Here is a 56,532-nt window from a genome sequence, read left to right as displayed (position 1 = left end):
AGCCCGCGCCTGAATCAGCACGTTGCCGATTGCGGTCGCCTCGACCGGCCCGGCAAGCACCGGCATCCCACTGCGGTCGGCGATGAGTTGGCAGAGCAACTCATTCTGCGAACCACCACCCACGATATGGATGATCGACACAGACTTGCCCGACAGTTGCGACGCCGTCTGCACGGCATCCACGAAGGCAACGCTGAGGCTCTCGATGATGCTGCGTACAAACTCGATGTGCGACTGCGGTGCGGGTAGGTCGTGCGCGATGCACCAGGCGGCAATGCGTTCGGGCATTCTGTCGGGTGCCATGAAGCCAGGGTCGTTCGCGTCGAAGATCGGCACCTTCACTGTGAGTTCGGATGCCGCAGCCAACAGTTGAAGAAGGTCGACACTGGCGTCGGTCTTCTGCCATTCGCGCACACACTCGCTCAGCAGCCACAAGCCCATCACGTTGTGCAGGTAGCGCACGCGACCGTCGACGCCGCCCTCGTTGGTGAAGTTCGCGGCACGGCTCGCTTCGGTGAGCACGGGGGAGTTGAGCTCGACGCCCACTAGACCCCAGGTGCCACACGAGACGTAGGCAAAGTCGTCGGTGGTGGCAGGCACGGCAACCACGGCGGATGCGGTGTCATGCGATCCAACCGAGACCACGTCGGCACGGATGCCAAGCTCGTCGCGCACCGGCCCAACGGTCGTGCCCGGAACCACAAGCTCGGGGAAGAGACTGCGCGGGAATCCCAGCTTCTCGATGAGCGCGTCATCCCACTGGCCTGTCGCAACGTTCAGAAGACCGGTCGTCGAGGCGTTAGTTTGCTCAGCGACCTGACGGCCCGTCAACCAGTAGTTGATGAGGTCGGGCACCAGCAGGAAGCTGTCGGCGTCGGCAAGGTTCCGCTCGGCAGCGAACTGGTAGAGGGTGTTGAACGTCAGAAACTGGAGGCCATTCGAGGCGTACAGCTCAGCGTGATCGGCGATGGCGTGTACCCGTTCGACTCCGACCGCGGTGCGCTCGTCACGGTAGTGGAACGGTGGGGCGATCATCTGCCCGTCAGACATCAGCGCATAATCAACAGACCAGGAGTCAACACCGATGCTTGATAGCTGTGGTTCCTCGCGCACGGCGGCAGCCAGCCCTGCGAGCACACTCGAATAGAGAGCATCGATATCCCAGTGCAAACCGTCGTCACGGCGCACGGGGCCATTCGGAAAGCGCGCTACCGGGCGAACACTGAGCTCGTTGTGACCCACATGGCCGAGCATGACCCGGCCACTGGTCGCACCGAGATCAATGGCGGCAACAGCGTTATTCATCGCAGGAATGCCGCCGCAACTCCAGCATCGACGGGGATGTGCAGGCCCGTGGTGTGGCTGAGGTCGGGACCCGTGAGCACCGAAACCGCATTGGCGACGTTCTCAGGCAGAACCTCACGCTTGAGGATGGTGCGCTGGGCGTAGAACTTGCCCAGATCTTCCTCTTCAACCCCGTAAGTTTTGGCGCGGTTAGCGCCCCAGCCGGCAGCAAAGATTCCGGAACCGCGCACAACACCATCGGGGTTGATGCCGTTGACCTTCACCCCGTGCTCACCCAATTCGACCGCCAGCAGTCGCACCTGGTGTGCCTGGTCGGCTTTCGTTGCCGAGTACGCAATGTTGTTCGGGCCGGCGAAGACCGCGTTCTTCGACGAAATGTAGATCACGTCTCCACCCATACCCTGCTCAATGAGAACCGGCGCAGTCGCCTTCGAGACGAGGAACGAACCCTTGGCCATGATGTCGTGCTGGAAGTCCCAATCCTCCTCGGTGGTCTCTAGCAGTGGCTTCGAGAGCGAAACGCCTGCGTTGTTCACAACGATGTCGATGCCGCCAAAGGCGAGGACGGCATCCTGCACCATGCGTTCGATGGCTGCGGCGTCGGTCACATTGACCTTGAGGCCGATAGCGACATCTGTGTTCCCGATCTCGGCAGCCGCAGCCTGCGCCTTCTCGAGGTCGAGGTCCGCAATGATGACGCAGGCGCCATCCGCGGCGAGACGAGTAGCGATGGCCTTGCCGATACCGGATGCTGCACCGGTCACGAGAGCGACGCGCGTGGCGTGCGACTTGGGCTTCGGCATCCGCTGCAGCTTGGCTTCTTCGAGTGCCCAGTATTCGATGTTGAACTTCTCAGCATCGCTGATGGGAGCGTAGGTGGAGAGGGCTTCGGCGCCGCGCATCACGTTGATGGCGTTCACGTAGAACTCGCCGGCAACGCGGGCGGTCTGCTTGTTGGCACCGTAGCTGAACATTCCGACACCAGGAACGAGCACGATGAGGGGGTCAGCACCACGAATCGCGGGGGAGTCTGCCGTGGCGTGCTTGGCGTAGTACGCGGTGTAGTCCTTGCGGTACTCCTCGTGGAGTTCCTTCAGACGCTCGATGCTCTTCTCGATCGACGCGTTAGCGGGAAGGTCGAGCAGTAGCGGCTTTACCTTGGTGCGCAAGAAGTGGTCGGGGCAGCTCGTGCCGAGCGCCGCAAGCTTCGGGGCGTTGGCGGATGCCATGAAGTCGAGAACGACTTCGGCGTCGGTGAAATTGCCGACCATCGGGCGGTCATGGCTCGCGATACCGCGAATTGTGGCGGCCAGCGCGGCAGCCCTGGTGCGACGCTCGTCTTCGGGCAGTGCCGCGTTCTTAGCAACGGTGCGACCGAACGGGGCCTTCTTGCCCTTGGCTTCGATGTACTCTTCTGCCGTCTTGATGATCCAGAGGCTGTTGGCTTCGGCCTCTTCGCTCGTGTCGCCCCAGGCGGTGATGCCGTGACCACCGAGGATGCAACCGATCGCCTGGGGGTTTGCTTCCTTGATGGCGGCGATGTCTAGCCCGAGCTGAAAGCCGGGGCGACGCCAGTCAACCCACACAACCTTGTCGCCGAAAGCTTTCTTGGTGAGCTTCTTACCGTCCTTCGCGGCCGCAATGGCGATACCGGAGTCGGGGTGCAGATGATCGACGTGAGCAGCATCCACGAGTCCGTGCATGGCGGTGTCGATGGAGGGCGCAGCGCCACCCTTACCGTGAAGCGTGTAGTCGAACGCGGCGACCATTTCGTCTTCGCGGTCAATGCCGGGGTAAACGTTGGTCAGGGAGCGCAGGCGGTCAAGGCGCAGCACGGCGAGGCCGGCTTCTTTGAGGGTGCCCAGGTCTCCGCCGGAGCCCTTCACCCACATGAGCTCGATGGGCTCGCCGGTAACGGGATCCGTTTCGGTGCCCTTGGCCGACGTGTTGCCGCCAGCATAGTTGGTGACGCGCGGATCGGAACCGAGACGGTTCGAGCGTGCGATGAGTTCAGCTGCAGTGGGGTTTGTCATGAGAGGTCCTTGTCGTCAGAGGCGAGAGTGAACGGGAGCGAGGATGGGGCAGCGTCTAAACCGCGAGGCTTAGGCTCCCCATCCAGCCTGAACGCCACCAACACGGTCAGCAGCGATCTTCTGCTGGTAACCCGATGCCGCGTAGGCCGCCATCGGGTCCGCCGGAAGCCCACGCGATTCGCGCCACGCTGCGAGGTCGCCGCGCACGTCAGTGTAGAAGGCATCCATCATGATCGCGTTGGCGCCGAGAACGTCTCCGGCATCCTGAGCAGCAGTGAGCGCGTCGGTGTCGACGAGCAGCGCACGCGCGGTCATCTCCTGCACGTTGAGTACTGAGCGCATTTGGCCGGGGATCTTGTCTTCCACGTTGTGACACTGGTCGAGCATGAAGGCCACACCGCTGTCCGCTCCATAACCGCCACCGCGAACAACTTCGTAGAGGATGCGGAACAACTGGAACGGATCAGCAGCACCCACGATGAGGTCGTCATCAGCGTAGAAGCGCGAGTTGAAGTCGAACGAGCCGAGCTTGCCGAGGCGCAGCAACTGCATCACGATGAACTCGATGTTGGTGCCGGGGGCGTGGTGGCCGGTGTCGAGGCAGACGAGGGCACGCTCGCCGAGGGCCGCTACCTGGGCGTAGCTGGTGCCCCAGTCGGGAACATCCGTGTGATAGAAAGCGGGCTCGAAGAACTTGTATTCGAGCACCATGCGCTGCTCTTCGCCGATGCGGTCGTAGATCTTCTGCAGTGAGTCAGCGAGACGATCCTGACGACCGCGAAGGTCGGCCTGGCCGGGATAGTTGGAGCCATCAGCGAGCCAGATCTTGAGGTCGCGCGATCCGGTCTGATCCATGACGTCGATGCACTCGAAGTGGTGATCGATCGCCTTCTGGCGAATCGTCGGGTCGACGTGCGTGAGCGAACCGAACTTGTAGTCGTCTTCTTGGAACGTGTTCGAGTTGACGGTTCCGAGCTCGACGCCATGTTCGTTGGCGAAGGTGCGCAGTGCGCTGTAGTCCTCAACCTTGTCCCACGGGATGTGGAGGGCAACCGACGGAGACAGCGCCGTGTACTTGTTGACCTGGGCGGCATCCGCAATCTTCTCCTCTGGGGTGCGAGGGGTACCGGGGGTGCCGAAAACTTTGAATCGCGTGCCGGAATTGCCGAACGCCCATGAGGGCAGTTCGATGGCCTGCTCTTCGAGGCGGGATGCGATATCGCTGAATTGCGCCATGGGAATTCTTACTTTCTGCTGAAGGTGTGGCTGCTTGTTGAGCCAGGGGCTGCGGTGGCGAGGAATCCCTCGCGGTGGTGTGAATGAACCAAATAAATGAATCGATTCAATTCGAGTCTAGACCGAGTTGCTGGGCGGGGCAATTCATTCACTTGACTGCCTCCTGCTCACATCAAGCTGGTCCTCGAGGTTGAACACTTCCGCCAGAGGAATGAAACCTTCATCTGGTGGAACGTCGAGGTCTACAAAGTGGTCACTCATAATCGCTTGCCATCGAGCATTCACTTCGGTCGCGGCCATCGCACGCTGCGCAGCGGCAAGGTCGTCTGACTCGACATAGCCGATCAGCAGCCCGTCGGCCCGAAGGAATAGCGAGTAGTTGTGCCACCCGGTCGCCGCGAGTGCCTCAAGCATCTCCGGCCACACAGCAGCATGTGCCACCCTGTATGCCTCGATGTGATCGGGTTTCACTTGCAATTGAAAGCAGTAACGGTTCACGGATACGCCCCTAACGCCACTTCGGGAGGTCGGCCATGTCGACGTGACGGTGTTCGATGCCGAGCAGGCTTGCTGCGGCGTGGATGTCGCCAGCTACGTGGCCAACGCAGAGCGCCCAGTGGTGACCGATGCCGGTCTGCGACCATTCATCTACCCACTCACCAGGGTCGCCGCCGAAGCTCACTCGCGAAGTAGTATTGCCGATTTCAAGCAGCGGGCCAGGAGTAACGGATCCCTCGCTCGTGATAAACGTGTAGCTGCCGTCGCGATCCTGACCGATTCCGAAAGTGGTTACCGGTCCCTGCTTCACGTCAAACTCAACGGACACGCCGTAGCCACGTTTGCCGTGGTAAACCCCGAGCCCGCGTAGCAATGGATCACGTTCTGAAACGGCTAGATGGGCGGGGCCGTCGTGACCCATCTCCACTACGTCATCAAAGAAGTTGAGCGCCTGAATCTCAGTGAACGACCCTCCAGCGCCGATGGTGTGTGCGGCGAGCATCGCCAAGCTGGTGCGCAGTTCATATTCACCAACGAAAGGGATGCCGCGAGCGGTGAGTAATGATGAACCAAGAATCATGCCGGCGCCGAGACGCTCATGCAGTTCACCGTTGAGGCCGCGGTGGTAGTACGCAGCCGAGTCCAGGTCAAAGTCTTCGACCAACCGATCGAGCCCTACGCTCACCTTGGCGCCCCAGGCGAAATCTTCCTCGCGGACCGACTCGTCGAGAGTGAACAGCTTCCGGGCGAGATTCATGCGCTCGGCGACTTGGGCATCGGTTACTTCGTCAACACGAACCCGCAGGTCGTCGAATTCGAGCACTTCTACGTGCGAGCCGAACTGGCTGGAGACGAGAGTGAGGTCGGTCGAAACATCCAGCATGCCGGGGTAGACGTGGCCCATGAGGCCGTGGCGTGCGTGGCGAAGCGTGGCCCGCACCTTGGCCGCGTTTACCCAGCGGTTGATGCGAGTCCAAGCCCGTTCATCCTTCAGGTGGCCGGAAACGCTGCGGAACTCTATGCCAGCGCGCTTGAAGACGTTGGCAACCTCGGGTACTGGGCATTGGCCGCAGTACGCGAGCCACTTTCCGGTGTCGAAGTTAGCGTGGTCCATCGCCTCGGTGGGCTGGAGATCGATGATGAGCACCGGAGTCTTCGAGCGCTGCGCGATCGGAAGCACCATGGATGCCGTGAGGTAGGTGGTGAGGAAGATGACGATGAGGTCGCAATCAGCACGACGCAGCTTCTCTGCCGCGACGGCGGCCTCCTGGGCATCCGAGATGAACCCGACATCAACGACTTCGGCATCGAGAGCGGTGAATCGGTCGGTGACGTACTTGCTCGACTCCTGAAGCTGCGGGAGGAGCGCGGGAAACTGTGGCCAGTAGGCTGCGAGTCCGCCTGCGACGAGGCCGATGCGGGTGACGCGCCGGGTCTTGGGGGAAAGCAGCTCTGAAGCTGGAGTAAGAGACATCATTGGCTCCGAAAATCTGAGGCTGGTGGTGGTGATGTGAGGGGTAGTTACCCGGGCCAGCTCATGAGCCGGCCCGGGTAACTGAGTGACTAGTTAGAAGTCGTATTCGTCGATGTTGTCAGCGTTGAATCGCGTGGGCGGTCCAACAATGGCGACGCCGTTTTCTCCCACGGTGATCTCTCCCATGTCTCCAGCGTCGAAGGTGTCCCCCTCGGCGCCGGTGATGGTTCCGTCAACGAGAGCCTTGCCGGCGAATGCTGCTACATAGCCGAGCTGTGCCGGGTCCCAGAGAGCGAACTCCTGAACAGTTCCGTCCTTGACGAATTCACGCATTTCGTTGGGGAGCCCCAGACCCGTCAGAGCCACTTGGCCTTTGTAGTTGGAGGTTGAAATGTACTTGGCTGCTGCAGCGATACCAACCGTGGTGGGCGAGATGATGCCCGCGAGGTCGGGGTAGGACGAGAGTAGGCCCTGAGTCTCCTGGAACGACTTGTCAGCGTCGTCGTCGCCGTAAACCTTGGCTACGAGTTTGATTTCTGCGTAGTCGGGGTTCGACTCGAGTTCCTCCTCCATGAACTTGATCCACTCGTTCTGGTTCGTTGCCGTTGCCGTTGCTGACAGGATGGCGATCTCACCGGCTCCGCCGATCTGCTCCGAGATGATCTCGAGCTGAATGAGTGCGACGTCCTTAGCAACAACCTGGCTAATGAAGATGTCTCGGTAGTCGGGATTGGTGTCGGAGTCGAACGCAACAATCTTCGCACCGGCTTCGCGAGCAGTTTGAAGTGCTGGGCCAACAGCGTCGGGGTCATTTGCTGCGATGACGATGACGTTCGTACCTTGCTGTGTGGCCTGCTCGATGAACGGGATCTGTGCGCTGGCGCTAGCCTCGAGAGGTCCAAGAACCTCTGAGTCGTAACCGATAGCGGAAGCACCCTCTTCGCCTCCGCCGAGAACGACGTCGGTGTAGGGGTTGTTTAGCTGCTTCGGCAGGAACGCAATGGTTCCGGCGCTGTCGCCGCCGTCGCCGCTTCCGTCACCGTTAGTTGCAGCGCAGCCGGTTGCGGCGAGTGCTACGGCCGTGGCAATCGCAGCGATTGAGCCGATGCGGCCGCCTCGGCTGCTCGTGGAAAACAACTTCATTGTTCTTCCTTTCGTAAAGACGCCTGGTGCTTAGGCGCGGGTTATTCCTGAGGCGCTCTGCCCCTGGACTTCTCGGTGCACCCGGTTCAGCCGGATGCGTTCTTTGCCCCAGGCGATAACGCTGGGGGACACGACGGAGAGTACGAGCAGTCCGCCGGTGACAATGATGAGGGCCGTCTCCGGCACCTTTGCGAGCCGGAGTGCGTAAGTGAGGGTGCCGATGAGGAGCACACCGCCAACGACGCCGGGGATGTTGCCCTTGCCGCCGAATATCGACACGCCGCCGAGCAGTACGGCGGCGATGACGCTGAGCTCTAGGCCGGTTCCGTTGTCAGGGCCGGCGCTGGCAAGGCGCAGAGTGAGGAAGATGCCAACCATCGAAGAGACGATGCCGGTCGCGACGAACATCCAAAACTTGGCGTGACCAACGCGTACTCCCACAAAAGTGGCAGCTTGCGGGCTGTAACCGAGGGCGTAGAGTCCCCGACCGAACGGTGTGAAGTGCAGCAGTACCGCGAAGAACACGATCACGATCAACGCGAAGATCATCATGACCGGGATGCCGGTGTTGCCAATCTTCGAGAGTACGAAAGCGTTGAGTTCCTTGGGGAAGCTCGCTACCTTCTGGTCGCCGATTACGACAAGCGCGAGGCCGCGGTAGAGGGCGAGAGTTCCGATCGTCACGGCCAGGGACGGCAAGCCGAGCGTGGTGATGAGAAAGCCGTTGAATGCTCCACAGAGCACGCCGACCAGCAGCGATAGTGCCATGACTGTGCCGATGTCGAGGCCGCTATCGCGCCACAGTACGCCCATCGTTGCGCTGGTGAGGCCGGCCGTCGACGCGACAGAAAGGTCGATCTCTCCTGAGACGATGACCAACGCCATCGGCATTGCAATGAGCAGAATCGGGAGCACTTGAATGAGCAAGAAGCCCACCGTGAGGGTCGAGGCAAAGTAGTTCACTGTGACCATCGAAATGATGACGACGGAGATCAAAATGTAGAAGATGACGGCGTCGTGGCCGATGAGACGGCGGCTCCACTGGCCCCGTGAATTAGTGGTTATGGCCTTAGACATTTTTTGCCTCATTCACTCGCAGCTTGCGGGCTCTTCGCAGCGATACGACTCGGTCGATGATGATGGCGGCGAGGATGAGCACACCCACGATCGCCTGCTGCCAAAACTTGTCAACTCGCGTGGCCGTGAGCGCACCAGTAATGGTGGAGAGCAGCACTGCACCAATAGCGGCACCGGCGACGGTTCCTGATCCACCGAAGATGGCAACGCCACCAACAACGACCGCAGCCACGACATCCAGTTCGATTCCGGAACCGGTGAGCGCGCCAACCGAGTTATAGCGAGAGGCGTAGAGAACCCCGGCGAGGCCAGTGAGCGCTCCGCACGCGATAAACGCGCTCAGTACCCGGCCACCAACCGGGATACCGAATAGGCGGGCCGCATCCGGGTCTGATCCGATCGCGTATAGGTCGCGACCGCTGCGCACCGAGCTCATGAACATCGCCACGGCCACGGTGATGACGACCGCAATGATGGTGATGATGGGAATGCCGACAAGAGTGTCGACCGACAGGTTCCCGAATGCTTTTGGATTGTCGCCGGAGAAATATTGCTTCGATCCTGCCCAGCTCGACAGCACGCCACGGAAGATGTAGAGCGTGCCGAGCGTGATGACGAGTGCTGGCACTTTGGCAGAGGTGACCAACATGCCGTTGATCGACCCTAGTAGCCCACCGAAGATCATGCCGATCACGAATATCAGCACAAGGGGGATGCTGGGGAACATGTCAAAGACGGTTCCTGTGCCGAAGGCAGCGAGGCCCAGGATGGCGCCAACCGAAAGGTCGACGTTGCGGGTAATGATGACGAGTGCCTGCGCGACGGCGAGGATCACCATGATGGTCGCGTTGAGCATCAGATCCTTGGTGCTCTGTGGCGACAGGAAGCGCGGGTTGATGATGTAGGTCACTACGATGAGCGCAATTAGAGCGCCTGCGACGGGAATCTCGCGGGCGGTGAAGAACCGCTTGAACGCGCTGCTTCGCGGCACGGCCGGTGCGTGGGTCACGGTGCTCACTCGCCCGCCTCCAATTCTGTGCTCAGTTCTTCGTCGGTTCGCTCCAGATGGAGTTCTTTAGTGCTGCCCGTGGCGGCTTGCATCACCAGTTCTGCGGTCGCATCCGCGCGATTGAGGTCGGCAGCGATGCGACCCTCGTGCATGACGAGAACGCGGTCCGCCATCCCGAGAACTTCGGGCAGTTCGGAGGAGATCATGAGGATCGCAATACCGCGGCCCGCAAGATCAGAGAGGAGACGGTGCACTTCTGCTTTAGTGCCGACGTCGATTCCTCGGGTGGGTTCATCGACGATGAGGAGTTTCGGGTCAGTGGCGAGCCACTTAGCGAGCACTACCTTCTGTTGGTTTCCTCCTGAGAGGGTCGAAACGGGGAGGTCTTGTGAGCCTGTCTTTACCTGAAGGCGCTGCGACCAGTCTTCGGCCGCGGCGCGTTCACGTTGGCCAGAGATGATCCCCCAGCGTACGAGTGAGTGGCGAAGGGTCAACGTGACGTTTCGTGCGACTGAAAGATCGAGCACCAGTCCCTGTTTGCGGCGATCCTCAGGAACGAATCCGATTCCTGCGGCGATCGCAGCCTTCGGGCTGCGCGCCTTCAGCGCTGTGCCGCCGATGCTCACGCTTCCCGTGTCATACGGGTCGATGCCAAACACCGCGCGGGCAACTTCAGTGCGACCGGCGCCAACGAGGCCGGAGAGAGCGACAATCTCACCAGCACGAATCTCGAAGTCGATTCCGGAGAACGTGCCGACGCTGTTGAGGTCGTCAACCTTGAGCACGACATCGCCGAGTTCGGCTTCTTGTTTGGGGAAGAGCTCACCAAGCTCGCGGCCAACCATCTCCTTGACGATTGCCGGAACTGTAACTTCGGCAGTGTTGTGAACTTGGATGTAGCGCCCGTCGCGCATCACTGTGATGCGGTCACTGAGGCCGAAGACTTCTTCGAAACGGTGCGAGATGAACAGGATGCCTGCGCCTTTTTCCCGAAGCGCGCGAGCGACCGTGAAGAGGCGCTCTACCTCGACACCGGAGAGTGCCGCCGTTGGTTCGTCCATGACAAGCACGTTGGCGTCAAGCGAAATGGCTTTCGCAATCTCGATGATCTGCTGATCGGCAATTGAGAGACCATCGGCGATGCGATCGGGGTCGATGGGCACGCCGAGGGTGGCGAAGAGTTCGGCGGCACGTCGACGCATCTCTCCACGGCTGATGAGTCCAGCGCGGCCTTTGGGCTGGCGGCCGATGAAAATGTTCTCGGCGACGGTGAGATCAGGGAAGAGGGTGGGCTCTTGGTAGATAACCGAGATGCCGGCCGCCTTGCTTTCACTGACGTTGCGAAAGTGGGCTGGTTTCCCTTCGATCAGGAACTCGCCGCCATCAGGGGAGTGCACTCCCGCGAGGATCTTGACGAGGGTGGACTTTCCGGCGCCGTTCTCGCCGACAAGAGCGTGGATCTCGCCGGGAAGGATTTCGATGGTGCCGTCCGCAAGCGCAATCACAGGACCGAATGTCTTGGATGCACCCCTGAGGCTGAGCGCGGGAGTGCGAGCGGCCTGTGATGCCGGTGCCGTTTCTACTGCAGTCGCCATTGAACTGTGGTGCCTCCGCGTTGAGTCATTGCTGTGGGGTGCTGCGGGTCGAAACGTTTGGCGCTGAACTACATCCGCCAATTGAATCGATAAAATCAACCGTGCGTGAACGATACGACGATGTATTGGGGTCCGTCAAGTCCCACAGCGCCACTTTCACCGCTAAACTTGCCCTCACTGAATGAATCGTTACACTTTTGTTTTGAGTCGAGAATTCGTCTTGTCCTAATCCGTAGCCCAACGTCGGGCCGACAAACTCTGGTTGTGTCTATGTCAACGCCGAGCGTGCATGATGTCGCGAAAAGCGCTGGCGTATCCGTCGGCACCGTGTCGAACGTGCTCAATCACCCCCACAAAGTTTCTCCATCCACCGTTGAACGCGTGCAAAGCGCGATAGAAACGCTCGGGTTTATCCGCAACGACGCCGCTCGCCAGTTGCGCGTCGGTCACAGTCAGACCATCGGTCTCGTCGTGCTTGACGTGCGCAACCCCTTCTTCACGGATATCGCCCGGGGCGCAGAAGATAAAGCTGCTGAGGGTGGACTCACCGTTACCCTCGGAAACAGTGACGAGAGCATCGAACGCGAAGCAAAATACCTTGACCTGTTCGAACAGCAGCGTGTCTACGGAATGCTTATTTCGCCGTATGGTGACATCACCGATCGGCTCGAATCCATGCGCAAGCGCGGAATCCCGGCCGTGCTCGTTGACCGGGAGAGTCCCAACTCCACGTTTAGTTCGGTCTCCGTCGACGACATCGTCGGTGGCAAGCTCGCTGCAACACACCTGCTCGAAACTGGGCGACGCCGAATCGCGTTCGTGGGAGGGCCCATGGCGATCCGCCAAGTTTCCGACCGACTCACCGGGGCCAGTGGGGCTGTTCGCAACGTTCCAGGAGCGAGTATCGAGGTCATTGAACTCGACGCTCTCAGCGTGATCGCTGGCCGTGCGGCGGGAGCCGATATCGTTGCTCGTGCCCCAGAAGACCGCCCCGATGCCATTTTTGCGGCCAATGACCTCGTCGCTATGGGAGTGCTGCAGGCGCTCCTCATGAACGGCAGTTCAACCGCAGTAATCCGGGTACCCGAAGACATCGCTCTTATGGGCTATGACGACATCGACTTCGCCAGCGCTGCAGTCGTGCCACTCTCATCGATTAGCCAGCCGAGTGCTCAAATGGGGCAGACGGCCGTCGAAATCCTTCTCGAAGAAGCGGCCAACCCCGATGCTGACCGCCGGCAGGTAGTCTTCGCGCCCAAGCTGGTTATTCGCGACTCGACCGCGCCACGCACAGAGCACCTGCAGAAATAGCCCGCGGGAAACCTAGCGCGCCTCAACCACCACGTGTGCAAGCGGTTCGCCAGCGTGCAGTCTCCGAGCCTGCTCGCGCACGACGGCATCCACGCGGGCGTGCATCGCCGAGGTGTAGCCGCCGATGTGCGGCGTGATCGTGATCCCTGGCGTCGACCACAGTGGGTGATCGCTCGGCAGAGGTTCAGGGTCGGTGACATCGAGCGCTGCGCGTACGTGACCGGCGGATGCCGCCGCCACGAGAGCGTCAGTGTCAACAACTTTGCCTCGAGACACATTCACGAGCAGTGCCCCCGGCTTCATTGTTGCAAGGAACTCCGCGTCAACGAGCCGAGTGGTGTCGTCGCTGAGGGGCACGGCGATTGCTACGACATCGGCTTTAGCGAGCAGCGAGGGCAGAGCATCCATCGACTGGATGGCACCACGGGCGTCGCTGCGGTTGGTGCGAGCGACGCGCACGACGTTCGCCTCAAACGGGGCAAGCTTGTCTGCGATCTGATTGCCAACGCCGCCAGCGCCGACGATGATCACGGTGTTGCCGGCAACTCCGGGATGTTCGTGCTGGTTCCAAGAGCCGGTCTGCTGGTTGGCAAAGTGCTCGGGGAACCCGCGCTGTTCGGCAATGATCAGCCCAACAGCGAGTTCAGCGGATGATGCTTCGTGCACACCGACCGCATTGCAGTACGTAATGCCGGCAGGAAGTCGGTCGGCAACCCCGTCGTAGCCGAGAGATTGTGATTGCAGCGCCGCGACATCCAGACCCTCAAAGGAGCCCAGCGCGCTAGACGCACCCAAGTACCCCAACACGGCAAGGTCAACGTGCTGCGGCGGAGCTCCATCGGCAGCACCCCACACGATTAGGTTGACGTCGGGCAGTTGCGGGGCAAGCCGGTCGCACATCTGCTGGTCGGGGAGGGCAATCGTGATCATGATGCAAACCAGACTATCCCTCCACTAGCAACGCCCTCCCACTATGCTGTCGGCCACAACCACATTGATGAAGTCGAAGGGGATCTCATGGCGCGCTGGCCGGTGCTTCCCCGCGAAACTGAACGGGATGCTGTGTTGAGTGCGCTTCGTGGCCCTCGCTCGCGGTCGGTGATGTTGCGCGGCCCCAGCGGTGTTGGCAAGACCACATTGGGCGCCCACATCTCGCACGCGCTTCGTGCTGACGGACGCACCATCGTGCCCGTTGTTGGTCTCGTCGAGCTCGCTGAGATCCCCCTCGGTGCGCTTGCGCCGGTGCTCGCTAGTGCCGGCAGAGTCGACCTCGAGAGCGTGAGTGACCGCGTTCAAGCGCTCGTTGCTGTCGTCGGCGAGAACCCATCCAAATTCGTCCTGGTGATCGACGATGCGCCGCTACTGGATGCCGTCTCTGCTGGAGTGCTCTATCAACTTGTGCGCGTCTTCGGTGTCACTACTCTGCTCACGGCCCGCGACTCCCACGAGGTTTCGGGCCCGCTCGCACGGTTGCTGCACGAGAACCTCATCGAGATTGTCGACCTTGACGGCTTGAGTTTGGAACACAGCCAGTCGATCCTCCAACAGTATTTGGGTGGCACACTGCGCCCCGAAAGTCTGCGCGCCCTGTTTCAGGCGAGCCGCGGCAACCCACTAATGCTGCGCGAACTCATCTTTGCGGCGGCGCGGGCTGGCGGCATCCAGAGCGGAGAATTTGGTGTTGAGGTGGCGGTCGCAGCCCTGCCCAAGCATGTGCGGGCGACGATTGCCGAACGTCTGCTGCAGTTGAGCGGCGAAGAACGGCGATTGGCTCAACTGATTGCCATAGCGCAGCCCATTCCTGAGGCGGCGATTCGAGCGGACGAGACGGATGTGCTCGACCGCCTCACAGCAGAGGGTGTTGTTGAAGAGACTGGTGGCGATTCGATCCCGTCGGTGCGGCTCGCGCATCCGCTATTCGCCGAAGCTCTTGTCGTTGAGCTTTCGAGGGCCGAGCGCGCGGAGATAATTCAGGAAGCCGCGGCCCGGTTGATGCCGATAGGCGATCAGCAGTTGCGTTTCACGGGGACGGCTCTGCTCACCTCGACCGATGCAGTGATTAGTGATGACGAGTTGGATTGGGCTGCCAACTATGCGCACGCGGCTGGCGACCACTCCATGGCGGCAACGCTGGCGGAACGAGCACAGAAGGCAGGGCGGCGTTTCGGTCCCGAGTTGGTCTTGGCCAGTGCGTTGTCGGCGCTCGCGGAATCCGAACGGGCATCACAGGTGTTCGAGTCGGTGATTGGCTTAGCTAGTGGCGACGAACAGCGTGCGATTGCGCTCGCCAGGTGGGGCCAGCACGTGGTCTACCGTTTGGCGCGTCCGGCCGATGCTGTCGAGCGGGTTCTGGCCGAACTTGGGGAGTTGGATGCGCGGGGACAGTCGGTACTTCGCCCCGAGCTGGCCAAATGGCAGCTGATGACCGGCGACGCAACAGCGCTGACCGACGTAGTCGATCCGGCATCGCCCGATGGCGGGGTAGGAGCGGTGAACGCCGGGCTCACTGCCGCTGGCCGACGCGTTCCGGTTTGAGGCACCGTTCGCCGGTGCGCTTCTTGATCTCTCAGAATTTCTTGTTCTCGTCGCCTCGGCGGACATTGCACGGGCCAGCGAGTTTGCAGCCCAGCGCAGACTCGACCGCTTCGCCGACTCCGCCGGGGTGTGGTCGTACGCGCTCGCAATTGTGCGCTTGCATGAGGGCAAACTGAACGAAGCAAGCAACCTGGCGGCGCTCGCTGTTGAGCAATTGAGGTGGCGAGATTTCACCGGTCTGCTCGGCACCGCAATAGCACTTCACGCCACTATTGAGGCACAGCGCGGAGATCCTGAAGCCGCACGTCAGCTGCTCACCCACATCGCCCCCGAGCAAGCGAGCGACGCCAAAGTGATCCTCCAGCGGGCCGAATGTGAAGCGTGGCTCCTTGCTGCAGACGGTGAGCCAGAGGAGGGCGCGGCCGTGATCGTAACCGCCGTCACCGAGGGCATCATTCTTGGCCACTTCTTGCTGAGCGCACTCACTCTCACGGTGGCCCTGCGACTTGGCCAGGCGGCAGGCGCGAGCGATCAGTTGCAACTGCTTACGCAACTCTCTCCGGCTCCGTTAGTTGCCCGCATCCAAGCGTGGGGTGACGCATCAGCGCCAGCGGATGTTGTCCGCCTCTGCGAACTTGCACCCTCACTGGTGTCGGCTGGTGTGGCTGCACTCGCAGTCGATGGTTTGCTCGCGGGTGCTCAGGCCGCGGCGAAAGCTGACCAGCCCGAGTTGCAGCGCAAAGCCACGCTTCTGGCGCGTCGCCTCGCAGCCGACATGGATCACGTGCCCGCCGAGCCTAGCGGCGACGAACTCACCGAACGCGAATGGATGATTGCCCGCGCAGCCGCTGGCCGCAAACGTAGTCGGGAGATTGGCCAGCAGCTGGGGCTGTCAGTGCGAACCGTGGACAACCATCTCGCTCGCATCTATCGCAAGTTGGGTGTCACGGGTCGGGATGAGTTAGAGCGGGTTCTCGCTGAGTTGTAGCGCGCCGTTTTTCTCGGAGCGGTCTACTCGCCAGTGGGGCCGGCGGAGATGTTGACGGTCGCTATTCCCTCGCTGTCTTGGCCCCAGCTGTACTGAACAATCCAGTCATCACTCTGAAGGCCATAAGCGTAGGTATCCTCGCCGAGGGAAACTTCCGACGTCATCTCGTAGCCACTGGCAAGGAACTTCTCGTAGCCTGCTTTGGCATTGTCTTCGCTGCCAACAGTGATCGAGGCGGTGTAGCTTCTCCCCACTGCCAACGAGAAGACGACCGCGCCATCCGGCACGGGCACTTCGGCTGGCCACGAGTCGGGCAGCGACCCTCCCGTGCCATCGCCATCCACGTCGATCCCTGTCGAACCCTCGATGACCTTCTCGACGGTGCCCTCAATAAGGCCGTCAGTAAAGTTTTCGAGTGGATTGCTGAAGCAACCGCTGAGCGACACAGTGAGGCTGGCGGCAATGACTAGGACGATTGCGCTTGTCAACGTGCGTTGCGATGTGATCATGAGCCCAGTAAAGCGCTCGCCGCATCGACGGCGCGTGAGTAGAAACTACCTACTGCGCGAGGGGTACAAGAAACTCCACTCGAGCACTCAGCCCCGCAGGAGTACCCTTAAGCCATGCCACTAACAGGAGAATACGTACCCAGCACGTCAGAGTGGGCTCGCAACCAGGCCGACGTTTTCGAAGCCAGCAATGGCCACGAGGGCAACCTCATGCGCGGGATGCCCGTGATCGTTCTGACCACGGTCGGTGCTAAGTCGGGCAAGCTGCGCAAGACCGCTCTCATGCGAGTGGAACACGACGGCAACTATGCGGTTGTGGCTTCCCTGGGTGGCGCACCGAAGCATCCAGTCTGGTACTTCAACATCGTGGCCCAGCCCCACGTTGAATTGCACGATGTCGGGTTTAAGGGTGACTTTATGGCCCGCGAGGTGACGGGTGACGAGAAGGCCCTGTGGTGGGAGCGCGCTGTCGCTGCCTACCCCGATTATGCGGACTATCAGGCTAAGACTGAGCGCGAAATTCCGGTCTTCGTCTTGGAGCCGATCAGCGCTTAAATCACGCGGCGCTCAGCGGTTAAAACTCGCGCCATGTTGCGCCTAAATTTAGTGCCACACCGGGCCTAAAACAGGCGTAGTGTGTGCCGGTGCACAATATCGTCCGTGGGGCGGGTACTAGGCGAAAGCTGGTTCATCCAGCGCAACTAACCCTTCTCGGGTTTTTGATTGGTATCGCCGCAGGAACAGCCCTGCTTGCGTTGCCCATTTCGCGTACCGGTCCGGGTGCCGCCAGCCCCGTTGAGGCATTTTTCACTGCCGTTTCGGCGATAAGCGTGACCGGTCATGTGATCGTCGACACCCCCACGTACTGGACGGGTTTCGGCCAAGTCGTGATCATGGCGCTCATTCAGGTGGGCGGATTCGGTGTGATGACGTTCGCGTCGATCATCGGCATCGCGGTTGTGCGCAGGCTTTCGCTGCGTTCGCGCATCACTGCTGCCGCCGAAACCAAGAGCGTTGGCTTTGGCGATGTTCGTTCGCTCATTCTGGGCGTGCTCAAGATTTCGCTCATTATCGAGGGCGCCGGCGCGCTCATCCTCTTTCTCTGGTTTCTGCTGCACTACGGCAAGGGTGTGGGGGAGTCGGCCTGGCTGGCGGTCTTCCATGCCGTCTCGTCATTCAACAACGCCGGCTTCGCACTCTTCAGCGACAACATGATGTCGTTCGTTGGCGACCCGGTGGTGTCGCTCACCCTCTCCGCCGAGATCATCCTTGGCGGGCTCGGGTTCCCGGTGATCGTGCAACTGCTGCGCCACGGCGGCAACCGCCTCAAGTGGAGCATGAACACCCGTATCGTGATCGCGGCAACCCCGCTGTTGCTCGTCGCCGGTGCGATCTACATCACTTTGATTGAGTGGAACAACCCCGCAACCCTCGGCCCGCTCGACTGGCAGACCAAGCTCCTCGCTGGCTTCTTCCAGTCGGTTCAAACCCGCACGGCTGGCTTCAACAGCATCGACATCGGTGCCATGAGCGAAGCAACCCAGTTCGGGATGACCGCGCTCATGTTTATCGGTGGTGGCCCGGCCGGCACTGCCGGTGGCATCAAGGTCACGACCTTCGCGGTGCTCTTCTTCATCCTCCTCGCCGAGGTGCGCGGAGATGGCGTGGTCAACGTTTTCGGCAAGCGACTGTCGCGCGCGGTGCACCGCCAAGCAATCGCCGTTGTCTTGCTCTCTGTTGGCGTCGTTGCGGCATCCACGGTAGCGATCATGCTGCTGTCGGGCTTGCCGCTGAGCCCAGTGCTCTTCGAGACAGTCTCAGCGTTCGGCACTGTGGGCCTCTCGGAGGGCATCACCCCGGAACTGCCGATTGCTGCCCAGCTGATTCTGGCGGTGCTCATGTTCGTTGGCCGCCTTGGCCCCATTGGTTTCGCTACCGCGCTTGCCTTGCGCGAACGCGCTGTCATGTATGAACTCCCCAAAGAAAGGCCGATCATTGGCTAAATTGCGCATGTTCTCTGGTTCGGATGCCTCGTCCGTGGCCGCAGCAGATTCGGTCGCGGTGATCGGGTTAGGCCGTTTCGGTCGCGCGCTCGCGCTGGAACTCATGGCCAATGGCACCGAAGTGCTCGGCATCGATATGGATGAGTCGATCGTGCAGGAGCTCAATGGTCAACTCACGCATGTCGTGTCAGCAGACTCCACTCGCGAAGAGGTGCTGCAGCAGTTGGCGGTGCCCGAGTTTGACCGCGTGGTTGTGGCGATCGGCAGTGACATTCAGGCGAGCATCCTCACCACCTCGTTGCTGTTGCGGTTCAATGTTGCCCACGTCTGGGCCAAGGCCGTCAGCGATGCGCACGGCACGATCTTGGAGCAGCTTGGTGTGAGCCACGTGATCTACCCCGAGAAGGAGATGGGTCGCCGCGTTGCTCACCTCGTGCGCGGATCGATGCAGGATTACCTGGAAATCGGCGACGGTTTCTCACTCGTGACCATGGCGCCGCCCGCGGGCATCGTCGGCAAAGCGCTCTGCGAATCGCGCGTGCGCTCGACTGCAGGGGTCACGATAACGGCAGTGCGCCCCCACAACGGCACCTGGACCCACACCGATGAGAACACCGTCATCGCGGCAGACGACACGATTCTCGTGTCAGGCTCCACTGCTAAAGCCGAAGCGTTCAGCCTGCGCCGTTAGCGCAGCGAGCTCAACTAGAGTTCCCACCGTGACTGCGCTGCTTCGAACGGGGTTCATCGACGAGCCCCAGCACTCTGGGGCTCAGCGGCCCACTTTGCCCGAGAGGGATGCGATCGGTCTGAGAAAGAGGGGACGAGCGAGCAGCCAGACCGCAGCCAGAACCACCAACGATGCGACGAAGATCCAGAAACCGACCCAGTTCATCTCGTCGGTTCCCGCATACATGTGATTCAGGTTGTTGAGCGCCCCGGTGGCCAGCACCAGCGTGACGTGCACGATGGTGAATGCCACGAAATACAGCATCACCGGGAAGTGCACTGCTCGAGCCCACTCCATCGGGTACGCCTTATTCAGCTTGGTCGCATCCGGGGGCCATATCGAGCTCATGCGTAATCCGGAAATGATTGCCAGCGGAGTGGCGATGAAGACGATGACGAAATAGGCGAGCAGTTGCAGCGAGTTGTAATTCACCCAACCGGTCTCCACCGGCCAATCTAGCGAAAGGTACTGCAGGCTTGCCGAAAGGGCGTTCGGGATTACACCCCAGTCGGTCGGAACGATGCGCATCCATTGCCCGCTTGCGAACAGCAGCACGATGAAGATGATGCCGTTGAGAATCCAGAGAGCATCCACGCTGAAGTGCAGCCACAGGTCGAGGCTGATTCTCATGGGGCTTCGCTTGGTACGAATCAAACCTGTGTTTTTCCTCGTCCAGTAGGTGCGGGACCGTGTCGCGACGCGCACCTGCCAGCCGCTCTTCACGATCAACAGAAGGAAGAAAATATTCAGAAAGTGCTGCCAACCTAGCCAGGCCGGAAAACCAATCGGGGCTGACTCCGGAAGGGGCTGTTTGCCCGGATAGTCAGCCATGAACTGTTGCACACCGGCGAGCCCGATCATCCACTTGGCAACCAATACCACCGCCAGCAGCACCACGATGATTAGCAGAACGAGCCCGCCCAGCTTGAGCCAGGGGCTACGCACCGTCTTCGTGCGAGGCGAAGTAGCCATCATGCCGAGCGCGACTTGATTGTTTCGATCAGCTGCGGCACGATCGTGAACACGTCACCGACGATCCCGAAATCGGCCACGTCAAAGATCGGTGCGTCTGCGTCTTTGTTGATCGCCACGATTGTCTTCGCGGTTTGCATGCCCGCGCGGTGCTGGATGGCACCGGAGATGCCCAGCGCGATGTACAGGTCGGGAGACACACTGACTCCGGTCTGGCCGACCTGGGTGGTCTGAGGCGAATAGCCGGCATCGACGGCGGCCCGGGAGGCACCGACCGCCGCACCGAGAGCATCCGCCAGCTCCTCGACCATGGCAAAGTTCTCCTTTGATCCGAAGCCGCGGCCGCCCGACACGACTTTCTTGGCGCCGAGCAATTCTGGTCGTACGGAGACCTCAGGTGCATCGTTGTAGGAGTCGATCATGCCGGCTTTCGCTGCGTCGACGGTGACCGTCTCGGAGATGACCTGAGCGGATGCCGCCGGCGCGCTCTCGTCGATGGCACCCGGGCGCACAGTGATTATCGGCATCCCGGTGGTGGTCGAGTCGACCAGATAGTTGCCGCCGTAGACGGAACCGCTCGCAATGATCCGACCATCTTCGGTCCGGACGTCTATTGCATCGACCAGCACACCGCTTCCAGTGCGGACCGCCAACCGTGCCGCAGCCTCGCGCCCGTCGAAGGAGTGGGAGAGAAGAACGGCGGCTGGGTTGAGCGTCGCGACAGCCGCAGCGAGTGCCTCCACCTGCGGCGCGACCAGAGCGGTGTCAGCCTGCTCAGACTGCGCCTGGTAGACCTGCGTCGCGCCGAGAGAACCGAGCCGGGCGATCAGGTCATCCGCCAGAGGCTCCCGGGTGGCGACGACCGCAATAGGGTCGCCAAGCCGGGAGGCTAATGCCAGCAGCCCGCGGGCCGAGTCGGCCACGTGACCGTGACGGGAGATCTCTGCGAGTACCAAAATGTGAGCCACGGATGTCCTCCTAGACCAATCGGTTGGTGGCCAGAAACTCGACCAGGGTTGCGGCGGCATTGCCGTCGTCTTCGATCTTGGTGCCGGCAGCGCGCGCCGGACGCTCGGCAGTCGAGATGACCTCGGTGCGATCTAGGCTGGAGACTTCGGCGGCATCAAGCCCCAATTCGGCGAGGGTCACGGTTTCGACCGGCTTCCTTTTCGCTGTCATGATGCCCTTAAAGTTGGGGAACCGGGCGTAGTCGAAACGCTCAGTGACGGTCATGATCGCCGGCAGTCCAGCGTGCACGTTCACGGTGCCGTCGTCGCCCTGGCGCTCGCCGGAGACTTGGGCCTCGGTGATCTCGACGTTCGCCAGAAAACCAAGCAGCGGTACGCCGAGGCGTTCGGAGAGCATCGCTGGAACGATTCCGCCATTGCCGTCGGTGGACTCGTTGCCAGCGATGACCAAGTCAAACCGGGTCTGCTCGAGGGCACGGGAGATTGCGAGCGACGTGAGGAGGGCATCCGCCCCCGCCAAGGATTCATCGACAACATGCACGCCGGAGTCGGCACCCATCGACAGGGCTTTGCGGATCGACTTGATCGCGTTCTCCGGGCCCATGCTGAGCACGACGACCTCGGCTGCCTTGTGTTCGTCCTTATACCGCAGCGCCACCTCGAGGGCACGCTCGTTGATCTCGTCAACGATCGGCTCACCTGCATCCCGGTCGAGTAGACCGTTGTTCACGTCAAGCCTTCTCACATCAGCGGTGTCTGGTACCTGTTTCACCAGTACGACGATCCTCATGAAATCACTCCTTCGGACATGCGTGGGTTCCTTGTGTTACTGCGCAAATTTGGGTCGATCAGAGCATGGCTGGACCCAGGGCGAACAAATCGTCGGCCCCGGCGATTGCCGAATTGAGCAGCCCGGAACATTGCGGCAGAATCTGTTCGGCAAAGAATCGCGCGAGCACCAGCTGGGTCTCGGCCACCTCGGCGTCACCGGTGGCTTGACCGGCCAGAGCAGCACGGGCAAGCAGCCAGGCACCGGTGCACAGGCCCCACATGCGCAGGTACGGGCTTGAGCCCGCCAGAACGGCGTTCGGGTCAGCGCGGCCGGCGCGCAGCATCCACGCGGTGGCCTGATCTAGGGCGTCTAACTGCTTGGTCAGTTCCGCCCGAATCGAGGCGAACTGGTCACCGGCTTCGGCTAGTTGAGCGTCGATCTCGCGCATGCTGGCGAGAAACTCCATCACCGAAGCGCCATCGCGCACGCCTAGTTTCCGGCCAACGAGGTCAGCGGCCTGGATACCGTTCGTGCCTTCATAGATCGCCGCGATCCGCACATCACGCACATGCTGCGCCATGCCGGTCTCCTCGATGTAGCCCATGCCACCGTGAATCTGCAGGGCGAGAGACGTGAGCTCATTGCCGAGGTCGGTGCCGAACGATTTGCAGATTGGGGTGAGCAGACCCGCGATCTCGTCCGCCCGCTTACGCGCGTTCTCCTCCGGTTCATGCATGCTGTGATCGACGTAGCTCGCGTTCAGTAGCATCAGGGAGCGGAGAGCAGCGATCGACGCCTTTTGCGTCATTAGCATCCGACGTACGTCGGGGAAATCGATGATGGCAGAGTCTTCGGTAGCCCCAACCGCCCGCCCCTGGCGACGCTCCTTGGCGTATTCAAGCGACTGCTGGTACGCGAGTTCCGCCACGGCAAGACCCTGCGTACCGACCGACAGCCGGGCACTGTTCATCATGACGAACATGATGCGCATGCCCAAGTTCGCCTCACCAATCAGGTATCCGGTGGCGTCCTCATAGGAGAGCACGCAGGTTGGCGCACCGTGGATTCCCATCTTGTGCTCGATCGATACCGTGTGCACCGGGTTGCGCTCACCGAGCGATCCGTCGTCGTTCACGAGGAACTTCGGCACGATAAAGCAGGAGATGCCGCGGGTACCCTCCGGCGCGCCCGGGATCCGAGCGAGCACCAGGTGCACGATCTGCTCAGAAAGGTCGTGGTCACCGAATGTGATGAAGATCTTCTGGCCGGAGATAGCGTAGGTGCCATCGTCTTGGCGCACAGCACGCGTGGTCAGGGCACCGACATCCGAGCCGGCCTGCGGCTCCGTCAGGTTCATAGTGCCGGCCCACTCACCAGTAACCATCTTCGGCAGATATCGTTGCTTGAGCTCGTCGTCGCCGTAATGGAGCAGCGCTTCAATCGCTCCCTGGGTGAGCAGCGGGCATAGGGAGAAGCCCAAGTTCGCCGACATCATCATCTCTTGGATGATCAAGCCAACGGTGCGGGGGAACCCGCCGCCACCGAACTCCTCCGGCAACGGTACAGAGCCCCAGCCCGCGTCTACGTACTGCTTGTAGGCCTCTTTGAAGCCGGTCGGGGTGACGACTGACCCATCAGGTTTCCAGCGTGCTCCCTCTTTATCGCCAGCGCGGTTCGTTGGGGCGACGACCTTGGCCATGAAATTGCCGCACTCCTCCAAGATTCCGACGACGGTGTCGAGATCGGCGTGTTCGAAGCCGGGCAGCCCAGCAATGTCTGGGTATCCCGCCACGTGCTCGAGCAGAAAGACGATGTCTTTGACAGGGGGCTGGTATTGGCTCATGCGCGTCATGGTATCTCGCGTACTCGCATAGTCGAAGAGGTAATGGTTCTGGCCGTATATTCTGCCGGTTTCCTACAACATTGTCTCCATTCCCGCCGAAATAAACGGATGTTCTCTCAATGTCGAAGAACGAGCAGGGACGGCACAATTCTTACTTCGGGCTCCAGCGCCGAAGCGAAAACCTTCAGCTTGCGAAACTACGCGTCCCCATACTCGCGAACGCAGCTAGCGCAGCGAGCTCAACCAGATTTCGCACAGCAACTGCCAAGCCTCGGCCGCGGTGCCTTCAGCGAGCCCCAGCCCGTGCTTGCCATCAGCGAACACGTGCAATTCGTGGCGCACTCCGGCTGCCGCGAGGGCAACAGCGAGCGGGTAGGAGTGCTCGGCAACCGGAACGGGTTCGTCGGCCGCGGTGTGCCAGATAAACATGGGCGGCGTGGCAGGGGTGACCAACAGTTCAAGCGACGTGTCTTCACGGAGGTAGGCGTTGGCATCCAGACCGATCAGGTTCTCGCGTGACCCTTCGTGGGTCGGGCTGATCATGCTGACAACGGGGTAACCGAGCACCGCAAAATCGGGGCGCTCTTCGCTCTTCGCGATGGGTGCAACAGCGGCGTGACCAGCGAGGTGACCGCCGGCGGAGAAGCCCAAAACGCCCACCATCGGGGCTCCTAGCGCACGTTCCTTCGCAATTTCAGACTGAATTGCCAGCAAAGGGGTTGGATGCTTCGTTGCGACGGGGTAGTCAACGACGCGAGCGTTCCACCCGATAGATCGCAACCAGGCAGCAACGGGCTCGCCTTCGTGGGGTGCGAGTCGCGAGTACCCTCCGCCGGGGAGAACAAGAATGGTGGGGAGGGTGTTAGGCATTGCTTAACTGTAAATTGTGCGCGACGATCTGCTGTAATCGACCCGCTAGCGAGCGGAAAACGCCTCAGGCGCATATTGTCTGTACATGGCAGATTTGTTTGACGGATACACATCAAGCGCCTCCAAACGCACCGGACCAGCGGCGTGGGATGAGATGTTCTCTGCTGACAGCGAGATACGTCGCCCTTATCGGGAGATCCACGACGCACTCGCTCAGATGACTCAAGAAGAGTTGCGTGGGCGCACTGAAGCGCTGGCAGATAGCTACCTCGCTCAGGGCGTTACCTTCGACTTCGCGGGTGAAGAGAGACCCTTTCCTCTAGACCCCGTACCTCGAGTAATCGACCTCTCCGAATGGAAGCAGGTTGAAGAGGGAGTCTCGCAGCGAGTGCGTGCGCTCGAAGCATTCTTGGCCGATATTTATGGCCCACAGAATGCCATCAAAGATGGCGTGATTCCGGCACGGATGATTACCTCATCCAGCCACTTTCATCGTCAAGCTGCCGGCATCGATCCGGCGAACGGTGTGCGGATTCAGGTCAGTGGCATCGACCTGATTCGCGATGAGGTGGGCGCCTGGCGAGTGCTTGAAGACAACGTGCGCGTGCCCAGCGGTGTCAGCTATGTGATCTCGAACCGTCGAGTGATGGCTCAGACCCTTCCAGAACTGTTCGTCTCCATGCGGGTTCGCCCCGTCGGCGACTACCCGCACAAACTGTTGCAGGCACTGCGGGCGAGCGCGCCGAGCGGCATTGAGGAGCCCACGGTTGTTGTGCTCACTCCCGGTGTGTACAACTCCGCCTACTTCGAGCACACGCTGCTCGCTCGTCTCATGGGTGTCGAACTGGTCGAAGGTCGTGACCTCTTCTGTTCTGGTGGTCGCGTCTGGATGCGCACCACAGCAGGCCCTACCCGCGTCGACGTGATCTACCGCCGTGTTGACGACGAGTTCCTCGACCCGCTGCAGTTCCGTGCCGACTCCATGCTCGGCAGCCCAGGCATGATGCTCGCTGCACGCCTCGGCAACGTGACGATCGCCAATGCGGTCGGAAACGGTGTCGCTGACGACAAGCTCGTCTACACCTACCTTCCCGACCTCACCGAGTACTACCTCGGCGAAAAGCCGATCATCCCCAACGTAGACACGTGGCGACTTGAAGATCCGGGAGCCCTCGAAGAGGTTCTCGATCGACTCGATGAGCTGGTCGTGAAACCGGTTGACGGATCAGGCGGTAAGGGACTCGTTATTGGCCCGGCGGCATCCAAAGATGAGTTGGCAACGCTGAAGACTCAGCTACGCAAAGACCCTCGAGGATGGATCGCGCAGCCGGTCGTGCAGCTCTCGACCATTCCCACGGTTGTTGAAGACGGCATGCGCCCGCGTCACGCCGACCTTCGCCCCTTCGCTGTCAACGACGGCAATGATGTGTGGGTACTGCCAGGCGGTCTCACCCGTGTGGCGTTGCCCGAGGGACAACTTGTCGTCAATAGCTCGCAGGGTGGCGGCTCGAAAGACACGTGGGTTGTTGGTCGCGAGAAGCTCGAGGGCGCAGCGAGCAGCGTGCAGGGTCTCGTCGAAGGTCAGGCGGATACCGAAGCGATCACTGTCATTACGCCCGAGATGCTCTTGGAAGCGGGCGCCCATGACGATCACGCAGAGGATCACGACAGCAGTCGTGGACTCACCCAGAGAAAACGTCAAGAAGAGCAGCAACAGCAGAGTGTCGACACCGAGGGAGGTCAATCATGCTGAGCCGCATCGCAGAATCGCTGTTCTGGATCGGGCGTTACATTGAACGTGCCGACGGAACGGCCCGCATCCTCGACGTACACCTCCAGCTGCTGCTCGAAGACCCATGGATCGAAGAGGATGACGCCTGCCGCGCACTCTTGAGTGTGATGGGAAGCGAAGCTCCGACGGATGCCGTGCTCACCCGCGGTGACGTGCTTTCGATCCTGGCCGTCGATCGGTCTGAGCCGGCGTCGATCGCCTACTCGCTCGGTGCCGCCCGTGAAAATGCTCGTCGGGCACGCGAGATCGTCTCGACCGAACTGTGGGAGTGCCTCAACACGACACGAGCCCGGATGCCGCGTCGCATTTCCGAAGACAAAGTCGCCGACTTCTTCTCCTGGGTTCGCGAGCGCAGCGCTCTTGCCGTTGGCATCATCGAGTCGGCTACGAGCCGCGATGAAGCGTGGCAATTCTTTACGCTCGGCCGCAGCCTTGAGCGCGCAGACATGACCGCGCGCCTCTTGGCTACGCGCAGTCTCACCGAAGCGAGTGGCCCATCGTGGACCACGATTCTTCGCTCCTGTGGCGCCTACGAGCCTTACCTGCGCACGTACCGTGGGGTGCCGAGCGCGAGCAACGCGGCAGAGTTCTTGCTGCTTGATCGCCTGTTCCCGCGCAGCATCCTGTTCTCGGTCTCGCGGGCAGAGGATTGCATGCGCGAGCTTGAACCTCGCCGTATGAACCGGGTGGGTGTTGCCGATGACGCGCAACGACTGCTCGGCAAGATTCGCAGTGAGCTCGAGTATCGGCCGATTACCGAAATTTTGGATGACCTGCCCCACCATATGGATCGTGTGCAGGCAGCGACGAGTGCGGCTTCGGAGGCAGTGCGTCAGCGCTACTTCCCGACGAATGCCGCTCCCGAGTGGGTAGGAGAGATCTCATGAAACGTCTCAGGATCGTTCACTCCACTGGTTTCAGCTACGGCGGCGAGGTTACGGCGTCGTATAACGAGGCTCGGATGCTGCCTGCCAGCGTCGAGGGTCAACTCGTCTTGTTCTCGAACTTGGAGATCTTGCCGCTGTCGAGTCAGAGCAACTATGTCGACTATTGGGGTTCGCGGGTTGCCTCCTTTGAGGTGCTCACGGGCCACAAAGAGTTGTCGCTCACGGCGACGAGCCTCGTTGAGGTGCATGAGCGCGAGCACGAATCTGAGGGCATGAGCTGGGATGAGCTTTCGGCTACGGCAGAGCTGTCGATGGACGCTGTCGAGAATCTCAGTCAGACGCATCGTACCGAACCCCCGGCTGAGGTTGTGGCGCTCGCAAAGGACATCGCATCTAAGTCGGATGATGCGTGCGAGAGTGCGCTCCAGATTTCGATGGCCATCGGTAACGCCATCCAGTACATGAGTGGCGTTACTGGCGTGCACTCGACTGCTGCCGAAGCGTGGGCTGGTGGCAAGGGTGTCTGTCAGGACATCGCGCATCTCGCGCTGGGCGCTCTGCGTTCGGCTGGCATCCCGGCACGATACGTTTCGGGATATTTGCACCCGAAGCCGGATGCCGCGATTGGCGAAACCGTTGTGGGAGAGTCCCACGCGTGGATCGAATGGTTCTGCAACGGGCAGTGGCGTGGCTACGACCCGACGAACCTGATCGATATTGGTGACCGGCACGTTCTGGTTGGTCGCGGTCGCGACTACAATGACGTTCCGCCGCTGCGTGGTGTCTACGCTGGCCCGTTCGGTTCGAAGCTGTTCGTGAGTGTGGAGATTACGCGCGAAGCTTAGCTAATGCGCCGGGTAGTGGTCTCGACGATCGCGATCTCTTGGGTCGCGAGCTCGCGAGCCTCATCGGGAGTGGGCTCGGGCGGGAAGCGCAACCGCAAGCGGAAGCGCCTTTCGGGCACGCGGCCGACGCGCATCCCGCGACTGTAGACGAGCCAGGCGACGGCGGCAGCGGCAGCGAGCAGCCCCGAGAGGGCGCCGATGCCGAGAGCCCAGCGTGCACCGAGTTCGTTGGCTGCCCAGCCGACTATCGGCGCGCCGATGGGGGTGCCGCCGGCGAAGATCGCAAGATAGAGCGCCATGACTCGACCGCGCATGATCGGGGTCGTTGAGGTCTGCACGTAGGCGTTCGCGGTGGTCATCATGGTGAGAGAGAAGACGCCGACGATCGTGAGCGCTGCCCCGAAGGTCCAGTAGCTGGGGGCGAGCGCGGCGAGCAAGCAGGCGAACCCGAAGAAGGCGGAGCCGATGATCACGACTCCGAGGCGAGCGCGCTCGCGCCGAGCGGCCATGAGCGAGCCGACGATCGCGCCGACCGCCATCATCGACGAGAGCAGCCCGAATTCGGCTGCGCCCTTGCCGAACTCTGCCGTGGCCATGGTGGAGATGAAGACGGGGAAGTTGAACCCGAAGGTTCCCACCAGAAACACCATGACGAGCACGATGAGAATGTCTGGCCTGTTGCGAACGTAGCGCAGCCCATCCCGAATTTGGCCTTTCGCTCGCCCCAGTTTGGCCACGGGGTACAGCTGCGAGCGGCGAATAAACCAGAGCGATGCCAGCACGCCAGCAAAGGATGCCGCATTGACGAGGAACACGGGGCCAGACCCGATGACCGCGACGAGCACACCGGCGATCGCCGGGCCGATAAGCCGTGCACTCTGGAATGACATCGAGTTGAGTGCAACCGCATTGGGCAGGTCTTTGTCGCTGACAAGCTCGGAGACGAATGCCTGGCGCGCTGGCGCATCGATCGCAGTGGCAATGCCCAGCAGGAGCGCGAAAACGTAGACGTGCCACAGCTGCGCGTGGCCGGAGATCACAAGCAGACCGAGGCCGAGTGCGAGCACGAACTGGCTGAACTGGGTCCACAACAGCACGATTCGGCGATCAAAACGGTCGGCGATGATTCCGGCGACAGGCATGAGCAGCAGCAGCGGGCCGAACTGCAACGCCATCGTGAATCCGAGAGCGGCAGCATCGTGGTCGGTCAGTTCGGTGAGTACGATCCAGTCTTGGGCGGTGCGCTGCATCCACGCCCCTGTATTGGAGACGATCGCACCGATTGTCCAGAGTCGGTAGTTGAAGATGCGCAGCGAGCGAAACATTGCGCTCACGAATCGGCCAGCTTCATTAGCACGGGGATGGCCGCTTGGAGGGCATGCTGTTCACCAGGATCAAGGGTTGCGAGTTCGGCCGCGAACCAAGCGGCACGGCGCTCGCGGGTCTTTGCGACGAGATCGGTACCGGCGGCGGTGACAGTGATGGCTACTTTTCTCCCATCCTCGGGAGAGCTCGAACGCAGGATGAGCCCCTCGTCAACAAGGCAGTTCACCGTGCGGTTCATCGAGGGAGGTGTGACGTGTTCGTGCTCGGCGAGGGCCGCCAGGGTGCTGGCGCCGTGACGGGTGAGCACGTAGAGCACAGAGAGCTGGCTGTCACTCAGCGTGTCGTCATGGCGTTGCTGCCGGATGCGACGAGCGATTCGCATGAGTGCGATTCTGAGTTCGTCATCTAGTCTGTCGGGCATTTTAGTTAGTCTAGCAAATTAGTTTTGCTAACTAAATACCCGGTTCTGCTGACGCCCGATTCGGCGCACAGGCCCACCCCCGCCGTATTATGGAACAAGCAAGGAGGCCCACTAATGCCCACGTTCACGGTGCCACGAACTGACCACTCCTATACGGATGCCCACGGGGTGACGATTCACTACTACGTGTGGAAATCACCCCACGCCCACGCAGCGCTCCAGCTGACTCACGGCCTCGGCGATCACGCCCTCCGCTATGAGCTTGTTGCTCAGGCGCTCGCCACTGCCGGCTACACGGTTTATGCCGACGACCACCGCGGCCACGGTGCAACAGGTCTTGAGCAGAACGATGGAGATGCCAGCAAACTCGGCAAGCTCGGCAAGGGCGGCTTGCGGGCCGCAACCGAGAACATCCGCGAACTCACGAAGATCATTCGCGCCGAGAACCCCGACCTGCCCCTTGCCCTGCTTGGCCACTCGTGGGGCTCACTCATGGTGCAAGACGTGCTCAACAACCACGCCGACGAGTATGACGTCGCGATCCTCACCGGCACCGCGCATCGCACCTTCGCCCACATGAACAGCGGCAATCTGAACGCCCAACATAAAGACCTCGGCACCACTGGCTACGAATGGTTGAGCCGCGATCCCCAGATCGCCGAAGACTTTGTCAACGATCCGCTGACCTTCTACGCGGATGCTCTCAAACTGTTCGGCCCCATTGACAGCATGCGTCTGCTCGGCCGTCCAACGAAACACATCAAGCGCGACATTCCGCTGCTGATCATGATCGGTGAAGAGGACTCGCTCGGCGGAGAGACGAGCATTGAATGGCTCGCGGCCGACTATGCCACGCGCTCCAGGCTCACCGACATGGAAGCAATCGTTTACCCCGGTGCGCGTCACGAGATCTTCAACGAGACCAACAAAGACGAAGTGGTCACTGACCTTATCGCGTGGCTTGATGTGCGTCTCAAGGCTGCACCGCACAAATAATGGCGTCAATTTTCACCGAGATTCTGAACGGTCGCTCGCCCGGGCGCTTCGTGTGGGCGGATGCTCGTGTCTTTGCCATTCTCACGATCGAGCCCCGCAAGCCGGGTCACGTGCTCGTGATTCCGCGCGTTGAGGTTGATCGGTGGAGCGAGCTCGACGAAGAGCTCGCGATGCACATTTTTCGAGTTGGCCGGCTTATTGGGCTTGCCCAGCGCGAGGAATGGGACGCCGATCGTGTCGGCCTGATGTTTGAGGGCTACCGGGTGCCACACGCACACTTGCACGTATGGCCGTCGTGGAATGTGTATGAGTACAGCCACACGGGCATTACCCGATTCCCGGGAACCGAGGCTCTCGATGAGTCGTTCATACGGTTGCGGCGCCGGATGATCGACCATGGGCATGGCGAGTTTGTTCCTCCGCTCGACTGGTCGATACCGTCGGCGGATGCCGCACATTAGGCTTGATTCAGCACAACTAGACAGGGGTGAGTGATGCACGGCGAATTTAAAGTGCCCGGCGGAAAACTCGTAGTGGTCGATCTCGATGTCGTTGACGACACCATCACCGATTTCCGGCTCGCTGGCGACTTCTTTCTCGAGCCCGATGAGGCACTTGGTGCCATCGACAGCGCCATCAATGGCCTCCCCGCCAACTCTGACGCGAAGACCGTCACGAGCGCGATTCAGCGGGCTCTTCCCGAGGGCACAGTGATGCTCGGCTTCTCTGCAGAATCTGTGGCCACGGCGATCCGTCGTGCCCTGCAGCGTGCCACGAGTTGGAAAGACTATGACTGGCAGATTGTGACTGGCCCGCCGTTGCAGCCTCGAGTGCAGATGGCGATGGATCAGGTGCTCGCCGAAGAGGTGGCGTCTGGTCGCCGCAAACCAACTTTGCGCATTTGGGAGTGGGATAAGCCTGCCGTCGTGATTGGCAGCTTCCAGTCAGTGCGCAACGAGGTCGACCTCGAGAACGCCACAAAGTACGGCTTCGAAGTGGTGCGTCGTATTTCGGGAGGTGGCGCCATGTTTATGGAAGCCGGTTCTGTTATCACCTATTCGATTTATGCCCCCGTCGAGCTCGTGCACGGCATGAGCTTTGCTGACTCCTATGCCTTCCTCGATGAGTGGGTCATCATTGCTCTCAAGTCCCTCGGCATCGACGCCAGCTACCAGCCGCTCAACGACATCACGAGCCCGACCGGCAAAATCGGTGGCGCCGCCCAGAAGCGTCTCGGCGCTGGCTCGGTGCTGCACCACGTCACCATGAGCTACGACATCGATGGCGAAAAGATGGTGCAGGTGCTGCGCATTGGTCGCGAGAAAATGAGCGACAAGGGCACCAAGTCGGCAGCGAAGCGCGTAGACCCATTGCGTAGCCAGACCGGTATGGAACGCTCGGAAATTTTGGATCGTATGGTCGCGACTTTCCGCGGGCTCTACGGCCTTACCGAGAGCGAAATCACTAGCGAGGAACTTGCTCTTGCCGAAGCACTTGTTGCCGAGAAGTTCGGCACCGAAGAATGGCTGCAGCGCGTTCCGTGAACCCCACCCTTCGCGGCCTGACCCTCACGCTCACCCTTGCCGCGCTCCTTGTGGGCGGCATCGTGGCGTCGGCGGTGCTCGGGCAATTGCCAGTGAGCCCGACTGAAGTTGGCGGGTCACTACTGCGAGCCCTCGGTGTCCAGAATGATTGGGCTCCCACCGATTCGATCGTGGAATCCACGCTCTGGGTGGTGCGCTTTCCCCGCATTGCGATGGCCTTGGTGGTTGGCGCCGCACTCGCCGTCGCTGGCGCCGTGATGCAAGCAATTTTTGGCAACCCGCTGGCTGAACCTGGTGTCGTTGGTGTGTCATCCGGTGCCGCTTTGGGCGCAGCAATTGCCATTGTTGTCGGCGTCGCCGCGTTGGGGGATGGGGCGATCGCCCTCTTCGCTTTCGTTGGCGGCCTGCTGGCAACACTGCTCGTCTATTTTGTGTCGCGCGCTAATGGCCGCACCGAAGTCGTGACCCTCCTGCTGACGGGTATCGCAGTCAACGCATTCGCCGGTGCTGGCCTCGCCTTCTTGCTGTTCGTCGCCGACTCGGGCAGCCGTGAGCAGATCGTGTTCTGGCAACTCGGTTCGCTCAACGGGTCGCGGTGGGGCGAAGTGCTTATCGTCGCCCTCGTGACCGCAATCGGTCTCGCCGCCGCCGTTGTGCTCGCGCGCCCCTTTGACCTGCTGGCGCTGGGGGAGCGCAACGCCCGTCACCTCGGTGTCAATGTTGAGCGGCTGCGCATCGTCTCGATTGTGATCGTCGCGCTACTCACCGGAGTCGCGGTCGCCTTTGTCGGCATCATCGCCTTCGTCGGTCTCGTTGTTCCGCACGCCATCCGAATGGCCATAGGGCCAGCCCATCGCCAGCTCATCGTCGCAAGTGCGGTCGGAGGCGGTGTGCTGCTCGTACTCTCTGACCTGCTTGCTCGTTCTGTTGTCGCGGGGGGCGACCTTCCGATCGGCCTGCTCACCTCACTCGTCGGTGGTCCATTCTTCTTCTACCTCCTGTTCCGCCAACGCAAACTCAGCGGAGGTTGGGCATGATCAGTGCACGCAATGTAGGTGTTCGTATTGATTCCCGCGCCATCCTCGACGGTGTGAGCCTCGACGTGCAGCGCGGCGAAGTGCTCGCGCTCGTCGGGCCAAACGGCGCCGGAAAGTCGACCCTGCTCTCGGTCTTGAGCGGCGACCGCAAACCAGACAGTGGCACTGTGACCCTTGATGGTCGGGATGTTGGTGGCATCCGCCATGCCGAACTTGCCCGCCTGCGTGCGGTGCTGACCCAAGAGAACAGCGTCAGCTTTCCGTTCCGGGTCTCTGAGGTCGTCGCGATGGGCCGCAGCCCGTGGGCGCGTTCGATCGAGAGTCGCGATGATGTGGCCGTCGTGAATGCTGCGCTCGAGGCGACGGATGTTGCCCACCTAGGTGCGCGTCGCTACACAACACTGTCTGGCGGTGAAAAGGCGCGAGTCTCGCTCGCGCGCGTGCTTGCCCAGCACACCCCTGTTGTCTTTCTTGATGAGCCCACCGCTGCCCTCGATCTGCGACACCAAGAAGATGTGATGCGGGTCGCGAAAGCCATGGCGGCAGACGGCCGAGCTGTCGTAGTGGTGCTCCACGATCTGAGTCTGGCGGGGGCATACTCCGACCGTCTTGCACTCATTGCGCACGGCAAGCTCGACGCAATCGGAACACCGAGCGAAGTGCTCACGGCCGAGCGCGTAGAACGCGTGTATGGGCTACCAGTTGACCTGCACGACGTCGCCGGGCATCCGGTCGTCGTTCCTCGTCGCTGAGGCGGCAGTTGCACACGCGCCACCTTCCGCAATTGAACTAGCGGTCGAGCAGGTCGCCGTACTCGGGGTTGTCGGTAATGAAGCGGTCGATGAATTCGCACTTGGCAACAACACGGTCATCGGTTTCTGCCCGCACCAGGTTGAGGGCACCGCGGGCGAGTTCATCGCCAAGACCCTGACCGCGAAAATTGGGGTCGATTTCGGTGTGCACAAACACGATCGCGTCGTCGCGGAGCTGGTAGTCGGCAATGCCTGCCTGAACGCCATCAACAAGCAACTCATAGCGGTGCATTGTGGGGTCGTGGATAACTTCGCTTGCCATAGTCCAAGCCTACTCTCGACATAGCCGGGTGATCGTTTACTAGAACTGCGTCGAGTCATAGGAATATTATCGATGTGTGTCTGGTCGACTCCTTCCTGCTTTTGACGGATCGAACCGCCGAGGGGTAATCATCACTTTCGCGATCGTGGTCGTTGTAGTGCTGGCCGCAGCGGTGACCTTTGTCGCGCTCACCCCGGCGTCCGATCCGGTCGCGACGCCGAGCTCCACTCCGAGCGCAACGGCTACACCAAAACCAGCACCGACTCCCACCCCAACGCCGACTCCCACCCCAACGTTCGATAGGGCGAAGTTTTCGAAAGACGATGCGAGCAGCCTTTGGGTCGTCGCCAACAAACGGCGCCCGATTAGCCCGACGAGTTACGAACCAAACCTTGTCTTCGTCAACGTGCCTTACGTTTACGAGCCCTACTTGACTCCGGATGCTGCTGCCGCTGTGGTCGAAATGTTTGCGGCGTTCACCGCCGAAACGGGTCTACAGATGCAGTCGCAGAGTTCCTATCGCAGCTACTGGTCTCAGGAGAGGGTGTATGCGGGATGGGTTTCGAGTCTCGGGCAGCAGGCGGCAGACCTCACGAGTGCGCGCCCCGGCCATAGCGAACACCAGACCGGGCTGTCGATCGATGTTAGCGCGCGGCCAGCGAACTGCACTCTCGAACAGTGCTTCGGAGATACCCCGCAGGGTCAGTGGTTGGCTGCCAATGGCTGGAAGTATGGCTTCACGGTGCGCTACCCGCTCGGCAAGACTGACATCACGGGGTACAACTACGAGCCGTGGCACATGCGGTTTGTGGGCAGGGAACTTGCTACCGAATTGCAGCGCACCGGCATCCAAACTCTTGAAGAGTTCTTTGGGCTGCCTGCCGCACCGACCTACGGATAGCCGCTGGCACCCTAAACTCGTGTCATGACTTCGACGCCCAGCCCCGACTCAGTGAGCTACAGCTACTTGGGGCCCGCCGGAACCTTTACGGAGGCTGCGCTGAAGCAGGTTCCGGATGCGGCTGGGGCGCACTGGAAGAGCGTCAACAATGTGGGCGAAGCCCTCGATGATGTGACGAGTGGTCGCAGCATTGCTGCGATGATCGCGATCGAGAACTCGATTGAGGGCGGGGTGAGTGCGACGCAGGATGCACTGACCACCGTTCCGAACCTTCGTATCATTGGCGAGTACCTTGTTCCCGTGAACTTCGTTCTCGTCACCCGGCCGGGCATGGCGCTCGCCGACGTGAAAGTCGTGAACGCGCATCCGGTGGCCTACGCCCAGACGCGACGCTGGCTCGACGCCAACCTGCCGAGCCACGGCCACGTACCGGCCAGCTCCAACGTTGCCGCGGCGGCAACTCTCCTCGATACCGAACTGGCGGATGCCGCGGTGGCCCCACCCGGCATCACCGAGCACTACGACCTCGATGTTCTGGCGTCCGAGATCGGCAACAACCAGAACGCGGTTACCCGCTTCGTTCTCGTGAGCTCAGAAACGACGCTGCCCGAGCCGACCGGCGCAGACAAGACCAGCATCATCGTGGAACTGCCCGATGATGCTCCTGGTCGGCTGCTGGAGATGCTCGAACAGTTCGCCACTCGTGGAGTCAATATGAGTCTGATCGAGTCGCGACCGATTGGTGATTCACTCGGTCGCTATCGCTTCGTCATCGACCTTGAGGGTCACATCCTCGACGAACGTGTCGCCGATGCGCTGCTGGGGCTCAAGCGTTTCAGCCCCAACGTGATCTTCTTGGGCAGCTACCCGCGCGCTGACAAGCTCGCGACAACCGTTACCCCTCGCTACGGCAACGATGTGTTTGTTGAGGCGCGCGACTGGTTGCGGGCGATCACCACAAACGAGCCTTCGGCTATCTAGATCGAGCCCTCAGCTACCTCGTACGAGGCTTCGGCACCCGCACAATAAGCGCAAGCGGGTCGACCCAGGCGTGCACTGATTTGGCCAGCCCGAACTCGTCACCGTCGAGCTGGAACTCTTCGGGGCTCTCAACGATCATGTTGAGATCGCTGCCGGTCGCGTAGCGCACGTCACGAACGTCTTTCGAGAGGTCGATGATGCGGCGACCGATCACGCTCTTGCGCAGCACACCGTTCTCCCACGCGATCTTGTTCCAGATGTTCAACCAGCCCAAACGGCCGCGCGGCACCAGTGCTGCCATGTCGAGGATGCCGTCGTCGGGTTTCGCTTCCGGCATCAGCAGCAAACCGCCGGGCAGAGATCCGCAGTTGCCGATGATCACGGTGTGGGCGCTCAGGGAGCGGTTGGGTCCGCCATCCACACTGAAGTGAAGTTGAACCGGCCGCAGTTCGGGAATGGAGCGCGCAATGCCGTCGACGTAGGCAAGCCAGCCCACAGCCTTCTTCAGTTTTGTGCTCGTGTTCTTGATCATCTTCGCATCGAGCCCAAGACCAGCCATCACCAAGAAGGCGTGCTCTTCGTGATCGTCATTGTCACGAACAATCTCAACCATGCCGAGGTCAAGCTTGCGATCGAAGCCATTGAACGCAATGTCGACGCTGTCGCGGATGTTTCCGGTCGGCAAATCTAGGTTGCGCGCGAGCAGGTTGCCGGTGCCCACCGGAACGACGGCCATCGCAACTCCGCTGCCACGCAGAGCTTCTGCCACAGCTCGCACTGTGCCATCGCCGCCTGCTGCGATCACAACCTGCGCGCCGCGGCGGATCGCACTGCCAGTGGCAGCCTGCCCCGCATCCTCTCTAGTAGTGGAAAACCAGACGGGCGTTGCCCAGTCCGCAGCTTTAGCGGCAGCGGATACGGTCTTCTTCAGCTTCGCGAGATCGACCTTCATGGGGTTGTAAACAACCGCAGCTTTGCGCTTCGCAGTTCGGAGGATGGGCACAGATAAACGCTACGCCATGAATCGGTAGGCTGTAGGGGTGATTGACCCCCAAATTCTCCGAGAAAACTCCGACGCTGTGCGGCAATCGCAACTCGCCCGCGGCGCATCCGTTCAGTTGGTCGACGACGCTATTGCGGCCGACCAGAAGCGCCGCACCAGCATTGGTGAATTCGAGACACTCCGGGCTGAGCAAAACAGTTTCGGCAAGAAGGTCGCTCAAGCGCCTTCAGAGGAGAAGAAGACTCTTGTCGCGGAGGCACAGAAGCTGTCTGCGCGTGTGAAGGCCGCCCAGTTAGTGTCGACCGAAGCTGAGGCAGAGTTCACACGCATCGTTGGCTCGCTCGGCAACATCACGCTCGACGGTGTTCCCGTCGGCGGCGAAGATGACTGGGAGCTTGTGCGCGAAGTTGGCACGCCCGCATCATTCGAATTTGAACCACGCGACCACGCCGACCTCGGCGAGATCCTGGGAGCCATCGACATCCCGCGCGGAGTGAAGGTATCGGGCAGCCGCTTCTACTTCCTCAAGGGTGTTGGCGCGCGTCTCGAACTGGGTCTCATGAACATGGCCCTCGACCGTGCGATTGCCGGAGACTACATCCCCCTCATCACTCCCACCCTTGTGCGGCCAGAGATCATGGCCGGCACCGGATTCCTCGGTGAACACTCCGACGAGGTCTACTACCTTCCTGCCGACGACCTCTACCTCACCGGCACCAGTGAAGTGGCGCTCGCCGGGTACCATTCCGACGAGATTCTTGACCTGTCGAAGGCCCCACTGCGCTACGCAGGGTGGTCGACCTGTTACCGCCGCGAAGCGGGTTCTGCTGGCAAAGACAACCGCGGCATCCTGCGCGTGCACCAGTTCAATAAGCTCGAAATGTTCAGCTATGTGCTGCCCGAGAACGCTCAAGAGGAGCACGAACGTCTTCTCGCCTTCCAAGAGTCGATGCTTCAGGCGTGCGAGCTCAGCTACCGCGTGATCGATGTTGCCGGTGGCGACCTCGGCTCGAGCGCTGCCCGCAAGTACGACATTGAGGCGTGGGTTCCGACCCAGGGCGCCTACCGCGAACTGACCTCAACCTCGAACTGCACGACCTATCAGGCGCGCAGGCTCGACATCCGCTACCGCACCGAGTCGGGCAAGACGGCACCTGTCGCCACCCTCAACGGAACCCTTGCAACCACCCGCTGGTTGGTCGCGATTCTCGAAACACACCAACAGCCCGACGGGTCAGTCGTAGTGCCACAAGCGCTGCGCCCCTACCTTGGCGGACTCGAAATATTGGAGCCAACCGCGTGACCAACGCAGCTCACGATGACCGCTGGATGATCGCACTCGACATTGACGGCACGGTGTTGCTTGAGTCGGGCGAAATGAACGACGCCGTGATTGCGGCCGTCGCTAAGGTTCGGGATGCCGGCCACGAAGTCATGTTGGCCACCGGTCGTTCGGTTGCCATGACTCTGCCGATCTTGCAAAAGTTGAGCCTCAAGCCCGACTACGTAGTGTGCTCAAATGGCGCCATCACCCTGAAGCGTGACCCGATGGGCGAGGGCGGCTACGCTCGCGAGTTTGTTGAAATGTTCAACCCGGGCGAGGTCTTGAGGAGCATCAAGGAGCACCTCGGTTCGGCGAACTATGCGGTCGAAGATGCGACCGGCAAGTTCTTCGTCTACGGCGAGTTTCCTGACGGAGCACTTGGGGCGGTTAGCGAGAACGTTGCTTTTGAAAAACTCGTGAAGATCCAGGCCACTCGTGTTGTGGTCATTTCACCGCAACACCAGGTAGACGACTTTCTCGCAGTCGTCGAAAAGATGGGCCTCCACAAGGTCAGCTACAACGTGGGCTGGACGGCCTGGCTCGACATCGCGCCCGATGGCGTCAACAAGTCGACAGCGCTCGAAAATGTTCGCTCACGACTCGGCATCCCGCGCACGCGCGTTTTTGCGATGGGTGACGGCCGCAATGACATCGACATGCTCGAATGGGCTGCCGTGCACGGTCAGGGCGTTGCGATGGGGCAGGCTCCGGATGACGTGATCGCTGTCGCCAGTCAGGTCACCGAAAGCGACGTCAACGATGGTGCCGCGTTGGCGCTCACGATGTTCTTGGATGCGCGCTCGGGGTAGCCCGAGGTTGGCGTGTTCAATCCCAGTTATTGAATTCCGGTTCGGTCCAGGTCTGCGAGAAATTCGGGCTGCTTCTTGCCGACGCAAGACGCTAGCCGAGCGTTGCGCGGAAATCGCGTGCCGCGCCCATTAGTTCTTCAACTCGTGTTCGGTCTGCCCGATTCTCGAAGACACCATCCTGTTTGAAATAGGTGCCGACGATTGCGCCGTCTGCGATAGTGAGCTGCTCTCCGACATTGTGGGCACGTACTCCTGTGTTGACGAATACCGGAACACTGCCCGCCGCATTCTTCACCGTGGTCAATGCTTGGACGTCAGTCGCTGCGCCAGCGGTCAACCCTGAAACACAGATTGCATCTGGGAGCGTAGCGAAGACCGTCGTTTCGGTTATAGATTTTAGGTCACGGTCTGCAAGGTATTTTGCAGATTCAGGCACGATGTTGAAGAAGAGTTTGACGTCCTTGCCGCCCACCCGGGCGCGATGGCGTGCGACTTCGCCGATGTTGGTGTTCCACAGCCCAAAGTCACTTGCGTAGACGCCAGTGAAGATTTCGCGCACGTACTGGGCGCCGGTCGCGACGGCTAGATCGATAGATGCGCGACCATCCCACAACACGTTTACGCCATAAGGAACCGAAATCTCGTTGAGTAGCTCCCCGACTACCCGCGCCATCGTGATAGCGGTGATTGGCTCGGTAGCTGTCAGGTAGGGAAGGCTGAACTCGTTCGAAATCATGATTCCGTCAACGCCACCCTCCTGGAGTGCGCCGAGCTCAGACTTAGCTCGCTCGACTACTGCACGCACCCCTGCAGCGGAGTCGAACCCGGGATCACCGGGTAGCGCGGAGAGGTGGAGCATCGCAATCACGGGTTTGTTTACTTTGAATACCGAGTCGAGCCAGTTGGCCATCAGGATGCCTTTCGCGGAGAGAGATTTTGGACGCCTCATAGACAGAGGCATAGTGCTGTTATATATTCACATACATTACTCATTTGTGACCAGAATTTACAGAACTGCAACATTGGATCTGTGAATATGCCACAAATCTCTGATTGGATTGAGCAATGGCAGCGAAGAAGCGTAGGGAGATCATCGAGGAGCGCGTACTCGCGCGTGGCGAGATTGACTTCGCGACGCTCTCCAAAGAGTTCGGCGTATCTGAAATGACTATTCGGCGCGACATCGATGCGTTAGAAGCATCTGGGATTGTCCGCCGCATAGTGGGGGGCGCCATAGCGGCTGGCGGGAAGTCGTCTGAGCCGCCCTTCGCAGCGAGAGTCGCGGAGGCTGCAGAAAGCAAGATGCACATTGCGGAAGCGGCCGTATCGCTACTTCAGCCGCACGAGACTGTGATTCTCGACAGTGGCAGCACGGTGCTCGCTGTCGCTCGTGCGATCAAAGGCAAGGGACTGGGCCTAACTATCGTCACGCCCAGCGTGCTCGCTGCTCTTGAGCTTGCAGATGAACCAGAGACGACTGTTCTGCTGACCGGCGGCCTGCTGCGGCCCGGGGAACTTAGCTTAATCGGGATAGACGCCGAAGAGACTTTCAGCCAGTACAACTGTGATGTCTACGTGATGGGCGTTGCGGGCGTCGATGCAACGCGTGGAATTTCCGAGTACCACAGGGAAGAGGGAAGCGTAAAGAAGGCGGCTGTTCGATCCGCTGATCGGGTGATCGTTGTCGTTGACGAGCTGAAACTCGGGCGAGTACGACTCATGAATATCGCGCCATTGGACGCTATCGATGCACTTGTAACTGATGGAGACTTTGACAATCCGACATTGGTTGGCGCGAGGAGCCTCGGAGTAACGGTGTTGTGCGTGTCGAATTCAGATACTGCGAAGTCAGGTTCCCAATGAGCACATACACAATTGGCATTGATATCGGTACAACCGGCACCAAGGCTGTTCTGTTCGATGTTGAACAAGGCATCATTGCCCAAGCATCTCGAGACGCGACTCTGTTCTCGGAACATGCAGGGTACGCCGAAGCAGATACACGACAGTGGTATACGAACGTCGTGGAGTCGATTCAAGAAATATTGTCGACCCGCGCTATTTCACCCGAGAAAGTAGTCGCAATATCTACGTCGGGTATGGTGCCAGCGGTCGTCGCGTTGGACGCCAACGGCGTCCCCCTGCGCAGGGCAATTCTTCAAAACGATGCCCGCGCCAGCTCGGAAATCGAACGAATCGGAGACGATCTCGTCGGCATCGACCTTGTGACGCTCACCGGTTCCGCTCTCACTCAACAGTCAGTTGCGCCAACGCTCGAATGGCTTCGCCAACACGAGCCGCGCTTGTGGGAAAAGACGGCAAGTGTGGTGGGCTCATACGATTGGCTGCTCATTGCTCTAGGCGCGGCACCCCATCTCGAAAAGAACTGGGCACTTGAGTCTGGCTTATTCACAATTGCAGGCGAACCAGTGGATCGTATCCTTGCCGCGGCTGGGGCAGACGGGACTTTGCTCGCTCCAATTTTGCAATCGGGGGAGCGCGCGGGATCGCTTAGCGAACGCGCTGCCAAGGAGACAGGGTTGCGCCAGGGGACCGCGCTAATTGTTGGAGGAGCAGATCATGTGCTCTCCGCGTTCGCTGCTGGGGTCGAAAAACAAGGCGACTGGTTGGTCAAGCTGGGCGGAGCAGGTGACATTCTTGTGGCCAGCGATGTTCCGATTGTCGACCCGAGGCTATATCTCGACGCTCACCCAGTGCCGGGGCGTTGGCTGCCCAACGGCTGTATGGCGACCAGCGGAAGCCTGATTCGCTGGTACCAATCGCTCGTCGGGGGTGAGAGTCTGCTGGCCCTAGACGCGGAAGCGGAAGGTAGGCGGCCGGCTGACGTTCTTTGCCTCCCATACTTCCTAGGTGAGAAGAGCCCAGTGCATGATCCGGATCTCCGTGGCACGTTTGCCGGACTACATCTGGGACATAACCGCGCCGATATGTACCGCGCTGTCTTAGAAGCAATCGCATTCGGATTTCGACACCACGTTGAAGTGTTCGAAAGTGCAGGCCTATCGCTTGGGCGCGCGTCGATCACTAATGGTGGCAGCAAATCCACGCTGTGGAAGCAGATCCATGCAGAAGTGCTCGGTGTTGAGATGTTTCCCATAATGAACCACCCGGGAGCTTCGTTAGGCGCGGCGCTGATTGCGGCTGTCGGGGCGAAGGCGCTTGATGACTGGAGCAGCACCGCGCGATTCATCAAGAGTGGCCCGGTTGTAGTCCCCGATCCTGCACGCGTGAAGACATATGACGAGGCTTACGCAGAATGGCGTGAACTCGGACGTGCCGTCGCACCCATTTCACACTCAATCGCAAGGAGAACCAGAATATGAATAAGACAGTAGTGGTCACTGGTGCGGGATCAGGAATCGGCCGCACTATCGCCCAGGTCCTCGCGCAGCGTGGGTGGTTGGTCGTCGTCTCTGACATCAATCTAGCTGCCGCGGCAGAAACAGTGGCGACTCTCTCTGACGAGCACAATCGACCTCACGAATCTGCAGAGTTGGACGTGACTGATCCAGTGGCAGCAGCGAAGGTCGCGGACGGCGTCGCGGATCGCCTTGGGCTTAGCGCGTGGGTCAGCAACGCGGGAATCTCATTCATGCAGAAGTTCCTAGAGATTCCGCTCGATCAATATGAGAAGACACTCGCTATCAACCTGAAGGGCGTCTTCGTCTGCGGGCAAGCGGCCGCGCGTGCGATGGCACGGACTGGTATCGCGGGCTCGATAGTGAACACCGCGTCAATGGCGGGAAAGCAAGGAAAAGTGCCATTTCTTGCGGACTATGTTGCGTCAAAGTTTGGAGTCGTCGGCCTTACGCAGGCGATGGCCTTCGAGCTAGCCGAGCATGGCATCCGAGTGAACTCGGTGTGCCCGGGCTACGTCGCAACGCCGATGCAGGCACGCGAGCTTGCGTGGGAGGCGGAACTTCGAGGAACCACACCGGGTGACGTGCGCCAAATGTGGGTCGAAGACACACCGCTCGCGCGCTTAGAGGAACCGGAGGACGTCGCACGAGTCGTGGCATTCCTCCTTAGCGAGGATGCGAGCTTCATGACAGGTGAAGCGCTCGCGATTAACGGTGGTGCCTACATGGACTAATACCTGCACGGCCTTACTTGCCCCAATGTTCAGCAAGCCCCATTTACGTAATAGGAGAAGCAAATGTTGCACAGCAAAAAATCCCGCAAGATCATCGCGACTGTGGCGGTAATGAGTGGACTCTCGCTCTTTACCGCCTCATGTGCAGGAACCGGTGGCCCCGAAACTCCCGAGTCATCAGGGCTCGGCGACATTCCCAAAGACACAAAGGGAACTGTCCGAATTCTGATGGAAAACGTTCCGGACACCGATCGAATCACCGATCTCGTTGCAAATTTCAACGAAGAGTACCCCGATGTCACTGTCGATATCGAGTCGCTTACGTTTGATCAGATGCGAGACAAGTTAGTCTCGTCATTCCAAGCGCCAGACCCAACTTACGATCTGATCGTTGTTGACAACCCTTGGATGGTTGACTTCGCTCAGGCAGGGTTCTTGGAGCCGCTCGATGATCGCATTGCGAGCACCAGCGATTATGACGCTGGAGACTTCTTTGAGCCCCTCGTCGACATCACGAAAGTTGACGGCACGACCTACGGCGTACCGTTCTATAACTACGCGCTGGGTTATTTATACAACGCTGATGATCTAGCTGCTGGCTCGCTGTCGGTTCCGACAACTCTTGAAGAGCTCGTGGCTACATCGAAGTCACTCACGACGTCAGAGCGTTCGGGTATTGCCATGCAACCCCAGCGAGGCTACAAAATCTTTGAAGAGTGGGCAAATTGGCTCTTTGCTGCAGGCGGCTCGATCTATGACGCCGATGGCAATCCGACGCTTGACACACCGGAGGCCAAGGCAGCTCTCGAAGCGTACATCGACGCATATAAGAATGCGGCGCCCGACAACAGCCTTAGCTGGGCATTTGACGAGGCCTTCCGATCGGTATCGAGCGGTCAGTCTTCTTCAATGATCAGCTACAACTGGAACCTCCCGGCGCTCAATGATCCGTCGGGAGCTTCTGGGGATCTCGCTGGAAACTTCAAACTTGCTCCGATGCCTGGTGGAAAGCAAGTTCTTGGTTCGTGGTCATGGGCTATCCCGTCCAACTCTTCAGCATCCGATGCGGCGTGGGCATTTGCCTCTTGGGTGACTTCGAAGGAGGTCGACATCGACCGAGTCAAGGAAGGTGGTGCTGCGATTCGCGTCAGCACTCTTGACGATCCCGGAGTTCTTGCTGACGGCTTTGGTGCTGACTACTACGAAGCGGTCAAGCAGATCTTGTCTGATGCTGCGCCACTGAGTGCGGGCGCGAACGGCGAAGAGATGATCCAGGCTGTCGGCACGGAGCTCAACGAAGCCGTCGCCGGAACGAAGTCAGTGGATGAAGCCCTTGCTGCAGCGCAAGCTGCGGTTGTAAAGATCCAGAAGTAGAGCCGGGTGGGAATTCAACGATCCCGGGGAAGTCGAGCGATGACGTTCAAGCTCGGAATGCTAGCTCCTCTGATCGCACTCCTTGTTCTTATCGTTGGATTCCCGCTTGCCTACGCGCTGTATCTAAGCGTTACTGACTACAAACTGACTGACCGCGGAACCCCGGGGTTCGTCGGAATTGATAACTTCCTTTCGACACTTACCAATGTCGACTTTTGGGAGGCCTTCGGCACAACCGTCCTCTACGTCGTGATGGCGGTTGGTGCTGAAGTCGTGCTGGGGTTGGCGATTGCTCTTGCCCTACAGAAACAGAAGTGGGCGAAGGACCTCACTCGTTCCATGCTTTTGGCACCAATGTTCATAACTCCTATTGCGGTTGGGCTAACTTTTCGATTCTTGCTCAACGACCAAATCGGTGCGATCCCTGCGATGTTGCGTGGCATCGGAATCAGCTACGACTTCTTTGGGCCAGGCCGTGCCCTCATGACTTTGGCAGCCATCGATGCGTGGCAGTGGACGCCGTTTATGGTGCTGTTGTTGCTCGCAGGACTTGAGTCGATACCCAAACAACCTCTCGAAGCTGCTCGTGTCGATGGGGGTTCCGCCTGGTACGTGTTCAGGCGCGTCACTTTTCCGTTGCTCTCCCCGGTGCTAGTCATTGCTGTGCTTCTGCGTGCTTTGGATGCGCTGAAAGTGTTCGAGTACGTGTTCGCCACTACGCGGGGTGGGCCGGGTACAGAGACGCAAACAATTCAGTACTTCACCTATCAGACAGGTATCCAGTTCTTCAGGCTGGGGGAGGCATCGTCGATGGCATTCGTGTTGCTCGCAATAGTTCTGACACTAATAATTCTGACCTTTCGTCGCATAGAAAGAGGCCGGGCAGCGTGAGAAAACCAAAACTACTTTCTGTCTTGCGGATCACCCTGCTGTGGGTAGCGGCAATATTTGTCATTGTGCCTTTGGCCTGGATCACTCTCGCAAGTTTCAAAACACCGCAAGAACTAAACGATCCCGGATTGGTTCTCTTCACTCCCAACTTCGATAGCTGGGCGAGCGTCCTATCATCGGGGATCCTCGATGCTGCGTATCGAAGTCTTGTTGTCGGTCTAGTTACCGTCGGCATAAGCATTGTGGTCGGCGGAATGGGGGCCTATGCGATCTCGAAGTACAAAGCAGGCGGCTCAGTGACACGGTTCGGAATCTTGGCCGCGCAGGTGCTGCCACCCGCGGTACTAGTGTTTCCTTTCTTGACCATGGCGTACGCGCTCCGGCTCAATGACACGCTGGTTCCAGTAATCTTCGCGCACCTCAGCTTTGTGCTTCCAGTGGTGACATGGTTCTTGATCGGATTCTTTGATGCGGTGCCGCCCGCTCTCGAAGAGCAGGCTCGAGTCGATGGTTTCAGCCGGTTTCGCGCATTCGTACTCGTGGTTCTACCGCAAGTGCTTCCGGGTATTGGTGCCGCTGCCATTTTTGGCTTCACGCTCTCGTGGAACGACATGTTCTACGGACTCATTTTGGCGCCCGGAAATGCAGCAATTCTTCCTGTTGCGATCTCCGGGTTCAACACCTTCCGTGGCGTTCAGCTGGGCGCGATGAGTGCAGCAATTCTTATCGCAGTAGTCCCTGTTGTTATCGCTAGTTTCTTTATCCAGCGCAAGCTCGTTCAGGGCATCAGCGGTGGAGCCGTCAAGTCTTAGGATCTGTGAAAAATATGGCAAACGTAACGTTCTCAAAAGTAAACAAAATGTACGGATCGTCTCGGATAGTTTCCGACCTAGACCTCGAATTGCCTGACGGTTCATTCACAGTGATGGTGGGTCCGTCCGGATGTGGCAAGTCCACGTCGCTCCGGATGCTCGCGGGCCTTGAGCCGATTACTTCAGGTGAGATTAAAATTGGTGAGCGTGTGGTCACCGACCTTGAGCCAAAAGATCGTGATATCGCAATGGTGTTCCAGAACTATGCGCTCTACCCCCACCTTTCCGTTCGCGAGAATATTGCGTTTCCTCTGCGAGCGACCAAGACTCCTCGCGCCTTGGCACTCAAACGCGCGGATGAGGTCGCAGATTCTTTAGGCCTTGCGCATCTCGCGGCCCGGAAGCCCAAGGACCTAAGTGGTGGCCAACAACAGCGTGTCGCGATTGGCCGGGCCATTATCCGTCAGCCGTCAGTCTTCTTGTTTGATGAACCGCTGAGCAACCTTGATGCGAAGCTCCGGGTTGAAACTCGCACCGAATTGCTTCAGATTCAGCGGCGCTTGGGGATCACCTCCCTCTATGTCACGCACGACCAAGAAGAAGCGATGACTCTCTCTGACCGAATAATTGTGATGCGCGAGGGCCAGATCGCTCAGCAGGGGACGCCGTTGGAAGTCTACTCACGACCTACCAGCACTTTCGTGGCGGAGTTTGTTGGAAGTCCTAAGATGAACCTCATCGATGGGGGCATCGAAAGAGGTATCTTCACGTCCGACAGCGGAATACGTTTAGAGACGCAGGAAATAGGCGCCACGGGTCTCGTCACATTGGGAATTCGACCGGATGATCTTCTCATCTCATCAAGTCCCGAGCCGACTCTAAGCTTGGCAACTGTCGAGTTGATTGAGCTACTTGGGCCACGTGCGATCGTGACGTTGCGGGCACACGACCGCGTTCTAACTAGTGTGGTTGGGGCAGCTCAACTTGCGAATGTCCGCGAAGGCTCCATCGTGGGGCTTTCGGTGCGAAAGAATTCCAGCCACCTCTTCGACCAAGCCTCGGGATCAAGGCTCCCTTAGCCGTAGAGGGGATGACGTGCGGGCGCTAAGGTCACGACTGGGTTGCTCCGTGAGTGCTGCTAAAGCTCGCTGAGCGCTTCATCGTAGATGGCCATTGCGCGTTCGACCTCGGCGGGCGTCACGACTGCTGGCGGCACTACGTGGATGCGGTTGTCAGCAGTGAACGGCAGCAGTCCGCGCTTCACGAGCGCGCCCTTCAGCTTGCCCATGTTTGCAGCGCTGAGAGGTTCGCGGGTGTCGCGGTCGGCGACAAGTTCCATCGCCCAGAAGACTCCGCTTCCGCGTATTTCGCCGATGCTGGAGTGCTTGGCGGCGAGGGCCGCAAGGCCGGGAGCGATGTGGTCGCGGCCAATCATGGCGGCATTCTCGACGATGCCTTCCTCTTCCATCGCGGTGATGGAGGCGACGATAGAGGCTGCGGCGAGCGGGTGGCCTGAGTAGGTGAGTCCGCCGGGAAAGACGCGTTCGTCGAAGGTTGCCGCGATTTCGTCAGAGATGATTACGCCGCCGACGGGCACATAGCCAGAGTTGACTCCCTTGGCGAAAGCGATGAGGTCGGGTTTGATGTCGAAGGCGTCGAACGCGAACCAGTTGCCGGTGCGACCGAAGCCACACATGACTTCATCCAGGATGATGAGGATGCCGTACTTGTCGGCGAGGGCACGCACGCCAGCCATGTAGCCGGGTGGCGGCATCAGCACGCCAGCGGTGCCGGGAATCGTCTCGAGCAAAATCGCTGCGATCGATTCAGAGCCTTCAGCCTGAATGGTGCGCTCAAGGTGGTGCAGGGCGCGGTCTGATTCTTGTTCGGGGGAGTCAGCCCAGAATTCGGAACGGTAGAGGTAGGGGCCGAAGACGTGCACGTGAGCGCGCGAGTACTCGTTGGGGATTCGGCGCCAGTCACCCGTGGCAGCAATCGCCGAGCCGGTGTTGCCGTGGTAGGAGCGGTAGCGCGAGAGAACCTTGTCGCGACCGGTGTGAAGGCGAGCCATGCGGATCGCGTTCTCGTTGGCATCCGCCCCGCCGTTGGTGAAGAACACTTTGTTCATGCCCTCGGGGGCGTGGTCGGTGATTTTGCGGGCGGCTTCGCCGCGAATGTTAATGGCATGGGCGGGAGCGATTGTCGCCATGAGGTCGGCCTGTGCCTTGATGCCGGCGATCACTGCGGGATGCTGGTGCCCGATGTTGATGTTAACGAGCTGGCTCGAGAAGTCGAGGTACTCGTTGCCTTCGTCATCCCACACGGTGCTGCCAAGGCCGCCTTCAAGAACTAGCGGTTTCAGCGCGCCCTGCGCCGACCAAGAATGAAACACGTGGGCGCGGTCGAGCGCGATGGTTTCTTCGTTGCTGTGGTTGCTGGATGCGGGTGCAGAGTTCATGGGGCATCTTTCGTGGGCGAGGCTGATACTCAACTATCGCGCTCCACCGCGCTCGCGTTCGTGACATTTTGTATAGCGCAGTGCTGCATACTCGACATAAGGTGAGATTTCGATTCGGAAAGGATTAGCTCAGATGCTCCCAACGATTACGTGGCTGCTTAGCAGAGAACAGTTGCGGCTCAGCGTGGTGAGCGACGCGGGCGAGCATCCGCACCACTCCAACCTGTTGACCGCCCCCATCAGTTGGGTGCACAGTTCTGACCTCAATGACCCCACCCCGTTTCTCAGCAGCGGCAACGTGCTGCTCACCGATGGCGCACAATTCGGTTTCGACGAGGCCGCTGAGCGCTACAACTACGACGCCTATGTTGGCCGACTAGTTGATGCAGAGATCGTTGGCCTGGGGTTCGCAACCCATTTTTTGCACCAAGGGATGCCGCCAGGGCTTGCCGAAGCGTGCGCCCGTGCCGGGCTCCCTCTTATTGATGTTCCTGACCGTGTTCCCTTCATTGCGGTCATTCGCGAGGTCGCCGATCAGATCGCTGCCGAACGCAGCCGGCGCATGGAGTGGTCGATTTCTGCCCACAAAGCGATCTCTCGTGCCGCGCTCAAGCCCACCGGTCTGCGGTCGACCCTCGTCGAGCTCGAACGTCAGCTCTCCTGTTGGGTTGGACTGTTCGATGCGACCGGTGCTCCCCTTCTTGTTCCCTCGCAGCAACCGTCCACTGACCGCTTCGCTGCACCCGTGCGGGATGAGGTGGCTCGGGTGCTGCGCAAGGGGCGCCGGTCATCCACAAGTCTCACTCTCGAATCGGGGCAGGTGACTATTCAGACGTTCGGCCAGAGTGGGCAGTTGCGAGGAGCCCTGGCATTGGGGCGTGGGGTGCTGCTTGACCGTGCCGAGAATGAGCTCGTCACCAGCGTGATCGCTCTGGCGACGCTGGCGCTCGAACAAAACCGTGAGCTCGATACAACGCGTGGGCAATTGCGTTCGGCCCTGCTCGAGCTGATGCTTGCCGGCAATGTTCCTATTGCGCGGGCGACAGCGCGCGACGTGTGGGGAGCGCTGCCACAAGAACCGCTCAGTGTCATCGCAATCGCGAGGCAAGTGCGCAGCCACTATGTGCTCGACGCTCTCGAATCGTTGGCACTCGATCGCGACGGCCGAGTCTTCTTCGCTGAGCGAGACGACACGATCGTGGTCGTCGTCGGGCAGGGGAGCGAGCGCCAGCAGATCGCACAACTTGTTGCCGACCACGGGCTCGCAGCCGGCAGCGCCGCCGCAGACTATCCCGGCCTCGGCGGAGCGCTTGCTCAGGCATCCCATGCACTTCATGCTGGTGCTGGGCGCCCAGGTCTCACCGATTTCGCAGACATTGCTGGCACCGGGATGCTCGGAGTGCTGCACGCGGCCGGTGCTGAGCAAGTGGCACACCGAGTGCTCACACCCCTCGTCACCTTCGATGCCGAGCATTCGACGACCCTCGTGGATACGCTGCGCTCCTGGCTCGCGCACGATTGCTCGTGGGGTTCGACAGCCGCACAGCTAGGGATTCACCGGCACACAGTGCGGGCGCGGATCGACCAAGCTGCGGGCATCCTGAACCTCGATCTTGAAACATTTGAGGGCCGCCTTGAGGTGTGGGCAGCATTGCGGATGCTCGAATAGGCCCACTCGCCAGTGCCGCCCCCCAGTTCGAGCGTTCTGGCCTGCCATTCAGGTAGGCCGTGCGGGCATCCGATACACTCTGAACTTGCGCTATGCAAGGAGGGCTGTCCGAGCGGCCGATGGAGCCAGTCTTGAAAACTGGTGGGCAGAGATGTCTCGTGGGTTCGAATCCCACGCCCTCCGCACTGCGTGTCAGGTCTTGTATCCGGTGAATGAAAGGGAAGTGCGATGAGTGAACTTCGTCCACGCTCAGAGTTGCGTTCGCGCTCTGTTGCTCGCACTAGCTCAAAAGAAGCGCCCAAGGTGCAAGGTTTGGCACGTCACGGCCGGTTGAAGAAGCCGGGCCCGTGGGGAGCGATTGCAAAGATTGTTGCCGCTTCTCTTGCTGTGTTAATGGTGAGTGGTGCGGCTGTTGGCGCCGTGGCGTTCGACAGCATTTATGGCCAGCGCGACACTGTCACTCTCGTCGGTGAGACCCAAGGTCCTCCCCCGCAGATCGGCAGCTATGAGGGCGGATTCAACATTCTCATCGCCGGTAGCGATACCCGTGAGGATCAGGGCGGCATCGGCGGAACAACTCGCGATGCGTCGGGTGAACTCAACGACGTGAACATGATTTTGCACGTAGCTGCCGACCGCCAGTCTGCCGTGGCGATCAGCTTCCCTCGTGACATGGTGATGGGCATCCCCGAGTGCCCCAGCGCCGACGGCGACTACAACAAGTACTACTCGACAGAGGCACTCAACACCGCGCTCTCCTATGGTGGCCTTCCTTGTGTTGCGCTGACCCTCTCCGAATTCACCGGCCTCGACATTCAGTTCGCTGGCATCATTACATTCGACGGCGTCATCCAGATGACGAACGCAATCGGCGGTGTGGATGTCTGCATCGACGGCCCGCTCGTTGACCCGTACACCGGTATCGACCTTCCCGAGGCCGGCACCTACAACCTCTCAGGCTGGAGTGCACTCGCATTCTTGCGTTCCCGTCACGGCATCGGTGATGGCAGTGACCTGACCCGCATCAGCTCGCAGCAGGTCTACCTCTCGTCGCTAGTGCGCACGCTCAAGAGCTCCGAGACGCTCAGCGACTACAAGAAGCTTTACAACCTCGCGGATGCTGCGATCGCCAACATGCAGCTGTCGAAGGGTCTTTCAGACATTCCCACAATGGTGTCGATCGCTCTCGCGCTCAAAGACATCCCGCTGGATCGCATCCAGTTCGTGCAATACCCAGGTACGACCGGCGGCACGGGTGTTTATGACGGCAAGGTACAGCCGAACCAGTACCTAGGCGACCAGATGATGGATCTGATTGCATCTGACCAGGCATTCGTTCTTGAAGAAACGACCGACGGTCAAGGCTCAATTCTCGACCCGAACGCTCCAGTCGCAGAGCCCACCCCCGAAGCAACTGAAGGATCGACCGCAGCGCCTGAGGATGACCTTCCGGTGCTCGACATCCGCGGACAGAACGCAGCAACGTACAGCTGCTCGGTCACCAACAGCTACTAAACTGGGTCAGTCGCGGCTCGGTTCGTCGTTCTGCTCATGAGCGGTTATGATTGCTGAGCACGTCTGGAGACGTCGCATAGTCCGGCCTAGTGCACCACCCTGCTAAGGTGGAGTACCCGTAAGGGTACCGAGAGTTCAAATCTCTCCGTCTCCGCTCTTCACAGAAAACCCTTGATTATTCAGGGGTTTTCTTGCTTTAGGGCAAGGCTGGCGGGGATTCACGCGGTCTGCCTCACCTCATCCACAGGATAAGCTCAGGCGCTATGGCAACTGGCGCAACGATCCACACCTTTACGGTGCAACTGGCCGATGTGGATCGCGGCGTCTACGAGGACTTCACGCTTCGGGTGGCACGCCATCCATCAGAAACTGACTTGTATATGGTGACGCGACTGCTCGCGTATTGCCTTGAATACGAGGAGGGGATCGCGTTTAGTGAGGGGCTCTCCTCGACCGCGGAGCCGGCAGTTCTCGTGCGCGATCTCACCGGAACGATTACCGCCTGGATTGAGGTTGGCGCACCCGATGCTGCCCGTCTCCACTACGGCAGCAAGTTGGCAGACCGGGTTGCCGTCTACACACATCGCGACCCAGTGAAGGTTGCGGCTGCGTGGACGGGTAAGAAGATTCATCAGTCAGAGGCCATTGTCTTGCGCAGCTTTGACCCTGGATTCATTGACGGTGTTGTTGCTTCCCTCGAACGACGCAATGCGGTCACGCTGTCGGTGACCGAAGGGCAGCTCTACCTAGACCTGAACGGCACAACGTCGACGTCGGCGCTGCACGACCACGGTGCCGAGTAGCCCTTCTCTGGTAATTCCCTGCGTCTCGGAATGATTCTTGGCCACAATTGCGTTGGGTAAGAACATGACTATCTTGCCGGGAACCACAGTGCCCTCGCTCTCCTTGCCGCTCGTGCAGGGAGGCACCACCGATGACCTTGCGCTCGGTACCGGTACCGACGGCCGCTTCACTCTCATCGTGTTCTACCGTGGCTTGCACTGCCCGGTTTGCCGCAAGCAACTGCGTGAGTTCGACGAGAACATGGATGAGCTTCGCGAGGCCGGCGTCGGTCGCATTGTGGCGGTCAGCATGGACACCCTCAAGCGCGCCACAATCTCCATCGACGAGTGGGAAATCACCCGCCTCCCCATCGCCCATGGCCTCACTGATGAAGCCGCCCGCCAGTGGGGGCTTTTCATCTCTAGCGGATTCAAGAAGGGCGAACCCGAGTTCTTCAGCGAGCCCGGCATGTACATCCTCGACTCCGATGGCACCGTGTTCTGGAGCACCGTCTCCAGCATGCCCTTCGGACGGATGCCCGTGAAGGCCATCATCCATGGCCTCGAGTACATCACCGAGAACAACTACCCCGCTCGCGGAGCTGTTGCGCCGTAAGGAATATACTTGCACTTTGAGGGGACCGGCAAGTGCCGATTCGCCAGACGCAAGAGGAATGAAACGACCGTCATGATCGAATTCCAGAGCGTCTCAAAGCGGTTTCCCGATGGCACCCTCGCTGTTGAAGACTTCTCTCTCGTGCTTCCCTCGCACAAGGCGACCGTGCTCGTCGGCTCGTCCGGCTCGGGCAAGACAACGCTTCTGCGGATGATCAACCGGATGGTCGACCCGACCGCCGGCAAGGTCCTGATAGATGGCGAGGATATTTCGAGCCTCAATCCGGTGATGCTTCGCCGACGGATCGGCTACGTTCTGCAGGCCATAGGACTCCTGCCGCACCGGCGGGTGGTCGACAACATCGCTTCAGTGCCGCGGTTGAACGGTGTGCCGAAACGGGTGGCCCGGCGCGACGCGCTCACCTTGCTCGACACAGTTGGACTCGACCGCTCCCTAGCTGACCGGTATCCGGATCAGCTTTCCGGCGGCCAGCAGCAACGCGTCGGAGTCGCACGTGCTCTCGCTAGCGACCCGGACATCCTTCTCATGGATGAGCCGTTCGGCGCGGTCGACCCGATTGTTCGGGCGGAACTTCAGGTCGAACTCAACCGCTTGCAGCGCGAGCTCGGCAAGACCACGGTGTTCGTCACCCACGACATCGACGAGGCTTTCACGATCGCCGACCAAGTGGTGATCCTTCGCACCGGCGGTGTGATCGCGCAGGTGGGAACTCCGGCCGTGATTCTGGCAAACCCAGCCGACGACTTCGTCGCGACTTTCATCGGTGCAGATAAGGGAAAGCGCGCCCTGTATCTCCAGCATCGCGAGGGGGACAGCGCGACCCTGATCGTCGATGGGGACGGCCGGCCCGCCGGAATTCTCGGGGCCGACCGATGAGGGAGGGTCGATGAGCTGGTTCATCGAGAACTTTGACCTCATCGCTGGGCTCACTGGCAATCATGTTGCGCTCAGCATTGTTCCGATCGTGCTCGGATTCGTAATCGCTGTGCCACTTGGTTGGATCGCCAACCGGTGGCTGGCCTTGCGGTCGATCGTGATCGCCGGGGGTAGTCTCCTCTACACGATCCCCTCCCTTCCGCTCTTCGTGATGCTGCCTTACTTGCTCGGAACGCGGATCACAGATGACCGGAATATTGTCGTAGCTCTGACTATCTATGCGGTGGCGATGATGGTTCGCATCGCGGCAGATGCCCTGGCGGCAGTGCCGGCGGAAGCGATCGAGGCCGCCACCGCCATGGGGTACTCCCCATGGACCCGCTTCTGGCAAGTGGAATTTCCGCTCGCTGGCCCCGTACTTCTCGCTGGCCTTCGAGTTGTCTCGGCAAGTACGATCGCGCTCGTCTCGGTCGGGGCGATCATTGGCTCAGCTAACCTCGGCTACCTGTACACGAACGGCAAGCAACGCGACTTCCTTGAGGAGATCGTCATCGGCATCATGGCGAGCCTGATCATCGCTCTCGTCTTCGACGTGGTGCTTGTGCTACTCAGCCGAGTGCTCATGCCATGGAGCCGGCAGAGCAGTCGCGCCAAGCACCGGAGCATCCTTCCCGTCGAGCGGGTGGCCTGAGCCATGCAATTCTTTCTTGACGCCTTCCGCTGGCTGCTGGATCCCGCGAACTATGTCGCAGGATCGCAGAGCCCCCTGCCGATTCAGGATCGGATCGGCGAGCACCTGTTCTACACAGTCGTCTCGGTGATGATCGCGGCAGTCATCGCGCTTCCGCTCGGCTTTTACATCGGTCACACCGGCCGCGGCCGCCAATTCGTGATCGGGTTCACCGGTGCAATGCGCGCGCTCCCAACACTTGGCCTGCTAATGGCTCTCTTCGTCATTGTGGGCGCCACAGTGCCGTTCACGCAGGCCGCGTTCGTTGCCTCGATAATCGCCCTCGTCATCCTGGCGGTTCCATCAATTCTGGCCGGTGCGTATGCCGGAATCGAATCGGTCGACAAGAACACAGTGGATGCCGGACGCGCGAGTGGCATGACCGAGTTGCAGGTGCTCATACGGGTCGAGATACCGCTCTCGCTCCCACTGATCATCGGCGGCATCCGCGCATCCGCGATGCAGGTTATTGCGACCGCAGTGATCGCCTCGTACATCTCGCTCGGCGGTCTCGGAACGATCATCTCGAGCGGTATCGGACTCAATGACAACGAGCGCATCCTCGGCGGCGCCATTCTCGTCACGGTGCTCGCGCTCGTGATCGATTGGATCTTCGCGCTTGTTCAGCGACTGACCAGGAGACGCGGCTCATCCGACACGCGCCGGCAGAAAACACACGTCCGTGACAGGTCACTGGGGCCAGTCACGGTGGCGGCAACCACCGCCGACGAAGGGGAAAATAATGTTCGCAGCAAATAGGGGGGGTGCCCCTATGTTTTTGTCAAGCGGCGAGGGCGTGTTTTTTCGGTTCGTTCTCGTAGAGTGTGCCGTCGCGCATCATGGCGTAGAGGACGTTGCAGCGG

Annotated in this window: 54 protein-coding genes and 2 tRNA genes (1 of these 56 only partly in view); 34 read left to right on the top strand and 22 right to left on the bottom strand. The window is 60.3% G+C overall.

Going from position 1 to position 56,532, the window contains the following annotated elements:
• The 9 genes from ABD112_RS08125 to ABD112_RS08085 all read right to left on the bottom strand — a co-directional run.
• Positions 1-1,305, bottom strand: the 5' portion of a protein-coding gene (locus tag ABD112_RS08125; protein ID WP_343924833.1) for a rhamnulokinase. Its footprint begins 90 nt before the window's first position; the window shows 1,305 of its 1,395 coding nt (coding positions 1-1,305); it begins with the start codon at positions 1,303-1,305; its stop codon lies off the left edge, out of view.
• On the bottom strand, positions 1,302-3,338 hold the full coding sequence (locus ABD112_RS08120; RefSeq protein WP_343924831.1) for a bifunctional aldolase/short-chain dehydrogenase: 2,037 nt from the start codon (positions 3,336-3,338) through the stop codon (positions 1,302-1,304). The genes ABD112_RS08125 and ABD112_RS08120 overlap by 4 nt, the downstream gene beginning before the upstream one ends.
• Before the next feature lie 69 nt (positions 3,339-3,407).
• Complete coding sequence (rhaI, locus tag ABD112_RS08115) at positions 3,408-4,574, bottom strand: L-rhamnose isomerase (protein ID WP_343924829.1); 1,167 nt, start codon at positions 4,572-4,574, stop codon at positions 3,408-3,410.
• Positions 4,575-4,718: 144 nt separating this feature from the next.
• Positions 4,719-5,072, bottom strand: coding sequence for an L-rhamnose mutarotase (locus ABD112_RS08110; protein WP_343924827.1), 354 nt, complete (start codon positions 5,070-5,072; stop codon positions 4,719-4,721).
• A gap of 10 nt (positions 5,073-5,082) precedes the next feature.
• Entirely contained in the window at positions 5,083-6,546 is a 1,464-nt protein-coding gene (locus ABD112_RS08105) for an L-fucose/L-arabinose isomerase family protein (RefSeq protein WP_343924825.1), read from the bottom strand.
• Positions 6,547-6,639: 93 nt separating this feature from the next.
• Complete coding sequence (gene rhaS, locus ABD112_RS08100; RefSeq protein ID WP_343924824.1) at positions 6,640-7,689, bottom strand: rhamnose ABC transporter substrate-binding protein; 1,050 nt, start codon at positions 7,687-7,689, stop codon at positions 6,640-6,642.
• A gap of 30 nt (positions 7,690-7,719) precedes the next feature.
• Complete coding sequence (locus ABD112_RS08095) at positions 7,720-8,766, bottom strand: ABC transporter permease (protein ID WP_343924823.1); 1,047 nt, start codon at positions 8,764-8,766, stop codon at positions 7,720-7,722.
• Positions 8,759-9,784 carry an ABC transporter permease gene (locus ABD112_RS08090; protein WP_343924821.1) on the bottom strand — a complete coding sequence of 342 codons (1,026 nt, stop codon included), beginning with the start codon at positions 9,782-9,784 and terminating at the stop codon, positions 8,759-8,761. Before ABD112_RS08090 ends, ABD112_RS08095 begins: the two co-directional genes overlap by 8 nt.
• Positions 9,781-11,370: a sugar ABC transporter ATP-binding protein gene (locus ABD112_RS08085; RefSeq protein WP_343924819.1), complete on the bottom strand. Its 1,590-nt coding sequence runs from the start codon at positions 11,368-11,370 to the stop codon at positions 9,781-9,783. The genes ABD112_RS08090 and ABD112_RS08085 overlap by 4 nt, the downstream gene beginning before the upstream one ends.
• A gap of 270 nt (positions 11,371-11,640) precedes the next feature.
• Between ABD112_RS08085 and ABD112_RS08080 the strand changes: the two genes are divergently transcribed.
• A complete protein-coding gene (locus ABD112_RS08080; RefSeq protein WP_343924883.1) occupies positions 11,641-12,681 on the top strand; it encodes a LacI family DNA-binding transcriptional regulator in 1,041 nt (346 codons plus the stop codon).
• A 12-nt stretch (positions 12,682-12,693) separates the two neighbouring features.
• Here ABD112_RS08080 and ABD112_RS08075 read toward each other — a convergent pair whose 3' ends face one another.
• A complete protein-coding gene (locus ABD112_RS08075; RefSeq protein WP_343924817.1) occupies positions 12,694-13,611 on the bottom strand; it encodes a 2-hydroxyacid dehydrogenase in 918 nt (305 codons plus the stop codon).
• An 87-nt stretch (positions 13,612-13,698) separates the two neighbouring features.
• On the opposite strand from ABD112_RS08075, the gene ABD112_RS08070 reads away from it, so the two are divergent.
• Together ABD112_RS08070 and ABD112_RS08065 are read left to right on the top strand one after the other, a co-directional pair.
• Positions 13,699-15,216 (top strand): AAA family ATPase, encoded by a 1,518-nt coding sequence (locus tag ABD112_RS08070; protein WP_343924815.1) that lies wholly within the window; start codon positions 13,699-13,701, stop codon positions 15,214-15,216.
• 157 nt (positions 15,217-15,373) lie between these two features.
• Positions 15,374-16,204: a helix-turn-helix transcriptional regulator gene (locus ABD112_RS08065; protein WP_343924814.1), complete on the top strand. Its 831-nt coding sequence runs from the start codon at positions 15,374-15,376 to the stop codon at positions 16,202-16,204.
• Between the two features lie 23 nt (positions 16,205-16,227).
• Here ABD112_RS08065 and ABD112_RS08060 read toward each other — a convergent pair whose 3' ends face one another.
• On the bottom strand, positions 16,228-16,713 hold the full coding sequence (locus ABD112_RS08060) for a hypothetical protein (protein ID WP_343924812.1): 486 nt from the start codon (positions 16,711-16,713) through the stop codon (positions 16,228-16,230).
• 114 nt (positions 16,714-16,827) lie between these two features.
• Between ABD112_RS08060 and ABD112_RS08055 the strand changes: the two genes are divergently transcribed.
• The 3 genes from ABD112_RS08055 (at position 16,828) to ABD112_RS08045 (ending at position 19,407) form a co-directional block, all read left to right on the top strand.
• A complete protein-coding gene (locus ABD112_RS08055) occupies positions 16,828-17,268 on the top strand; it encodes a nitroreductase family deazaflavin-dependent oxidoreductase (protein ID WP_343924810.1) in 441 nt (146 codons plus the stop codon).
• 89 nt (positions 17,269-17,357) lie between these two features.
• Positions 17,358-18,716 carry a TrkH family potassium uptake protein gene (locus tag ABD112_RS08050; RefSeq protein ID WP_343924808.1) on the top strand — a complete coding sequence of 453 codons (1,359 nt, stop codon included), beginning with the start codon at positions 17,358-17,360 and terminating at the stop codon, positions 18,714-18,716.
• A complete protein-coding gene (locus ABD112_RS08045; RefSeq protein WP_343924806.1) occupies positions 18,709-19,407 on the top strand; it encodes a potassium channel family protein in 699 nt (232 codons plus the stop codon). Before ABD112_RS08050 ends, ABD112_RS08045 begins: the two co-directional genes overlap by 8 nt.
• Before the next feature lie 81 nt (positions 19,408-19,488).
• On the opposite strand, the gene ABD112_RS08040 is transcribed toward ABD112_RS08045, so the two are convergent.
• From ABD112_RS08040 to ABD112_RS08020, 5 genes are all read right to left on the bottom strand, one after another.
• The gene (locus tag ABD112_RS08040; RefSeq protein WP_425563814.1) at positions 19,489-20,421 is read right to left on the bottom strand and encodes a cytochrome b/b6 domain-containing protein; all 933 of its coding nucleotides are present in this window, start codon (positions 20,419-20,421) and stop codon (positions 19,489-19,491) included.
• A complete protein-coding gene (locus ABD112_RS08035) occupies positions 20,418-21,386 on the bottom strand; it encodes an electron transfer flavoprotein subunit alpha/FixB family protein (protein ID WP_343924804.1) in 969 nt (322 codons plus the stop codon). Before ABD112_RS08035 ends, ABD112_RS08040 begins: the two co-directional genes overlap by 4 nt.
• A gap of 10 nt (positions 21,387-21,396) precedes the next feature.
• Positions 21,397-22,176, bottom strand: a complete 780-nt coding sequence (locus tag ABD112_RS08030; RefSeq protein WP_343924803.1) for an electron transfer flavoprotein subunit beta/FixA family protein — start codon at positions 22,174-22,176, stop codon at positions 21,397-21,399.
• A gap of 58 nt (positions 22,177-22,234) precedes the next feature.
• Positions 22,235-24,001, bottom strand: coding sequence for an acyl-CoA dehydrogenase (locus tag ABD112_RS08025; RefSeq protein ID WP_343924802.1), 1,767 nt, complete (start codon positions 23,999-24,001; stop codon positions 22,235-22,237).
• Between the two features lie 225 nt (positions 24,002-24,226).
• Complete coding sequence (locus ABD112_RS08020; protein WP_343924801.1) at positions 24,227-24,871, bottom strand: alpha/beta hydrolase; 645 nt, start codon at positions 24,869-24,871, stop codon at positions 24,227-24,229.
• An 85-nt stretch (positions 24,872-24,956) separates the two neighbouring features.
• On the opposite strand from ABD112_RS08020, the gene ABD112_RS08015 reads away from it, so the two are divergent.
• Genes ABD112_RS08015 through ABD112_RS08005 form a run of 3 tightly spaced genes read left to right on the top strand, consistent with a single transcriptional unit; the run spans position 24,957 to position 28,395 of the window.
• The gene (locus ABD112_RS08015) at positions 24,957-26,624 is read left to right on the top strand and encodes a circularly permuted type 2 ATP-grasp protein (protein ID WP_343924800.1); all 1,668 of its coding nucleotides are present in this window, start codon (positions 24,957-24,959) and stop codon (positions 26,622-26,624) included.
• On the top strand, positions 26,618-27,550 hold the full coding sequence (locus ABD112_RS08010; RefSeq protein ID WP_343924798.1) for an alpha-E domain-containing protein: 933 nt from the start codon (positions 26,618-26,620) through the stop codon (positions 27,548-27,550). The genes ABD112_RS08015 and ABD112_RS08010 overlap by 7 nt, the downstream gene beginning before the upstream one ends.
• Positions 27,547-28,395, top strand: a complete 849-nt coding sequence (locus tag ABD112_RS08005; protein ID WP_343924796.1) for a transglutaminase family protein — start codon at positions 27,547-27,549, stop codon at positions 28,393-28,395. The genes ABD112_RS08010 and ABD112_RS08005 overlap by 4 nt, the downstream gene beginning before the upstream one ends.
• Here ABD112_RS08005 and ABD112_RS08000 read toward each other — a convergent pair.
• Positions 28,392-29,729, bottom strand: coding sequence for an MFS transporter (locus ABD112_RS08000; protein ID WP_343924794.1), 1,338 nt, complete (start codon positions 29,727-29,729; stop codon positions 28,392-28,394). The two genes, ABD112_RS08005 and ABD112_RS08000, sit on opposite strands and share 4 nt — an antisense overlap.
• On the bottom strand, positions 29,726-30,142 hold the full coding sequence (locus ABD112_RS07995; protein WP_343924791.1) for a MarR family winged helix-turn-helix transcriptional regulator: 417 nt from the start codon (positions 30,140-30,142) through the stop codon (positions 29,726-29,728). Before ABD112_RS07995 ends, ABD112_RS08000 begins: the two co-directional genes overlap by 4 nt.
• A gap of 114 nt (positions 30,143-30,256) precedes the next feature.
• Here ABD112_RS07995 and ABD112_RS07990 point away from each other — a divergent pair, with 114 nt between their 5' ends.
• From ABD112_RS07990 to ABD112_RS07970, 5 genes are read left to right on the top strand one after another with little or no spacing between them, the layout of a single operon-like run.
• Positions 30,257-31,138: an alpha/beta hydrolase gene (locus ABD112_RS07990; RefSeq protein WP_343924789.1), complete on the top strand. Its 882-nt coding sequence runs from the start codon at positions 30,257-30,259 to the stop codon at positions 31,136-31,138.
• Positions 31,138-31,599 carry an HIT family protein gene (locus tag ABD112_RS07985; RefSeq protein ID WP_343924787.1) on the top strand — a complete coding sequence of 154 codons (462 nt, stop codon included), beginning with the start codon at positions 31,138-31,140 and terminating at the stop codon, positions 31,597-31,599. The genes ABD112_RS07990 and ABD112_RS07985 overlap by 1 nt, the downstream gene beginning before the upstream one ends.
• Positions 31,600-31,632: 33 nt before the next feature.
• Positions 31,633-32,682 carry a lipoate-protein ligase LplAB gene (lplAB, locus tag ABD112_RS07980; RefSeq protein WP_343924785.1) on the top strand — a complete coding sequence of 350 codons (1,050 nt, stop codon included), beginning with the start codon at positions 31,633-31,635 and terminating at the stop codon, positions 32,680-32,682.
• Positions 32,661-33,719: a FecCD family ABC transporter permease gene (locus ABD112_RS07975; protein ID WP_343924783.1), complete on the top strand. Its 1,059-nt coding sequence runs from the start codon at positions 32,661-32,663 to the stop codon at positions 33,717-33,719. Before lplAB ends, ABD112_RS07975 begins: the two co-directional genes overlap by 22 nt.
• Positions 33,716-34,471, top strand: coding sequence for a heme ABC transporter ATP-binding protein (locus ABD112_RS07970; protein ID WP_343924781.1), 756 nt, complete (start codon positions 33,716-33,718; stop codon positions 34,469-34,471). The genes ABD112_RS07975 and ABD112_RS07970 overlap by 4 nt, the downstream gene beginning before the upstream one ends.
• Positions 34,472-34,508: 37 nt before the next feature.
• Here the strand turns inward: ABD112_RS07970 and ABD112_RS07965 are convergent, their stop codons facing one another.
• Entirely contained in the window at positions 34,509-34,793 is a 285-nt protein-coding gene (locus ABD112_RS07965) for a GNAT family N-acetyltransferase (protein ID WP_343924779.1), read from the bottom strand.
• 76 nt (positions 34,794-34,869) lie between these two features.
• On the opposite strand from ABD112_RS07965, the gene ABD112_RS07960 reads away from it, so the two are divergent.
• Positions 34,870-35,694 carry a M15 family metallopeptidase gene (locus tag ABD112_RS07960; protein ID WP_343924777.1) on the top strand — a complete coding sequence of 275 codons (825 nt, stop codon included), beginning with the start codon at positions 34,870-34,872 and terminating at the stop codon, positions 35,692-35,694.
• A gap of 24 nt (positions 35,695-35,718) precedes the next feature.
• On the top strand, positions 35,719-36,675 hold the full coding sequence (gene pheA / locus ABD112_RS07955; RefSeq protein WP_343924775.1) for a prephenate dehydratase: 957 nt from the start codon (positions 35,719-35,721) through the stop codon (positions 36,673-36,675).
• Between the two features lie 13 nt (positions 36,676-36,688).
• On the opposite strand, the gene ABD112_RS07950 is transcribed toward pheA, so the two are convergent.
• A complete protein-coding gene (locus tag ABD112_RS07950; protein WP_343924773.1) occupies positions 36,689-37,678 on the bottom strand; it encodes a diacylglycerol/lipid kinase family protein in 990 nt (329 codons plus the stop codon).
• A 37-nt stretch (positions 37,679-37,715) separates the two neighbouring features.
• Here ABD112_RS07950 and serS point away from each other — a divergent pair, with 37 nt between their 5' ends.
• Positions 37,716-38,981 (top strand): serine--tRNA ligase, encoded by a 1,266-nt coding sequence (serS, locus tag ABD112_RS07945; RefSeq protein ID WP_343924771.1) that lies wholly within the window; start codon positions 37,716-37,718, stop codon positions 38,979-38,981.
• The gene (locus ABD112_RS07940; protein WP_343924769.1) at positions 38,978-39,811 is read left to right on the top strand and encodes an HAD-IIB family hydrolase; all 834 of its coding nucleotides are present in this window, start codon (positions 38,978-38,980) and stop codon (positions 39,809-39,811) included. Before serS ends, ABD112_RS07940 begins: the two co-directional genes overlap by 4 nt.
• Positions 39,812-39,902: 91 nt before the next feature.
• On the opposite strand, the gene ABD112_RS07935 is transcribed toward ABD112_RS07940, so the two are convergent.
• The gene (locus ABD112_RS07935) at positions 39,903-40,760 is read right to left on the bottom strand and encodes a BtpA/SgcQ family protein (protein ID WP_343924767.1); all 858 of its coding nucleotides are present in this window, start codon (positions 40,758-40,760) and stop codon (positions 39,903-39,905) included.
• A 116-nt stretch (positions 40,761-40,876) separates the two neighbouring features.
• On the opposite strand from ABD112_RS07935, the gene ABD112_RS07930 reads away from it, so the two are divergent.
• From ABD112_RS07930 to ABD112_RS07900, 7 genes are all read left to right on the top strand, one after another.
• A complete protein-coding gene (locus ABD112_RS07930; protein WP_343924765.1) occupies positions 40,877-41,674 on the top strand; it encodes a DeoR/GlpR family DNA-binding transcription regulator in 798 nt (265 codons plus the stop codon).
• A complete protein-coding gene (locus tag ABD112_RS07925; RefSeq protein WP_343924763.1) occupies positions 41,671-43,155 on the top strand; it encodes an FGGY-family carbohydrate kinase in 1,485 nt (494 codons plus the stop codon). Before ABD112_RS07930 ends, ABD112_RS07925 begins: the two co-directional genes overlap by 4 nt.
• Positions 43,152-43,925, top strand: coding sequence for an SDR family NAD(P)-dependent oxidoreductase (locus ABD112_RS07920; protein ID WP_343924761.1), 774 nt, complete (start codon positions 43,152-43,154; stop codon positions 43,923-43,925). Before ABD112_RS07925 ends, ABD112_RS07920 begins: the two co-directional genes overlap by 4 nt.
• 63 nt (positions 43,926-43,988) lie before the next feature.
• The gene (locus ABD112_RS07915; protein ID WP_343924759.1) at positions 43,989-45,299 is read left to right on the top strand and encodes an ABC transporter substrate-binding protein; all 1,311 of its coding nucleotides are present in this window, start codon (positions 43,989-43,991) and stop codon (positions 45,297-45,299) included.
• 39 nt (positions 45,300-45,338) lie between these two features.
• Positions 45,339-46,190 (top strand): carbohydrate ABC transporter permease, encoded by an 852-nt coding sequence (locus tag ABD112_RS07910; RefSeq protein ID WP_343924757.1) that lies wholly within the window; start codon positions 45,339-45,341, stop codon positions 46,188-46,190.
• Positions 46,187-47,002: a carbohydrate ABC transporter permease gene (locus tag ABD112_RS07905; protein ID WP_343924755.1), complete on the top strand. Its 816-nt coding sequence runs from the start codon at positions 46,187-46,189 to the stop codon at positions 47,000-47,002. Before ABD112_RS07910 ends, ABD112_RS07905 begins: the two co-directional genes overlap by 4 nt.
• A 14-nt stretch (positions 47,003-47,016) precedes the next feature.
• Positions 47,017-48,081 (top strand): ABC transporter ATP-binding protein, encoded by a 1,065-nt coding sequence (locus ABD112_RS07900; RefSeq protein WP_343924753.1) that lies wholly within the window; start codon positions 47,017-47,019, stop codon positions 48,079-48,081.
• A gap of 59 nt (positions 48,082-48,140) precedes the next feature.
• Here ABD112_RS07900 and ABD112_RS07895 read toward each other — a convergent pair whose 3' ends face one another.
• Entirely contained in the window at positions 48,141-49,460 is a 1,320-nt protein-coding gene (locus ABD112_RS07895; RefSeq protein ID WP_343924751.1) for an aspartate aminotransferase family protein, read from the bottom strand.
• Positions 49,461-49,593: 133 nt separating this feature from the next.
• Here ABD112_RS07895 and ABD112_RS07890 point away from each other — a divergent pair, with 133 nt between their 5' ends.
• From ABD112_RS07890 to ABD112_RS07850, 9 genes are all read left to right on the top strand, one after another.
• On the top strand, positions 49,594-51,129 hold the full coding sequence (locus ABD112_RS07890; RefSeq protein WP_343924749.1) for a PucR family transcriptional regulator: 1,536 nt from the start codon (positions 49,594-49,596) through the stop codon (positions 51,127-51,129).
• A 98-nt stretch (positions 51,130-51,227) separates the two neighbouring features.
• Positions 51,228-51,312: transfer RNA gene (locus tag ABD112_RS07885), tRNA-Ser, on the top strand.
• Between the two features lie 45 nt (positions 51,313-51,357).
• Positions 51,358-52,644, top strand: a complete 1,287-nt coding sequence (locus ABD112_RS07880) for an LCP family protein (RefSeq protein ID WP_343924747.1) — start codon at positions 51,358-51,360, stop codon at positions 52,642-52,644.
• Between the two features lie 65 nt (positions 52,645-52,709).
• Positions 52,710-52,798, top strand: a tRNA-Ser gene (locus tag ABD112_RS07875).
• Positions 52,799-52,907: 109 nt separating this feature from the next.
• The gene (locus ABD112_RS07870; RefSeq protein ID WP_343924745.1) at positions 52,908-53,447 is read left to right on the top strand and encodes a YaeQ family protein; all 540 of its coding nucleotides are present in this window, start codon (positions 52,908-52,910) and stop codon (positions 53,445-53,447) included.
• A 37-nt stretch (positions 53,448-53,484) separates the two neighbouring features.
• Positions 53,485-54,042, top strand: a complete 558-nt coding sequence (locus tag ABD112_RS07865; RefSeq protein ID WP_343924744.1) for a redoxin domain-containing protein — start codon at positions 53,485-53,487, stop codon at positions 54,040-54,042.
• A 72-nt stretch (positions 54,043-54,114) separates the two neighbouring features.
• The gene (locus ABD112_RS07860) at positions 54,115-54,939 is read left to right on the top strand and encodes an ABC transporter ATP-binding protein (RefSeq protein WP_343924742.1); all 825 of its coding nucleotides are present in this window, start codon (positions 54,115-54,117) and stop codon (positions 54,937-54,939) included.
• A 10-nt stretch (positions 54,940-54,949) separates the two neighbouring features.
• Positions 54,950-55,630, top strand: a complete 681-nt coding sequence (locus tag ABD112_RS07855; protein ID WP_343924740.1) for an ABC transporter permease — start codon at positions 54,950-54,952, stop codon at positions 55,628-55,630.
• A gap of 3 nt (positions 55,631-55,633) precedes the next feature.
• Complete coding sequence (locus ABD112_RS07850; RefSeq protein WP_343924739.1) at positions 55,634-56,428, top strand: ABC transporter permease; 795 nt, start codon at positions 55,634-55,636, stop codon at positions 56,426-56,428.
• Positions 56,429-56,532: the final 104 nt, after the last annotated feature.

It is taken from the genome of Rhodoglobus aureus, assembly GCF_039527955.1.
In the GTDB taxonomy this organism is placed as follows: domain Bacteria; phylum Actinomycetota; class Actinomycetes; order Actinomycetales; family Microbacteriaceae; genus Rhodoglobus; species Rhodoglobus aureus.
The sequence above is the reverse complement of the archived record's forward strand: the minus strand, read 5'-3'. Positions and strand labels throughout refer to the sequence as shown.

Excerpts from the sequence above, each read along its gene's own strand:
- ABD112_RS08080 (WP_343924883.1), top strand. The coding sequence starts at position 11,641 with ATGTCAACGCCGAGCGTGCATGATGTCGCGAAAAGCGCTGGCGTATCC.
- lplAB (WP_343924785.1), top strand. The coding sequence starts at position 31,633 with ATGCACGGCGAATTTAAAGTGCCCGGCGGAAAACTCGTAGTGGTCGAT.
- ABD112_RS08030 (WP_343924803.1), bottom strand. The coding sequence starts at position 22,176 with ATGAGGATCGTCGTACTGGTGAAACAGGTACCAGACACCGCTGATGTG.
- ABD112_RS07895 (WP_343924751.1), bottom strand. The coding sequence starts at position 49,460 with ATGAACTCTGCACCCGCATCCAGCAACCACAGCAACGAAGAAACCATC.
- ABD112_RS07935 (WP_343924767.1), bottom strand. The coding sequence starts at position 40,760 with ATGAGGCGTCCAAAATCTCTCTCCGCGAAAGGCATCCTGATGGCCAAC.
- ABD112_RS08075 (WP_343924817.1), bottom strand. The coding sequence starts at position 13,611 with ATGATCACGATTGCCCTCCCCGACCAGCAGATGTGCGACCGGCTTGCC.
- ABD112_RS08020 (WP_343924801.1), bottom strand. The coding sequence starts at position 24,871 with ATGCCTAACACCCTCCCCACCATTCTTGTTCTCCCCGGCGGAGGGTAC.
- ABD112_RS08040 (WP_425563814.1), bottom strand. The coding sequence starts at position 20,421 with ATGATGGCTACTTCGCCTCGCACGAAGACGGTGCGTAGCCCCTGGCTC.
- ABD112_RS07910 (WP_343924757.1), top strand. The coding sequence starts at position 45,339 with ATGACGTTCAAGCTCGGAATGCTAGCTCCTCTGATCGCACTCCTTGTT.
- ABD112_RS07900 (WP_343924753.1), top strand. The coding sequence starts at position 47,017 with ATGGCAAACGTAACGTTCTCAAAAGTAAACAAAATGTACGGATCGTCT.
- ABD112_RS07850 (WP_343924739.1), top strand. The coding sequence starts at position 55,634 with ATGCAATTCTTTCTTGACGCCTTCCGCTGGCTGCTGGATCCCGCGAAC.
- pheA (WP_343924775.1), top strand. The coding sequence starts at position 35,719 with ATGACTTCGACGCCCAGCCCCGACTCAGTGAGCTACAGCTACTTGGGG.
- ABD112_RS08055 (WP_343924810.1), top strand. The coding sequence starts at position 16,828 with ATGCCACTAACAGGAGAATACGTACCCAGCACGTCAGAGTGGGCTCGC.
- ABD112_RS07995 (WP_343924791.1), bottom strand. The coding sequence starts at position 30,142 with ATGCCCGACAGACTAGATGACGAACTCAGAATCGCACTCATGCGAATC.
- ABD112_RS08070 (WP_343924815.1), top strand. The coding sequence starts at position 13,699 with ATGGCGCGCTGGCCGGTGCTTCCCCGCGAAACTGAACGGGATGCTGTG.
- ABD112_RS07880 (WP_343924747.1), top strand. The coding sequence starts at position 51,358 with ATGAGTGAACTTCGTCCACGCTCAGAGTTGCGTTCGCGCTCTGTTGCT.
- ABD112_RS08105 (WP_343924825.1), bottom strand. The coding sequence starts at position 6,546 with ATGTCTCTTACTCCAGCTTCAGAGCTGCTTTCCCCCAAGACCCGGCGC.
- ABD112_RS07985 (WP_343924787.1), top strand. The coding sequence starts at position 31,138 with ATGGCGTCAATTTTCACCGAGATTCTGAACGGTCGCTCGCCCGGGCGC.
- ABD112_RS07990 (WP_343924789.1), top strand. The coding sequence starts at position 30,257 with ATGCCCACGTTCACGGTGCCACGAACTGACCACTCCTATACGGATGCC.
- ABD112_RS07890 (WP_343924749.1), top strand. The coding sequence starts at position 49,594 with ATGCTCCCAACGATTACGTGGCTGCTTAGCAGAGAACAGTTGCGGCTC.
- ABD112_RS08025 (WP_343924802.1), bottom strand. The coding sequence starts at position 24,001 with ATGAGCCAATACCAGCCCCCTGTCAAAGACATCGTCTTTCTGCTCGAG.
- ABD112_RS08010 (WP_343924798.1), top strand. The coding sequence starts at position 26,618 with ATGCTGAGCCGCATCGCAGAATCGCTGTTCTGGATCGGGCGTTACATT.
- ABD112_RS07920 (WP_343924761.1), top strand. The coding sequence starts at position 43,152 with ATGAATAAGACAGTAGTGGTCACTGGTGCGGGATCAGGAATCGGCCGC.
- ABD112_RS07915 (WP_343924759.1), top strand. The coding sequence starts at position 43,989 with ATGTTGCACAGCAAAAAATCCCGCAAGATCATCGCGACTGTGGCGGTA.
- ABD112_RS08120 (WP_343924831.1), bottom strand. The coding sequence starts at position 3,338 with ATGACAAACCCCACTGCAGCTGAACTCATCGCACGCTCGAACCGTCTC.
- ABD112_RS07970 (WP_343924781.1), top strand. The coding sequence starts at position 33,716 with ATGATCAGTGCACGCAATGTAGGTGTTCGTATTGATTCCCGCGCCATC.
- ABD112_RS07860 (WP_343924742.1), top strand. The coding sequence starts at position 54,115 with ATGATCGAATTCCAGAGCGTCTCAAAGCGGTTTCCCGATGGCACCCTC.
- ABD112_RS08015 (WP_343924800.1), top strand. The coding sequence starts at position 24,957 with ATGGCAGATTTGTTTGACGGATACACATCAAGCGCCTCCAAACGCACC.
- ABD112_RS08085 (WP_343924819.1), bottom strand. The coding sequence starts at position 11,370 with ATGGCGACTGCAGTAGAAACGGCACCGGCATCACAGGCCGCTCGCACT.
- ABD112_RS07965 (WP_343924779.1), bottom strand. The coding sequence starts at position 34,793 with ATGGCAAGCGAAGTTATCCACGACCCCACAATGCACCGCTATGAGTTG.
- ABD112_RS07925 (WP_343924763.1), top strand. The coding sequence starts at position 41,671 with ATGAGCACATACACAATTGGCATTGATATCGGTACAACCGGCACCAAG.
- ABD112_RS07930 (WP_343924765.1), top strand. The coding sequence starts at position 40,877 with ATGGCAGCGAAGAAGCGTAGGGAGATCATCGAGGAGCGCGTACTCGCG.
- ABD112_RS07855 (WP_343924740.1), top strand. The coding sequence starts at position 54,950 with ATGAGCTGGTTCATCGAGAACTTTGACCTCATCGCTGGGCTCACTGGC.
- ABD112_RS07870 (WP_343924745.1), top strand. The coding sequence starts at position 52,908 with ATGGCAACTGGCGCAACGATCCACACCTTTACGGTGCAACTGGCCGAT.
- rhaS (WP_343924824.1), bottom strand. The coding sequence starts at position 7,689 with ATGAAGTTGTTTTCCACGAGCAGCCGAGGCGGCCGCATCGGCTCAATC.
- ABD112_RS08095 (WP_343924823.1), bottom strand. The coding sequence starts at position 8,766 with ATGTCTAAGGCCATAACCACTAATTCACGGGGCCAGTGGAGCCGCCGT.
- ABD112_RS08060 (WP_343924812.1), bottom strand. The coding sequence starts at position 16,713 with ATGATCACATCGCAACGCACGTTGACAAGCGCAATCGTCCTAGTCATT.
- ABD112_RS07975 (WP_343924783.1), top strand. The coding sequence starts at position 32,661 with ATGGCTGCAGCGCGTTCCGTGAACCCCACCCTTCGCGGCCTGACCCTC.
- rhaI (WP_343924829.1), bottom strand. The coding sequence starts at position 4,574 with ATGGCGCAATTCAGCGATATCGCATCCCGCCTCGAAGAGCAGGCCATC.
- ABD112_RS08005 (WP_343924796.1), top strand. The coding sequence starts at position 27,547 with ATGAAACGTCTCAGGATCGTTCACTCCACTGGTTTCAGCTACGGCGGC.